Annotated in this window: 49 protein-coding genes (1 of these 49 cut by a window edge); 29 read left to right on the top strand and 20 right to left on the bottom strand. The window is 68.9% G+C overall.

Features of this window, described 5'->3' with window-relative positions:
* Both GP2_RS11165 and GP2_RS11160 read right to left on the bottom strand, forming a co-directional pair.
* The coding region (locus tag GP2_RS11165; RefSeq protein WP_006900618.1) for an IS630 family transposase at nucleotides 1-907 on the bottom strand (907 nt) is incomplete at its 3' end.
* A 42-nt stretch (nucleotides 908-949) separates the two neighbouring features.
* On the bottom strand, nucleotides 950-1,813 hold the full coding sequence (locus tag GP2_RS11160) for an AraC family transcriptional regulator (protein WP_006900617.1): 864 nt from the start codon (nucleotides 1,811-1,813) through the stop codon (nucleotides 950-952).
* A 549-nt stretch (nucleotides 1,814-2,362) separates the two neighbouring features.
* Here GP2_RS11160 and GP2_RS11155 point away from each other — a divergent pair.
* A complete protein-coding gene (locus tag GP2_RS11155; protein WP_006900616.1) occupies nucleotides 2,363-3,637 on the top strand; it encodes a M20 family metallo-hydrolase in 1,275 nt (424 codons plus the stop codon).
* 246 nt (nucleotides 3,638-3,883) lie between these two features.
* Nucleotides 3,884-5,209 carry an oxygenase MpaB family protein gene (locus tag GP2_RS11150; protein ID WP_006900615.1) on the top strand — a complete coding sequence of 442 codons (1,326 nt, stop codon included), beginning with the start codon at nucleotides 3,884-3,886 and terminating at the stop codon, nucleotides 5,207-5,209.
* Nucleotides 5,210-5,281: 72 nt separating this feature from the next.
* Here the strand turns inward: GP2_RS11150 and GP2_RS21825 are convergent, their stop codons facing one another.
* Nucleotides 5,282-5,446, bottom strand: a complete 165-nt coding sequence (locus GP2_RS21825) for a hypothetical protein (RefSeq protein WP_165484390.1) — start codon at nucleotides 5,444-5,446, stop codon at nucleotides 5,282-5,284.
* Nucleotides 5,447-5,661: 215 nt separating this feature from the next.
* Between GP2_RS21825 and GP2_RS11145 the strand changes: the two genes are divergently transcribed.
* Nucleotides 5,662-6,009 carry a hypothetical protein gene (locus tag GP2_RS11145; protein ID WP_006900613.1) on the top strand — a complete coding sequence of 116 codons (348 nt, stop codon included), beginning with the start codon at nucleotides 5,662-5,664 and terminating at the stop codon, nucleotides 6,007-6,009.
* 4 nt (nucleotides 6,010-6,013) lie between these two features.
* On the opposite strand, the gene GP2_RS11140 is transcribed toward GP2_RS11145, so the two are convergent.
* Nucleotides 6,014-6,466 (bottom strand): nitroreductase/quinone reductase family protein, encoded by a 453-nt coding sequence (locus tag GP2_RS11140; protein WP_006900612.1) that lies wholly within the window; start codon nucleotides 6,464-6,466, stop codon nucleotides 6,014-6,016.
* 61 nt (nucleotides 6,467-6,527) lie between these two features.
* Complete coding sequence (gene arr, locus GP2_RS11135) at nucleotides 6,528-6,965, bottom strand: NAD(+)--rifampin ADP-ribosyltransferase (RefSeq protein ID WP_006900611.1); 438 nt, start codon at nucleotides 6,963-6,965, stop codon at nucleotides 6,528-6,530.
* A 396-nt stretch (nucleotides 6,966-7,361) separates the two neighbouring features.
* Here arr and GP2_RS11130 point away from each other — a divergent pair, with 396 nt between their 5' ends.
* The 6 genes from GP2_RS11130 (at nucleotide 7,362) to GP2_RS11105 (ending at nucleotide 12,910) form a co-directional block, all read left to right on the top strand.
* Nucleotides 7,362-8,360: an alpha/beta hydrolase gene (locus tag GP2_RS11130; RefSeq protein WP_006900610.1), complete on the top strand. Its 999-nt coding sequence runs from the start codon at nucleotides 7,362-7,364 to the stop codon at nucleotides 8,358-8,360.
* Between the two features lie 98 nt (nucleotides 8,361-8,458).
* Nucleotides 8,459-9,082, top strand: a complete 624-nt coding sequence (locus GP2_RS11125) for a TetR/AcrR family transcriptional regulator (RefSeq protein WP_040526812.1) — start codon at nucleotides 8,459-8,461, stop codon at nucleotides 9,080-9,082.
* 79 nt (nucleotides 9,083-9,161) lie between these two features.
* Complete coding sequence (locus GP2_RS11120) at nucleotides 9,162-9,824, top strand: enoyl-CoA hydratase/isomerase family protein (RefSeq protein WP_006900608.1); 663 nt, start codon at nucleotides 9,162-9,164, stop codon at nucleotides 9,822-9,824.
* A 66-nt stretch (nucleotides 9,825-9,890) separates the two neighbouring features.
* Entirely contained in the window at nucleotides 9,891-10,529 is a 639-nt protein-coding gene (locus GP2_RS11115) for a TetR/AcrR family transcriptional regulator (protein WP_006900607.1), read from the top strand.
* A gap of 18 nt (nucleotides 10,530-10,547) precedes the next feature.
* On the top strand, nucleotides 10,548-11,777 hold the full coding sequence (locus tag GP2_RS11110) for an oxygenase MpaB family protein (protein WP_040526810.1): 1,230 nt from the start codon (nucleotides 10,548-10,550) through the stop codon (nucleotides 11,775-11,777).
* Nucleotides 11,774-12,910: a DUF5995 family protein gene (locus GP2_RS11105; RefSeq protein ID WP_006900605.1), complete on the top strand. Its 1,137-nt coding sequence runs from the start codon at nucleotides 11,774-11,776 to the stop codon at nucleotides 12,908-12,910. The genes GP2_RS11110 and GP2_RS11105 overlap by 4 nt, the downstream gene beginning before the upstream one ends.
* A 19-nt stretch (nucleotides 12,911-12,929) precedes the next feature.
* Here the strand turns inward: GP2_RS11105 and GP2_RS11100 are convergent, their stop codons facing one another.
* Nucleotides 12,930-14,102: a thiolase family protein gene (locus GP2_RS11100; protein ID WP_006900604.1), complete on the bottom strand. Its 1,173-nt coding sequence runs from the start codon at nucleotides 14,100-14,102 to the stop codon at nucleotides 12,930-12,932.
* A gap of 122 nt (nucleotides 14,103-14,224) precedes the next feature.
* Here GP2_RS11100 and GP2_RS11095 point away from each other — a divergent pair, with 122 nt between their 5' ends.
* From GP2_RS11095 to GP2_RS11075, 4 genes are all read left to right on the top strand, one after another.
* Nucleotides 14,225-14,737: a winged helix-turn-helix transcriptional regulator gene (locus GP2_RS11095; RefSeq protein ID WP_006900603.1), complete on the top strand. Its 513-nt coding sequence runs from the start codon at nucleotides 14,225-14,227 to the stop codon at nucleotides 14,735-14,737.
* 599 nt (nucleotides 14,738-15,336) lie between these two features.
* Entirely contained in the window at nucleotides 15,337-15,807 is a 471-nt protein-coding gene (locus GP2_RS11085) for a hypothetical protein (RefSeq protein WP_255218614.1), read from the top strand.
* Between the two features lie 240 nt (nucleotides 15,808-16,047).
* Nucleotides 16,048-17,406, top strand: coding sequence for an NADP-specific glutamate dehydrogenase (gene gdhA / locus GP2_RS11080; RefSeq protein WP_040526806.1), 1,359 nt, complete (start codon nucleotides 16,048-16,050; stop codon nucleotides 17,404-17,406).
* A 153-nt stretch (nucleotides 17,407-17,559) separates the two neighbouring features.
* On the top strand, nucleotides 17,560-18,432 hold the full coding sequence (locus tag GP2_RS11075; protein ID WP_006900600.1) for a hypothetical protein: 873 nt from the start codon (nucleotides 17,560-17,562) through the stop codon (nucleotides 18,430-18,432).
* A gap of 35 nt (nucleotides 18,433-18,467) precedes the next feature.
* Here the strand turns inward: GP2_RS11075 and GP2_RS11070 are convergent, their stop codons facing one another.
* From GP2_RS11070 to GP2_RS11055, 4 genes are all read right to left on the bottom strand, one after another.
* Nucleotides 18,468-19,205, bottom strand: a complete 738-nt coding sequence (locus GP2_RS11070) for a DUF2332 family protein (RefSeq protein ID WP_006900599.1) — start codon at nucleotides 19,203-19,205, stop codon at nucleotides 18,468-18,470.
* A gap of 9 nt (nucleotides 19,206-19,214) precedes the next feature.
* Complete coding sequence (locus GP2_RS11065) at nucleotides 19,215-19,880, bottom strand: DNA alkylation repair protein (RefSeq protein WP_006900598.1); 666 nt, start codon at nucleotides 19,878-19,880, stop codon at nucleotides 19,215-19,217.
* Nucleotides 19,881-19,907: 27 nt separating this feature from the next.
* The gene (locus GP2_RS11060) at nucleotides 19,908-20,345 is read right to left on the bottom strand and encodes a VOC family protein (RefSeq protein WP_040526803.1); all 438 of its coding nucleotides are present in this window, start codon (nucleotides 20,343-20,345) and stop codon (nucleotides 19,908-19,910) included.
* A 61-nt stretch (nucleotides 20,346-20,406) separates the two neighbouring features.
* Nucleotides 20,407-20,838 carry a PPOX class F420-dependent oxidoreductase gene (locus tag GP2_RS11055; protein ID WP_006900596.1) on the bottom strand — a complete coding sequence of 144 codons (432 nt, stop codon included), beginning with the start codon at nucleotides 20,836-20,838 and terminating at the stop codon, nucleotides 20,407-20,409.
* Nucleotides 20,839-20,949: 111 nt separating this feature from the next.
* On the opposite strand from GP2_RS11055, the gene GP2_RS11050 reads away from it, so the two are divergent.
* The 3 genes from GP2_RS11050 (at nucleotide 20,950) to GP2_RS11040 (ending at nucleotide 24,117) form a co-directional block, all read left to right on the top strand.
* Nucleotides 20,950-21,855 (top strand): DMT family transporter, encoded by a 906-nt coding sequence (locus tag GP2_RS11050; RefSeq protein ID WP_006900595.1) that lies wholly within the window; start codon nucleotides 20,950-20,952, stop codon nucleotides 21,853-21,855.
* Nucleotides 21,856-21,997: 142 nt separating this feature from the next.
* A complete protein-coding gene (locus GP2_RS11045; protein WP_006900594.1) occupies nucleotides 21,998-23,509 on the top strand; it encodes an FMN-binding glutamate synthase family protein in 1,512 nt (503 codons plus the stop codon).
* A 53-nt stretch (nucleotides 23,510-23,562) separates the two neighbouring features.
* On the top strand, nucleotides 23,563-24,117 hold the full coding sequence (locus tag GP2_RS11040) for a DUF4334 domain-containing protein (protein ID WP_006900593.1): 555 nt from the start codon (nucleotides 23,563-23,565) through the stop codon (nucleotides 24,115-24,117).
* Nucleotides 24,118-24,142: 25 nt separating this feature from the next.
* Here the strand turns inward: GP2_RS11040 and GP2_RS11035 are convergent, their stop codons facing one another.
* Nucleotides 24,143-25,042 carry a hypothetical protein gene (locus GP2_RS11035; RefSeq protein WP_040526801.1) on the bottom strand — a complete coding sequence of 300 codons (900 nt, stop codon included), beginning with the start codon at nucleotides 25,040-25,042 and terminating at the stop codon, nucleotides 24,143-24,145.
* 118 nt (nucleotides 25,043-25,160) lie between these two features.
* On the opposite strand from GP2_RS11035, the gene GP2_RS11030 reads away from it, so the two are divergent.
* The 6 genes from GP2_RS11030 (at nucleotide 25,161) to GP2_RS11005 (ending at nucleotide 32,399) form a co-directional block, all read left to right on the top strand.
* On the top strand, nucleotides 25,161-25,580 hold the full coding sequence (locus GP2_RS11030; protein ID WP_006900591.1) for a Fur family transcriptional regulator: 420 nt from the start codon (nucleotides 25,161-25,163) through the stop codon (nucleotides 25,578-25,580).
* Between the two features lie 155 nt (nucleotides 25,581-25,735).
* Nucleotides 25,736-27,958: a catalase/peroxidase HPI gene (gene katG / locus GP2_RS11025; protein WP_006900590.1), complete on the top strand. Its 2,223-nt coding sequence runs from the start codon at nucleotides 25,736-25,738 to the stop codon at nucleotides 27,956-27,958.
* A gap of 228 nt (nucleotides 27,959-28,186) precedes the next feature.
* Entirely contained in the window at nucleotides 28,187-29,437 is a 1,251-nt protein-coding gene (locus tag GP2_RS11020; protein ID WP_006900589.1) for a GTP cyclohydrolase II, read from the top strand.
* 5 nt (nucleotides 29,438-29,442) lie between these two features.
* The gene (locus tag GP2_RS11015) at nucleotides 29,443-30,684 is read left to right on the top strand and encodes a URC4/urg3 family protein (RefSeq protein ID WP_006900588.1); all 1,242 of its coding nucleotides are present in this window, start codon (nucleotides 29,443-29,445) and stop codon (nucleotides 30,682-30,684) included.
* A gap of 37 nt (nucleotides 30,685-30,721) precedes the next feature.
* The gene (gene upp, locus GP2_RS11010) at nucleotides 30,722-31,363 is read left to right on the top strand and encodes a uracil phosphoribosyltransferase (RefSeq protein WP_006900587.1); all 642 of its coding nucleotides are present in this window, start codon (nucleotides 30,722-30,724) and stop codon (nucleotides 31,361-31,363) included.
* A gap of 67 nt (nucleotides 31,364-31,430) precedes the next feature.
* Nucleotides 31,431-32,399, top strand: coding sequence for an arsenic resistance protein (locus GP2_RS11005; protein ID WP_006900586.1), 969 nt, complete (start codon nucleotides 31,431-31,433; stop codon nucleotides 32,397-32,399).
* Nucleotides 32,400-32,411: 12 nt separating this feature from the next.
* On the opposite strand, the gene GP2_RS11000 is transcribed toward GP2_RS11005, so the two are convergent.
* Together GP2_RS11000 and GP2_RS10995 are read right to left on the bottom strand one after the other, a co-directional pair.
* Nucleotides 32,412-33,062: a response regulator gene (locus GP2_RS11000; protein ID WP_006900585.1), complete on the bottom strand. Its 651-nt coding sequence runs from the start codon at nucleotides 33,060-33,062 to the stop codon at nucleotides 32,412-32,414.
* Nucleotides 33,059-34,222, bottom strand: a complete 1,164-nt coding sequence (locus GP2_RS10995) for a sensor histidine kinase (protein ID WP_040526814.1) — start codon at nucleotides 34,220-34,222, stop codon at nucleotides 33,059-33,061. The genes GP2_RS11000 and GP2_RS10995 overlap by 4 nt, the downstream gene beginning before the upstream one ends.
* 124 nt (nucleotides 34,223-34,346) lie before the next feature.
* On the opposite strand from GP2_RS10995, the gene GP2_RS10990 reads away from it, so the two are divergent.
* From GP2_RS10990 to GP2_RS10975, 4 genes are all read left to right on the top strand, one after another.
* Nucleotides 34,347-35,270, top strand: a complete 924-nt coding sequence (locus GP2_RS10990) for an ABC transporter ATP-binding protein (protein WP_006900583.1) — start codon at nucleotides 34,347-34,349, stop codon at nucleotides 35,268-35,270.
* Nucleotides 35,267-36,079, top strand: a complete 813-nt coding sequence (locus GP2_RS10985) for an ABC transporter permease (RefSeq protein ID WP_006900582.1) — start codon at nucleotides 35,267-35,269, stop codon at nucleotides 36,077-36,079. Before GP2_RS10990 ends, GP2_RS10985 begins: the two co-directional genes overlap by 4 nt.
* Before the next feature lie 179 nt (nucleotides 36,080-36,258).
* Nucleotides 36,259-37,224, top strand: a complete 966-nt coding sequence (locus GP2_RS10980) for a helix-turn-helix transcriptional regulator (protein ID WP_006900581.1) — start codon at nucleotides 36,259-36,261, stop codon at nucleotides 37,222-37,224.
* On the top strand, nucleotides 37,224-37,775 hold the full coding sequence (locus GP2_RS10975; protein WP_006900580.1) for a dihydrofolate reductase family protein: 552 nt from the start codon (nucleotides 37,224-37,226) through the stop codon (nucleotides 37,773-37,775). Before GP2_RS10980 ends, GP2_RS10975 begins: the two co-directional genes overlap by 1 nt.
* Before the next feature lie 40 nt (nucleotides 37,776-37,815).
* Here GP2_RS10975 and GP2_RS10970 read toward each other — a convergent pair whose 3' ends face one another.
* Nucleotides 37,816-38,475: a PaaI family thioesterase gene (locus GP2_RS10970; protein WP_006900579.1), complete on the bottom strand. Its 660-nt coding sequence runs from the start codon at nucleotides 38,473-38,475 to the stop codon at nucleotides 37,816-37,818.
* Between the two features lie 111 nt (nucleotides 38,476-38,586).
* Here GP2_RS10970 and GP2_RS10965 point away from each other — a divergent pair, with 111 nt between their 5' ends.
* Nucleotides 38,587-39,429, top strand: coding sequence for a crotonase/enoyl-CoA hydratase family protein (locus GP2_RS10965; protein ID WP_006900578.1), 843 nt, complete (start codon nucleotides 38,587-38,589; stop codon nucleotides 39,427-39,429).
* Nucleotides 39,430-39,558: 129 nt separating this feature from the next.
* Here GP2_RS10965 and GP2_RS10960 read toward each other — a convergent pair whose 3' ends face one another.
* Nucleotides 39,559-40,530 (bottom strand): N-acetylglucosamine kinase, encoded by a 972-nt coding sequence (locus GP2_RS10960; protein ID WP_006900577.1) that lies wholly within the window; start codon nucleotides 40,528-40,530, stop codon nucleotides 39,559-39,561.
* A gap of 64 nt (nucleotides 40,531-40,594) precedes the next feature.
* Here GP2_RS10960 and GP2_RS10955 point away from each other — a divergent pair, with 64 nt between their 5' ends.
* The gene (locus GP2_RS10955) at nucleotides 40,595-41,062 is read left to right on the top strand and encodes a nitroreductase family deazaflavin-dependent oxidoreductase (RefSeq protein WP_006900576.1); all 468 of its coding nucleotides are present in this window, start codon (nucleotides 40,595-40,597) and stop codon (nucleotides 41,060-41,062) included.
* 4 nt (nucleotides 41,063-41,066) lie between these two features.
* Here GP2_RS10955 and GP2_RS10950 read toward each other — a convergent pair whose 3' ends face one another.
* Together GP2_RS10950 and htpG are read right to left on the bottom strand one after the other, a co-directional pair.
* Nucleotides 41,067-42,032, bottom strand: a complete 966-nt coding sequence (locus tag GP2_RS10950; RefSeq protein WP_006900575.1) for a hypothetical protein — start codon at nucleotides 42,030-42,032, stop codon at nucleotides 41,067-41,069.
* Between the two features lie 37 nt (nucleotides 42,033-42,069).
* A complete protein-coding gene (htpG, locus tag GP2_RS10945; protein WP_006900574.1) occupies nucleotides 42,070-44,091 on the bottom strand; it encodes a molecular chaperone HtpG in 2,022 nt (673 codons plus the stop codon).
* Between the two features lie 223 nt (nucleotides 44,092-44,314).
* Here htpG and GP2_RS10940 point away from each other — a divergent pair, with 223 nt between their 5' ends.
* Entirely contained in the window at nucleotides 44,315-45,070 is a 756-nt protein-coding gene (locus tag GP2_RS10940; protein WP_006900573.1) for a PIG-L family deacetylase, read from the top strand.
* A 38-nt stretch (nucleotides 45,071-45,108) separates the two neighbouring features.
* Here GP2_RS10940 and recD read toward each other — a convergent pair whose 3' ends face one another.
* The 3 genes in view from recD to recC are tightly spaced (each overlapping or abutting the next) and all read right to left on the bottom strand, a layout consistent with a single transcriptional unit that may run on beyond the window.
* Nucleotides 45,109-47,163: an exodeoxyribonuclease V subunit alpha gene (recD, locus tag GP2_RS10935; protein WP_006900572.1), complete on the bottom strand. Its 2,055-nt coding sequence runs from the start codon at nucleotides 47,161-47,163 to the stop codon at nucleotides 45,109-45,111.
* Nucleotides 47,160-50,606 carry a UvrD-helicase domain-containing protein gene (locus GP2_RS10930; RefSeq protein WP_006900571.1) on the bottom strand — a complete coding sequence of 1,149 codons (3,447 nt, stop codon included), beginning with the start codon at nucleotides 50,604-50,606 and terminating at the stop codon, nucleotides 47,160-47,162. Before GP2_RS10930 ends, recD begins: the two co-directional genes overlap by 4 nt.
* Nucleotides 50,603-52,425: the 3' portion of an exodeoxyribonuclease V subunit gamma gene (recC, locus tag GP2_RS10925; protein ID WP_006900570.1), read on the bottom strand. Its footprint extends 1,591 nt past the window's final position; 1,823 of the gene's 3,414 nt are visible here — the last part of the coding sequence; the start codon falls outside the window, past its right edge — the gene reads right to left on this strand; its stop codon occupies nucleotides 50,603-50,605. The genes GP2_RS10930 and recC overlap by 4 nt, the downstream gene beginning before the upstream one ends.

The raw sequence follows: 52,425 nt of genomic DNA, 5'->3' as shown, positions 1-52,425 counted from the left end.
GACCGAACCAGCGTTCGACGAGGTTCATCCAGGATGAGCTGGTGGGGGTGAAGTGGACAACAAACCGCGGGTGCGCGGTCAGCCATCGTTTGACCGCGGGCGTCTTGTGGGTGGAGGCGTTGTCCATGACCAGGTGGACGTCGAGCTCGTCGGGTACTTCGGCGTCGATCTTGCGGAGGAATCCGATGAATTCCGTTGCGCGATGCCGTGAGTGAAGCGAACCGATGACTTTGCCCGACGCGATGTCCAACGCCGCGTACAGGCTGGAGGTGCCGTTGCGCACGTAGTCGTGGCTGGCCCGTTGCGGGGTGCCCGGGAGCATGGGAAAGATCGGCTGGGTGCGATCGAGCGCTTGGATCTGGGTCTTCTCGTCAACGCAGAGCACCAGGGCACGTTCGGGTGGGTTCATGTAGAGCCCGACGACGTCGCGTACCTTCTCGGTGAACAGGGGATCTTTCGACAGCTTCCACGAATCCTGTTTGTGTGGAGCCAATCCGAACGCTCTCCATACACGCGAAACAGTTGACTGCGACATGCCGAGATGCTCAGCCATCGACCGAGTCGACCAGTGTGTCGCATTCTTCGGAGTGGTCTCGAGAGTTGCGGTGATCAGGTCTTTGATCTGCTCGTCGCCGACGGTTCGAGGTCGCCCGGGCCGGGGTTCGTCGCGCAACCCCTCGCAGCGGTGCTCGACGAACCGGCCTCGCCATCGCCGCACGGTACCTCGGTTGAGGCCGAGTCGTTGTGCCACTTCGGTATTCGACTCGCCATCAGCGGCAGCGAGAACGATTCGTGATCGCATCGCCAAACCCGAGGCCGTCGTTCGCCGACGCGCCCACCCTTCGAGCTCACGGCGCTCGTCATCGGTCAGAACAATATCCACTGCTCGCGGACCCCGGGTTGCCATTCCCCAGTCTATCAACCGAATGACAATTAATGACTCAGGACACTAGGCCCGCTCGACCGGCATCCAGATCTCCGCGTCGGCGTGCGACTCGGTCAGTTCCAAGTAGCGGACGAATGTCGGCCCGGGCCGCAGACGCCACGGATTGGACGGGAACCACTCGGTGGCCGTCGCCGCCCAGGTCTCCTGCAGCGCCTGCGGAAACGGACCGGACGACCGGAATGTGGCCCAGGGGCCGGCGGGTACCGCAAGACTGGACAGATCCTCCGGCACCGTCGAATCGTGCTGCAGCGCCACACCGTGCACATATGTGATCGGTGTGCCCTCCGGCGCGTCCGGCTCGCTTCCGTCGGTGATGGCCAGGATGCCTGCGGGGTCGGTGTCGTTGAGGGATTTGAGTCGTGCGTGCTCCTCGGGCGCTATCGAGGCGATGTGCCGCTGGATGTGCGGGTTGACCCCTGCGTAGATGAGCGGCACCCGTGCCGCATGTCCGGCCAGCACGAATGCGGGTCGTTCGGTGATCGTGACGTCCATGGGACGACTCCCTTCGACGGTCAGGCGGAACCTGAGTACGGCTTGTGTTGCGAAAGGACCGCCATGCGTCCGCACATCCGACGGTGAGGCGCCGTGAACCGACCGGAAGGCTCGACCGAATGCCTCGACCGACGAGTAGCCGTAACGCACCGCGAGGTCGAGCAGGCCTATGTCGCTGCTCACGAGATCCGTCGCGGCAAGGGTCATGCGACGACGCCGCACGTACTCCGAGAACGGAATTCCGGCCAGCGAGGCGAACATCCGTCGCAGATGGTACTCCGTCGTCCCGTGGGTCCGGGCGAAGCCGGGCAGGTCTACGGGCTCGCTGGTGTTCTGGTCGACGAGGTCGACGAGCGCGTTGAGTGTGCCGATCATGGCTCTCCTTTCGTCCACGATCATGGCCGTCACACGACGCCCCGCGCCCGATCGTTCCGGGCAGGGATTGTCAGTACTTCTCCCCACTCGGAATCGCCGACTCTGCTTGGTTACTTCGACCGACAGTCGTCGACATACATTACAGACCCGTCGGATCATTCATGTTGCGATCCCGCCGGCGACCAGCGGACGCGACGTTTGCGAATTCGCGCAGCTGAACTCCTGACGGGTGCACAAGCCCTTGGCTCTGACCGTCATGACCACAAATGGTCCGTCTGCACGGGCCGTCGGGCTCGCTTTACGCCCTGTTACGTCGGCGGTGACGAGCCAGAAATGGTTCGGCGTCAGGCTGCTGTGAGCGGATCACGAGCGCCCGACGGACCCACCCCGATCGCCGCCCGTGTCGCCGAAAACCCCTGTGTGCGTGGAAGGAACACCCACGTGGCGACCGGGAGAAGCCGCACCACCCGGCCACGACACCGAGCCGGCGTCCCGGCACCGACCGCTCATACCCGACCCGTCGACATGGATACCCGAAAGAAGAGATCAATGGCTGATCATTCCGCCGAGACAGTTGCCGAGGCCCTCGACTTCCTGGCCGACTTCACGACGATGTCCACCTTCGGCGCCACTGCAGCGGGCGGCGTCGAACGACAGGCCGCAACCGCAGAGGACGGGCAGACGCGACGTTTCCTTGTCGACTGGTTCGATCGTCACGGCTTCACGACCAAGGTCGACGCCGTCGGAAACATGTACGGACTCAAAGAGTTCGTTCCGGGAGCCCCGTACGTCCTCGTCGGATCACACCTCGACAGCCAGCCTTCGGCCGGCAGGTTCGACGGCGCCTACGGCGTCCTTGCCGGCGCCCACGCCGCTCAGCGGGTTGCCGACCGCGTCGACGACGGATCGTTGGCCCCGCGTTACAACGTCGCCGCGGTGAACTGGTTCAACGAAGAGGGCGCCCGGTTCACCCCCAGCCTCATGGGAAGCGGCGTCTATATCGGGAAGTTCGATGCAGACGCCACCCTCGAGCTCACCGACCATGCCGGGATCACCGTCCGAGATGCCCTGTCGGCGATCGGATTCCACGGCGATGACGAGCCGCCGACGGCGGTCTCCTACGCGGAGATCCATATCGAGCAGGGACCGGTGCTCGAACGGGAGAACACCACGATCGGCATCGTCACCGCCAACTGGACCGCACGCAAGTACACGATCAGCGTCCACGGCGAGCAGGCCCACACCGGCGCCACCCACATGGCGCACCGCCACGACGCACTGGTGGGCGCCGCTCGGGTGGTCCTGGCGGTTCGTGAACTGACTTCGATGTTCCCCGCTGAACTCGTGCTGGGTTCCGTCGCCCAGTTCGACGTCGAACCCAAGGTCGCCGGCGTCGTGCCGGCCAAGGTCACCATGGCCGTCGACGTCAGGTCCTCGGATCCCGACACGCTCGAGAAGGCTCACGACGAATTGTGCGCGGCGATCGCCCGCATCGATTCCGACGGAGAGGTCCACGTCTCGATCGACTCCTCGGCGCCGCGTCTGTCGACGAGTTACCAGACGGAAGGGATCGAGCTCGCCGAGCAGGTCGCCCGCGATCTCGGCCTCTCGCACCGACGGATGCTGACCATGGCCGGACACGACTCGGTCAATCTCAAGGACATCGTGCCGACGGTCATGCTGTTCGTTCCCAGCGTCGACGGGATCTCGCACAACGAACGGGAATTCACCCGTGATGACGACCTCGTCGCGGGCGTCGAGATGCTGGCCGAAACCCTCGCCCGCATGGTTCGCGGCGACATCGGGGCCGTGACCACCGACTGACGGCCGCCGACCGAGGACGTGCTCGAGTCCCTCGGCTCGACTGACCCACCCGGAGTCGATGCCTTCGAGCACCGCCGGCCGGCAGATCGCCGATCTGTTGTGTCGAGCAGGCGACCTCGTGCCGAACCGAGCCCTAAGCAATCCACCTGAGACAAACGTGCCCAATTGTCTCGAAAGCATCCATGTGTCGCGTGACGATCTGGTCAAATGGTTGACCAGGTGACACAAGTCAGCTGAGAGGTCGGGATGGCGCACTACTACCCAGAACTGGCGGCGCGGGTCGCACGACAGGCCGAGGAATTGCCCGAGTTGTACGGCGACTTCGACTTCGAGGCGACGCCGGAACGCTTCACCACCGACCCCGATGACAGGTCGGCGCTACCGAGTCGCCTGGGTGACCGCGCGAAGTATCTGGACAACCCACGCCTCATGGAGCTGGTCCACACGGCCACGTTCCTGGCCGACGTGCCGGCCGATCGCGTCGCAGCGCTGTCATCGCGATATCCGGTCTCCGAACTCATCGACCTGGTTCGTCGTGTCTGTCGCGAGGGTGCGGACAACGTCCCCGAGGCGCCGTCGGAGATCGGCGAACTCATCGAGCTGATGCAGCAGAAGCCGGACTGGATCGACTACGACATGATCGAGGACGGTGCGGCGTACTCCCGGACGTATGCCGCGCTGGTCTCCCCCTTCATGACCCGGGGAGCATTCCTCGCCACATTCACCAACAGCTATGCTGCGCTTCCGATGACCCTGACCGGGGCGCTGTCGGGGACTCGAGCGGCGCGGCGCGTCAACGAGACCACCGCCTACTTCGCGGTGACGGCCCTGCCCGGCGGCCTGGACCGGTTCAGTCCCGGGTTCGAGGCCACCGTCATGGTGCGGCTCATGCACTCGATGGTGCGGTACAACGCCCTGCAGCGCAGCCGCGGCAACAGCCGTCGCCGCACATGGGACACCGCCGTCTACGGGTTGCCGGTCCCCCAGATCGACCAGTTCCCCGCCGGGATGATCGGCCCGTACCAGAAATCCGAGAAGGCGGTCCGCGCCGGCCGCGAACTCCCCTACGACGAACGCGCGATGGTCGAGTTCCACCGCTACCGCGCCCACATGCTCGGGCTCCCGGAAGAACTCCTGCCCGGAACCGCCCAGGACATCGTCGACCTGTTCAACGCACGCGCAGCGACGCTCAAGTACGGCTTCGACGACAGTTGCCGGAAGCTGGTCACATCGACGATGGACGCCTACCTGCGCCCCTCCGACAGCGCGTACGACAAGGCTGCCGACGCCGTCGAGAAGAGCTACAGCAAACTGGCCTTCGCCGCCGCGTTCTGCGAAGGCGATCTGAGACGGGCAGCCGACATGGGTGTCCACCTCTCACCACTCGACGTGGCCCGCGCGGCGGCGACCGCGCCGTTCCTGACCAGCCGGTTCGCCGCCGTCCGCATCGCCGGCAAACTCCCGGTGCTAGACGGATTCGCCGACCGGTATGTCACCGACCTCGTCCGCCGACGCCTCGACGACTACGGAATACCGGAATACACAACGGATTCGCGCGAGTACGCCCACTGACGACACGCGCCGTCGACCGGCGGGATTCAGAACCCCGCCGGCCGACGGCATCGGGAATGCGCCGGCGGCGTACTACTCGGGGTCCGTGGCGGGACCCTCGTCGGTGGCACCGCCCTCGCCGGTCCAGTCGCCGGACTCCTCGCCGTAGGCCGGATCCGACTGCACGTCGGGTTCGGCGCCCTTGGGCGAGGTGTCGACTTCTTTGGTCTCCGGGTCCGTCTGCTGCTTCTCTGTCATGCTGCGGATATACCCACGAATCCCACTTGTGAATCGTGGCCGCCCCATGTGTGACCTGCTCCGCATACGCCTGTGTGTACGAGGCGCGCGGACATCGCCCCGATCCCGACACAGCCGACGCCTGGCAACGCGACCTGATCCGGCTTCACCATCAGAGGCGCCACGAACGTTAGTCTCGCGAGACAGCCCGGTGGACGGGTTGGACCGGTGTCTTGATGCCCTTCCTGCTGAGGCGGCACAGTGCGGTCACAACCGGCGTCGTCGTCGGCACCGTCTGGGCCCTGTGGGACCTGATCCCGTACATGCAGGGCGGCTATCCCGCCACGGAACTGCTGTGGCAGCTGGCGTTCACCGTCGTGTTCCGAGTTGCACTGGTGCAGTTGACCATTCACAGAGCATCTGCGACGGTCCTCGCGGTGCTGGGTCACGCCTCGTACAACGTCGCGTGGGCTGCGCTCGACGCGAACGACGAGTACGACCCGGCCGCGGCGACGCTCGCGATGGGAGCCCTGGCCGGAGTCCTCTACCTATGGTCCCGCCGTCGACGAAGCGGACACCGGTGACCGGTCAGCGCGGATCGATCCGGAACACTCCGCACTTGCCGGCGACCGCGGCGAAGGCCTCGGGCGTCACGTCGTCGACGACCCCTGCCTCCTTCATCAACTTCGGTCCGTCACTGCCCGCCAGGGACGGCCATGCCCTGAGGACCGGAACCGCTTCCTCGGCAGGCAGTTCGGTGAGACGGACATCGGTCACCTCTCCCCCGAGCGACATCTGTGCGAGTCCATCCGCCGCCCGGACGTTGCGCGCCCAGTCCGCGCCGGGGAACCCCTCGAGGAGGTAACGACGACCCTCATGCTCGACGACCGTCAGCGGGGTCCGACACGGCTTCCCGCTCTTGCGACCGGGCACGATGAGGACCGGCAGTTCCTTCATGACCCCGAACCGTTGCAGGAACATGAGGGTCTTGTTCATCGGCTTGAGCCAGCGCGGCGGGGCGATACGGCGCGACGAGGCCATGGCGGATCCTTCCGACGTCAACTCCGTACACCGTACAGGAATATTGCGCCACGTACCCGGCCTAGTCGTAGAGGATTGCCCGCCCCTCACGACACAGGGCTTCCAGCCCCGCACGGAACTGCTCGAGGTACTCCGGCGGATGAGGATTCCAGTCGGTCATCTCCCCCACCACCTCGACCGGCCCCGCGGTCCGGAAAGAGTGCGTCGGGTTTCCGGGGAGCTTCTTGTCGGTGACGTTCGGATCGTCTTCCACGGCACCCAATGGTTCGACGATGTACACCCGTGGCGGCCCGTCGCCGACGGCCATCTCGGCCGCCAGGACCGCGGCGTCGAGCACCTTGGTCATGTAGACGTGGTTGGAGACGTGATCGGCCAGGTAGTTGGAACGGAAGCCGGGCGTCAGGAGATCTCCGGCGCGGAGGCCGGCGCGGGTCCCGTGGAACCAGGCGCCCGACTCGTGGGGCTCGAACCTCTTCGCAATGTCGACCGCGTCGGCCATCGAATACCTCCCGGGAGCGTGCGTGCCGGGCCAGTGTGCACGCCCGACACCCGCTTGCGGCAAGCCCCACCCCGGGCGCGAATATAAAGGTGGGAAGAGACGTCCTCTCCGTCTCGGTTCTCCGATTCCCTCCCGACCAGCAGCGTCGTTTCGGCGCGCCAAGACCTCGCGTCCCGGCGTCGCCCCCCCTTGCGGCCCGGCTCGAAAGCCGTGCCTTCGACGCCACGACTGGACACCCACCACTTCTCACGGGGCATCGTCCGCAACCGGTCGCGTAGCGGTTCCGCCGGAGCCATGCCCACGGGGGATGACGACCAGGCCCTCGCAATGGCATGCGGCACAGACCAGCCGAGGCCGGCGATGCATCCGTCCCGTACGGGCGGTTTGCGTGGTTGAATGCTCCGTGTGCACAGCAGATTCCTGATCGCAACCGCTGCATCGCTTTTCGTTCTGGCCGGGGCGGTGGGATGCGGCGACGGGACCGGCGACCCGGCATCGTCGTCCTCGTCGACGACGGGGCAGAGCCAGATGCACTCCCCGACCGCCGCCCCTCCGGTACCACCGAGCAACGACCGGGTGACCGTCGAGCGCGTCAAATACCTCGAGCCCGGCGAATCGGATCCGGCCGAGAACTGGGCCAATCTCTACCTCCCGACCGGCGATCATGCCGACGGCTCGGTCCCCTTGGTGACGATCATCCACGGCGGTGGGTGGGAAAGCCGTTTCGGCGCCGAGCAATTCGACGAGATGGCCCGTGACCTGGCCGATCGCGGACTCGCCGTGTACAACGTCGAGTACCGCCGGTACGGCACCGGCGGCGGATGGCCCACCACGTTCCGCGATGTGGCCCGCGCACTCGACCATGTGCCCGCGCTCGCGGACGCCCATCCCGAACTCAGCATCGACGACGAGCTCGTCATCGGCCACAGCGCCGGCGCGCAACTGGCGGTCTGGGGCGGGACCCGACACAAGCTCGATGACGACGAGGTCGGCTCGAAGCCTGCTTTCGTCCCCTCCCGCGTCGCCTCCATCTCCGGCCCGCTCGACATGCGCTACGCGGTCGACCACGGCAACGGGCGCGTCATCAAGCAGATCCTCGGCGGGACGCCGGACCAGGTGCCCGACCACTACGAGTCGGTGGATCCGATCCAGAACCTCGATCCCGCGCTCCCGGTCATCCTGTTCCACGGGCTGGCCGACGACGATGTCGACCCCGAGAACGCACGCCGGTACGCGACCGCTCTGCGCGCGGCCGGCGGCAACCCCGAGCTGAACCTCTTCGACGGGGAGACGCACACGTCGCTGGTCCACCGGAAGTCGCCCGCGTACTGGAAGATCGTCGACCGCCTCGAGGACGTGGCCCGCGCCCGGCTCGAGGAACTTCGCGACCAGTAGGAACCCCCACCCACGAACTGCCCCGAGAGGCCGTCGGGGCATTCAGGCGACCGACAGCGCGTCGATAACAGAGCACGTGCTCTGTTATGTTCTCTTCCATGCCCCGCCCCCGGATACACGACGTCGACCGACTGCTCGACGCCGCCGAGTCGCTGGCCGTCGAGTCCGGCGCGGCCGCGGTGACCGTGCGGGCGCTGTCGGAACGCACCGGGGTCTCCAACGGCGCGATCTACCACACCTTCGGTTCCCGGGCGGGCCTGCTCGGCCGGACGTGGCTGCGGGCCGCCCGGCGATTCCTGGAAACCCAACGCGACCGCGTGAACTCCGTCCTCGCCGGCGGCAACGACCGGGAACACGCAGTGGAGGCCGTGGTGGTCGCGGCCGACACCCCGGCGCAGTTCCTGCTCGACCACCCGACCTCCGGACGCTTCCTCCTCACCGTCGACCGAGACGACCTGCTCGGCTCGGCAGACCTCCCCGACGAACTCGCACGAGACCTCCGGGCCCTCGATCAGGCCCTCGTCGACCTCTTCGTCGACCTGGCGCGCGCACGGTGGGACCGCGCCGACCGTCACACGGTCGAGGTCGTGCGTGACTGCGTCGTGGAACTGCCGACCGCGCTCCTCCTCCGCGGGCGACGCCGGCCGGAACCACATGTCCGCGAACGCCTCGCCGCCGCCGTTCGCGCGGTGCTCGAACTCGAACCACCACAACGCACGTGACCGCTCTCCTGACGACCTCACTCCGACACGACAGCACTCCGACACGACAGCACTCCGACACGACAAGGAACGGACCACCATGGCACCCACACTCGAACTGCACGACGACATCGCCGTCCTCACCCTCGGCGACGACGAGAACCGCTTCTCCCCCGACCATCTGACGGCGCTCGACGAGTTGCTGACCGAGGTGGAGAACTCGGCGCGCGGCCTCGTCACGGCCGGCACGGGCAAGTTCTACTCGAACGGGCTCGACCTCGAATGGCTCCTGGCCAACCCCGACCGCGCCGACTGGTACGTCGATCAGGTCCAGGCGCTCTTCGTCCGGTTGCTCACCCTCGGCTTGCCGACGGTCGCCGCCGTCAACGGACACGCGTTCGGAGCAGGGGCGATGCTCGCCATCGCCCATGACTTCCGGGTGATGCGCGACGACCGCGGCTTCTACTGCTTCCCCGAAGTCGACATCAACATCCCCTTCACCGCAGGTATGGCGGCACTGATCCAGGCGAAGGTCTCGCCGCAGACCGCCGTGGAGGCGATGACCACCGGACGCCGCTACGGCGGAGCCGACGCCCTGGCCGCGGGATTGGTCGACGCGACCGCCTCCGAGGACGCGGTGGTGTCCAGTGCGGTAGAACGCCTCCGGCCGCTCGCCGGCAAGGACAAGAACACCCTCACCGTCATCAAGACGACGATGCACCGGCCGGTGATCGACGCGCTCCGGCAGGGTCGCAGCCACTGAGATGTCCGCTCCGGCCGGGCCGCCGAGTAGGGTTGCCCACCACACGCTTCTGACCGGGAGGTGGAGATGACCGTCGAGCCCACGCGTCGCGGTCGGGGGCGCCCTCCGGGTCCTCCCGTCGACATCGATGCCCGGCGCGAACATCTCCTCGACTCCGCCGAGGCCGCCATCCGGCGGTCGGGTGCCGACGTGGGACTGGCCGAGGTCGCCAAGGAGGCCGGCCTCACCAGGTCGGCGGTCTACGCCGCGTTCGCCGACCGGGATGCCGTGATCGACGCACTGGCCGCCCGGCACGCGCGTCTCATCGTCGAACGCCTCGGTTCCGTCATCCAGGGGATCGCCGACCCGGCCGCGCAGACCCGGGCGGCCATCGACATCCTGGCCGCCTGGTTCGACGACGAGCCCGAGCTCGCCCGGTTGCTCGCCGGCCGGCTCGACCAGTCCGGCGGCGGGTCCGGCATCGTCACCGCCGTCGCGGAGATCCTGAGTGTCGGGTTTCGCGCCCGCGGCGCCGATGACTCACCCGCCGAGTCCTGGGCCCACGCACTGGTCGGGGCCGTGTCGTCGGCGGTCGGCTGGTGGTCGCGGACGCGGACCATCGATCGCGAAACCCTGGTCGACCACCTCCACCTGCTCATCTGGTCGGGTTTCGAAGGCGCCGGCGGCAACCGCCCGCCGGTCGGTTCCTTGACCGGCCATCCTTAAAAAGACACACTGTTTTTTATGAGTGAGGCAAGAGCGGTGAGCCCCGAGCGAGCCGCCGCGATCACCGGTGCACGCAACTGGCAGGACGTCCGGGCCGCGCATCAGGATGCGGTCGATGCCCTGGCCGATGGGCTCATGCTGGGCGACCACCTTGCCGACGCCGTGGTCGCGGAGATGTACTCCGGCGGCGGGTGGCGATGGGCAGACATCACCTCGGCCATCGACGACCCGAGCCGGCGGGACGACGCACCGCCTGCGTTGCGCCGCTTTCTGGGCACGGTGTGTAGTCCCCCGTCGTGGTATGACCCCGCGATAGCCCGAGCGGGTGGTGAGGCGTGGTGGCGCTTCGGTTCGCTCCAGTCGAGCACGCTGTACCAATCGCTCATCTACGGCTATCAGGCACCCGGGTTCACCCGGCCGCTGGTCGCCACCGGTCGCCTCACCGAGGGCACCTGGGACCGCGTCGTGGCGACCGCCCGATGGGTCACTCTCGCGACGGCGCCGGGGCTGATGGAACCGGGCGGTCCGGGATGGTCGGAGACCGTCCGAATCCGATTGGTACATGCGCTGGTTCGCCACCACCTCCATGCCCACGACCGATGGGACGACGAGGAGTGGGGCGTGCCCATCAACCAGACCTATTCCCAGTTGACCATCACCGCGGGGTTCCTGGCCCTGCCGATGCGCGTGGCGAAGGACTTCGGAATCCGTTACTCGCGAGCCGATCTCGAGGCGATCACCCACCTGTGGCGGTGGGTCGGCTGGGTGATGGGCGTCGACGAGGACCGCCTCCCCCGCGGCTTCGACGACGCGCGGCGAACCGATCGCATCGCACGAGAGTTCCGCATGGAACCGCCGCAGGAGGCCCGACAACTGGTCAAGGCACTGCTCGACGACGGCTATCGCACCGATCTCGGCCTGCCCGGTCCCCTCAACGACGCAGTCCACCTGGTGACCCGGCCGTTCTTGCGGACACTCTTCGAATCGGTGTCCCGCCGGTGGGTCGACGACGAGGTCGCCGCGGCCATGGGACTACGGCACACGCCCCTACAGCATCTGGTCCCGTTGGCGCGTCCGGTCATCCGTTCGCGCGAGCTCGCGCGGTGGATCGGCGTCCTCGGCTCGGACCACTCGATCGCCCACCGGGAGCTCCGGTTCGTCACGTCGAAGCTGGGCCTCGACCTGAGTCGTATCGAGTCGAAACGCTACGACGCCGCCGACAAGGGACGCCTGGAGACCGTTGCATGACCGCCACTTTCACCCTCCGGCAGCAACTGCGCTGCACACCGGAGGCGGCCTGGCACCTGCTCACCGACCCGGACCAGATGTGCCGGTGGTCCTCCGCCCCGATCAGCCTGATCTCCCCAGGGCCACATGACCGTCCGGACACCGCCGGGGCGTTGCGCAAGGTGACGCTGCCCGGCGGACGCGTGCGCCTTCGGGAGGTCGTCGAGCACACCGAGTTCCCGCGAGTCTTCCGCTACCGCGTCTACTCCGGCGGGCCACTGCTTCTCGATCACCGCGGTGAGCAGCGCATCGTCGCGGTTCCCGGTGGTGTCGAGATCCGTTGGCGCGTCGACATGTCGCTCTTTCCACCACCGCTGTCACACGTGATGGCGCGTCGGATCCGACAGGAGGTGCGCCGCTCCCTCGAGGTCATGGCAACACTCGTCGACGATCCGACGACCCCCGCGTCGTTCCCCGCGTCGCCTCCCCCGTCCTCCGCCGCGGATCTCGACGACCTCGTGTCGACCGCGCTCGAAATCCGCGGACTGCAACAGAAGATCGCGGACGAGTGGGCCGGCGCGGACGATCCCAAGCAATGGTTCGCCCGCGTCTACCAGTACGTGACCGAGACGATGATCGACGCGGCCACCGGCCCTCTGGACCTCGGTCTGGACCATCCGGACTGGGTTCTCGCCCTCATCCCGGTGTTCCACGAGTACTACGCGCGCAACCTCGACGCGTACCGGGACGGCGGCGACGTGGAAGAGCCGTGGCAGGTCGCCTGGTCCACCTGCGAGATCGTCGACCCGGACAAGCCCCATCTCCCGGTGATGAAGGGGCTGCTGGCCGGGGTGTCGGCGCACATCGACGCCGACCTGCCTCGCGCCCTCGCCCAGCTGCACCGACAGCGGTATCCCGAGCGCGACCTGCGGGAGTTCCGTCCCGACTACCTGCGACTCGCTCCGGTGTTCACCCTCGCGTCCGACCGCCTGCTCGCCGATCTGCCGAGGAGCCACAAACCGTGGTGGACGGGCCTGGCCGGCCGCCTGAACCCCCAGATGCGGGACGCGCTCCTCGCCCGGAACGGATACGACGTGGCGCGACACCGCGTCCGGGCGTTCGACCGCGCGGTGGGACTGTTGTCGACGACGTGACCGGAGCGCAGGCCGCGGGTCAGTCAAGGCGTTCGTAGATCGTCGCGTTGGCCAGGCCGCCGGCCTCGCACATGGTCTGCAACAGGAACCGGCCGCCGCGCTGCTCGAGTGCGTTGAGGCCCGTCGTCGCCAGTCGGGCCCCGCTCGCGCCGAGGGGGTGACCGAGGGCGATCGCCCCGCCGTGGACGTTGACCTTGTCGAGGTCGACGTCGAGTTCTCGCGCCCAGGCGAGCACGACGGGCGCGAACGCCTCGTTGACCTCGAACAGGTCGATGTCGTCGAGCGACAGTCCGCTCCGTGCCAGCGCCTTGCGGGTCGCCGGGATGATCGCGGTCAGCATCAGCAGCGGATCGTCGCCGGCGACGGCGATCGTGCGGATCCGCGCTCGGGGTCGCAGTCCCATCTCCGCAGCCTTCTCCTCGCTCATGACGAGGACCGCAGCCGAGCCGTCGCTGATCTGGCTCGCACTGGCCGCGGTGATGGTCCATTCGATCTCGGGAAACCGGCGAGCCATCGCCTCGTCGTAGTAGGCGGGTCGCAGGCGCGCAAGGTCCTCGAGGGTGCTGCCGACGCGGATGCCCTCGTCGGCGGCGAGTCCGGCGATCGGTGCCAGTTCGTCGTCGAACAGTCCGTTCTTCGTCGCGACCGCCGCGAGTTCATGCGAACGCAAGGAGAAATCGTCGATGGCGGTGCGAGAGATGTGCCAGCGCGCCGCGATGAGTTCTGCCGAGATCCCCTGCCCGACCAGCCCATCGGGATACCGCTCGTCGAATGCCCGGCCGTTGAGGTCGTCGGTTCCGGCCGCCGCCGATCCCATCAGGATGCGCGACATGGACTCGACGCCCGCGGCGACCGCCACGTCGTAGGTGCCCGCGATCACCCCCTGCGCGGCGAAGGCGATCGCCTGCTGACCGCTACCGCACTGCCGGTCGACCGACACCCCGGGCACCGACTCCGGGTACCCGGCGGCCAGCAGCGCGCGGCGGGCGATGTTGAAGCTCTGCTCACCGACTTGTCCGACGACGCCGGCGATGACGTCGTCGACAACCCCGGGATCGATCCCGGTCCGCTCGACGATCGCGCGCAGACTGTGCGCGAGCAGGTCCACCGCGTGGACGTCGTGCAGCGCACCCGAGGCCTTCCCCTTGCCTATCGGGGTCCGGACCGCATCCACGATGACTGCAGTTCGCATGGTTGTTCTCCCACTTCGTCCGGGGACCGATCGCCGGTCCGACCGCCGACTGACTTTTGTCAGCCATAGTCAGATGACTACGCCCTGACTTTTGTTCTGTCAAGTCAGGTTAGGATGTACCCATGATGAAGCTGGTGGGACCGCTCGCCGACCGTGACCGCTGGCAGGCGACACACTGCTCGATCGCGAAGGCGATCGACCTCATCGGCACGCGGTCGGCGATCCTCATCCTGCGTGAGGCCTTCTACGGCGCAACCCGTTTCGACCAGTTCGCCCGGCGGGTGGGCATCACCGACGCTGTTGCCTCGGCCCGACTCAGGGAACTCACCGAGGCCGGCATCTTCACGAAGGTCCCGTACCAGGAGCCCGGACAGCGCGTCCGATACGAGTACCGCCTGACCGAGATGGGCCGAGACCTGTTCCCCGTCGTCATGTCGCTGTGGCAGTGGGGCAACGAGTACCTACAGCCCGACGGCGCCCCACTGGCGGTCACCGATTCGTCTCACCGACCGGTCCGGGTCGGTGTAGTGACCGACACCTCGGAGACCCTCGAGCCGGAGGACGTGGAGGTCCGGGTCGCCCGCGCGGGCCGCGAGCCCCGCGGCGACGATTCGTCGACAACCGGGACCACCTGATAGGCTCGATCTCACGTTCGCGCGGTGGAGTAACCCGCATGTCGAACCAGAGGCCGGGGCTGCTTACTCCGAACCCCCGGTCTTGTCCAAAACCTCCCGACTCGATTCTCCGAGTCGAACCCCTCCCCGGTTGGCAGACGCGGGCGGGCAGCGCCGACCGCGTCTCCGTACGCCTGCCGCCTCCTGCTGCGCCATTTCCGTGGTCTGCGGCCGATCGGGGCAACCTCGGCCTCTCCGCTCGCCGTCTCGACGCACCCTGAATCCTCGTCGGCGAAATTCTTGTCGACGTTTACCGCTCCATTTCCTTGCGGCGATACTCATCGATGACCGATGTAATGCCGCGAAACCGACCGATCGACAACTGCCGGCGATGAAGCGCCGAGTGACCATTCCGCGACCGCCACGCGACCACCGAGCAGAAGAACCGCGACCCGGGAGAGAGGGCATCCCAGCAGCCTTGCGACTCCGTCATCGGGACGCGAAATCGACTGCACCGAAGTCGATCTGACCGGACGACGACCACTGACTGGCTTTTTTCTCTTTTTCGGATAGAGTCCGGGTAACCGGTCCGTCAGACCGGTTCTGCGAAAGGAACGGTGGTGGCCGTGCAAACGGTTGTCATGGAATGTCGTATTCGCGTCTGCGGTTCCCGCAAACGCATTCAAAGATTCACCGATCGCGCGTCGGAGATCGCGGTCGGAAAGTTCCCGAGCACCGTCCGGTGTTCGATTTCGGTCGACGACTGCGATTCGACCCTGTTGCGCCACCAGTGGCACCGGGAGAACGACGTCGACACCTACGGCGTCCCCGTGGGCCGCGAGCTGGGCTTCGCCTTCGCCGACCCCACCGGCCGCCTCACGGCGGCGAAGCTGGAGAGCCTGTCGCTCGACATCCTCTCGGAACTCCAACCCGACCCGTTCGAGACCGAATCACCGGCTGCCGAACTCTCCGAGCAGGTTCCCTGGATTCTCACGCTGGAGACGGAGGTCGACCGGACCGCCCAGCGGGACATCGCCACACGTCACCCCATGCTCGAATTGAGAGTGGCGCCTCTGTTCGCGACGTCGTGACCGTCGACGCACACCCTCGTCCGACCTCGCGCCGCGAGTGGACGACCGTGCGCTGACCTCGCTGTTCACCGGGTTGCCCGGGCCCGGTGAACAGCCGGCGGAGGCGGCGAGAGCGTGCGCGTGCCGGGCCACGCGCAGACCTGTGTGCAGGCCATTTCCTGTCGCTCGATAGGCTACCGGTGGCAGCGAACCCGATTTCGGGGTATACGCAGCCGTCCCTTGGCTTTATCAGAGAAGGAAGTGGTGGCCACCGTGGCCGTGCTCGACGAGAAGATCAGCGACCTGTTCGACCAGGTGGTCGCACGCAACCCGGGAGAGGCCGAGTTCCATCAGGCCGTCCGAGAGGTGTTCGACAGTCTCGGACCCGTCCTCGCCAAGCACCCCCACTACGCCGATACGGGCATCATCCGGCGCCTGACCGAGCCCGAGCGTCAGATCATCTTCCGCGTCCCGTGGATGGACGACCAGGGCCAGGTGCAGGTCAACCGCGGCTTCCGCGTCGAGTTCAACTCGGCGCTGGGCCCGTACAAGGGTGGCCTGCGCTTCCACCCCAGCGTCTACCTCGGCGTCATCAAGTTCCTGGGATTCGAGCAGATCTTCAAGAACTCCCTCACCGGCCTGCCCATCGGCGGCGGCAAGGGCGGTGCCGACTTCGATCCCAAGGGTCGCTCGGACGGCGAGATCATGCGGTTCTGCCAGTCCTTCATGACCGAGCTCTACCGGCACATCGGTGAGCACACCGACGTCCCGGCCGGCGACATCGGCGTCGGCGGCCGCGAGATCGGCTACTTGTTCGGCCAGTACAAGCGGATCACCAACCGCTACGAGTCCGGCGTCCTGACCGGCAAGGGGCTCGCCTGGGGCGGCTCGCAGGTCCGCACCGAGGCCACCGGATACGGCGTCGTCTTCTTCGTGCGCGACATGCTCGCCGCGGTCGACGACAAGCTCGACGGCAAGACCGTCGTCGTGTCGGGGTCCGGCAACGTGGCGATCTACGCGATCGAGAAGATCCAGCAGCTCGGTGGTCGCGTGATCGCGTGCTCGGACTCGAGCGGTTACGTCGTCGACGAGGCCGGTATCGACCTCGAGCTCCTCAAGGAGATCAAGAACGTCAAGCGCGGACGGATCGGCGACTATGCCGAGGGCCGCTCGTCGGCACGATTCGTCACCGACGGCTCGCTGTGGAACGTGCCCACCGACATCGCCATCCCGTGTGCCACGCAGAACGAGCTCAACGGGGCCGACGCCGCCCAGCTGGTGAAAAACGGCGTGCGCATCGTCGCCGAGGGCGCCAACATGCCCTGCACGCCCGAGGCCGTTCGCATCTTCCACGACGCGGGCGTCCGCTTCGCGCCGGGCAAGGCGGCCAATGCGGGCGGTGTCGCCACCAGCGCTCTCGAGATGCAGCAGAACGCATCTCGCGACTCGTGGACGTTCGGGTACACCGAGGAGCGTCTCTCGGAGATCATGAGCTCCATCCACGACCTGTGCCTGCACACCGCCGACGAGTACGGCGCCGCGGGCAACTACGTGACCGGCGCCAACATCGCCGGCTTCATCAAGGTCGCCGACGCCATGCTCGCACTCGGACTGATCTGACGACGCGACCACAACGACCACCCGCCGGCCCGCGAGCTCACCCGCGGACCGGCGGGTTTCGTCATGCCGAGGAGCGCACGAGGTCTTGACACCGCGCTGACCACGGGTTTCACTGAGCGAATCCGTTCGTCGGCCTGATTGGCAGGTCTGTGCATGCGTACCGAGGACTCGACCCTCCGTCCACTCCGACCTGCGCATCGCCGGCGCTGGGCGGCCGTCCTGGCGGTGATCGTCGCCGTCGTCCTCGGCACGGCCACCGCGCCGGTGGCCGCAGCGGCGCCGGGGCCGAACACCGGATTCGCCCTCCCCTTCTCGGGTGCGCCGGGATTCGAGTATCTGGCTCCGCCGAAGCTGACCGATCGCGCGCAGCTCAATCAGCCGCTCGGCCAGAAGGCCGCCGATCGGATCGCCGCCGGAATTGGCCTGTCCCCCAAGGACGCCCTGTCGGAGAAGCAGTACCGTCAGCTCCTCAGCGGCGGTGGCATCGGCGGAAGCCGTGACGCGGCGAAGATCATCGACGCGTGCCTGATCATCCTCACCAACACCAAGGGCCGACCGATGTTCGGCGATTCCGTGGTGGGCAGCTACGGGCTCTACGTGAACAAGCAGGGCATGCTGCAGAGCCCGGCCAATGCCAGTGCGCCGACACGCCAGGTCAACGCACTGATCGCGCCGGGCGGGTATGTCGGAAACTGGTTGCGCGCCAACGGCGCAACCCACACCCTGCTTGCGCTCTACCGGTCCGCCTACACCATCGAGATCCCGTTCGGCTTCGTCTCCCAGCAGATGTCGGGAGCCGCGCAACTGGTGACCAACACCAAGGGCGACGTCACCTCCACCGTCGGTATGTCGATGGCACCGCCGTTGTGGTTGGTCAATTTCGCCCTGCTGTACATCGTCAAGCCGTCGCTCGCGGCCGCCATGCCCGCGTATTGGGCTCCGATCCCCCAGCCCGTCGCGGCTGCGATCAAGGCCAGCCCGACCGGTCAGGTTCCGTGGAGCAAGTACCGGTCGTACTTCGAGTGAGTCTGTCGTACCCAGAGTGAGTCTGCGAGGACTGCTCAGCGGCGGGGATTTGGGAACCACGAGACGAACCGTCCCCGCGACCAGCACCTGCCGACCGCTTCACCGGTGAGATCCCGGCGGGCGGGTCCGCCGAGCGCGACGGCCATGATGCTGTGACCGGATGCGGGACGATCACCGAGCGTGGGGACCGTCGGCGCCACGCCGACACCCTCGACGGACACCCAGGCGACGGTGCGCGTGGTCGAGGCCGCGACGAGTGCGTCCACGAACCGCAGGCGACGAGGTCGGGCGAACCGCGACAGCGACCACGTGGTGAGAACGACCGGCAGAACGTCGTCGGGGACGGCGGCCACCGCAGTCGACACGCCAACCACCGGATCGCCGGCCACCCGATGTACGGAAAGCCCTGCCGCGAGCTCGATTTCGGCGGCCAACCGCGCAGACCCGCCTCCCGCCGATCGTAGGATCTGCGCGCGATCGTCCGGGTCGGCCGGGTCGAGAGGCGCACGGTGCACCACCGTCCTGTGCTCGACCGCCGGGAACGGCGTCCGGGGTATCGGCTCGTCGCCGACCACTGAGCACTCCACCTGCACCGGTGAGGCGGCCTCGCCGACCAGCGTGTCGCCATAGGCGATCGCGACCCGGTCGACACCGAGGTTCAGTCCGGCGGGACGGCCGACGTCGATCAGCCCCACGCGGTCGGCGCCGGCGCGTCGGGCCGCTTCTGCGATCGTGGGGTGGAGGACGGCATACCGGCCGTCGTGCTCGATCATCGCCGCCGTTCACCCCTTGCGGGCGACCATCTCCCGGATCCAGACCGGCGCGTACGGCGAGATGCACCCGGGTGACGTCGGGTAGTCCTCGAGGACCCTCAACCGCTCCCCGATGCCGACGGCACGGTCCCGCAGGTCGGGGTGCTCGATTCCGATCGTGGCCAGGCAGGCGTTCATCGCCCACTGCAGGCGTCCGGGCGCGTCCTTCATCTCCGACTCGACGGTGTCGAGCAGAGCGGTCAGGTCGAGGCCGTCGGGGTTCTTGGTCACCCGCTCGGTCGTGAGTGCCCATCCTGCGCTGCGCACATCGGGGTCGGGATCGTCCATCCACGTAACCCGTAGTTCCTCGGCGTGCGGATTCTTCTTGATCACGTAGTTGACGAGCCAGTCATGCACCTTCGGACGCCCGGCCTCGCGGATCATCGCGTCGAGCGCAGCCGCGTCGAACTCCTTCGGCCGGCAGACGAGCAGCGCCACCAGCCGAGCCGCGGTGTCTCCGGTGGCCCACAATGCGAGGGCCAGGTCCTGGTCGGTCTTCAGCGGTTTGGCCACCGCGCGGAGTTTGGTCAGGTTCACACCGTGATCGTCGCCGTGTCGCTCGTTGACCGCGCGGATCCGGACGGAGCTCTGCACGTCGCCGGACGTCTCCCGATTTCGTAGCAGTTGGCGGGGCATGGCACCGCTTTCTGCTACGAAATCCCGTCAGTCGAGGCAGAATTCGTTGCCCTCGGGGTCTTGGAGGACGATGTGTCCGGCCTGCAGCGGCGGCTGCGGATCGTGACGCGCGACGCGGGTGGCACCGAGCCCGACGAGCCGGGCGGCCTCGGTCTCCAACGCCTCCATGCGCTCGTCGCCGGAGAGCCCCGGAGCTGCCCGGACATCGAGGTGCACGCGGTTCTTCACTGTCTTGCCCTCGGGAACGCGCTGGAAGAAGATGCGCGGCCCGTGTCCGTCCGGGTCGATCACCGCCGATGCGTCGTTGCGACGCTCCTCGGGGATGCCGAACGCCTCGAGCGCGGCGTCCCAGGAGTCGAATCCCGGCGGTGGTTCCTGAAGCCGGTAGCCGAGCACCTCGGCCCAGAACGCGGCGAGCGTAGCCGGATCCGCACAGTCGAAGGTCACCTGGAATTCAACGGTCATACCGATCACTGTGTGCCCCTATGCGGACGACGACGGTCCTCATTGGCGAGTTCGCAGCGGATCAGCGCAGTTTCGCGCCGTAGACGTGGGTCACCCTCATGACCATGAGGACGCGCCGATCGGAGACCATCACGCTGCGGTACTCGTCCCAGTCGGGGTGTTCACCGGCGGCTTTGCGGTAGTAGTCGACGAGCGCCTCCACCTCGGGACCGTACGGATCGGTGCCCGGCCCGATCAGGGAGACCTCACCCTCGGCGGTCGCCCAGGTGTAGCCGTCCGGGCCGGTCACCTCGAGGGCGGCACGCGGGTCGCGCCGCAGGTTCCGGGTCTTGGCCCGACCGTCGGTCATCGACACGTAGATCGAGTCGGTGGCGCGGTCGTAGTGGTGGGTCACCGGAGACAGTTGCGGCAGGCCCGACGACCGGATCGTGGCCAGGACGCCGATCCCGGTCTGGGCGAGGAGTTCGCGCGGGTCGTATTCGGTGGAGGTCATGCACTCGGCAACCCGGCGCGACGACGCACTATTCCGTGTCGAGGGGGCCAATCCTTGCCATGCCTGCTGCGCGACTACGCATCGCCTCGTCGGATTGGCTACGTTCATTCGGTGTTCACGATCGGAATCATTGCGGCCACCCTCGCAGCCGTGGCCTACGGTTTGTCGACGGTGTTGCGCGCGATGGGCGCCCGGAATGCAGCCGCGCCCTCGGACGCGGCGGCGATCACCACCGAAGGCGGACCTTCCCTGAAGTCGACGGTCGACACCTTCCGCGACCCGACGTTCCTGATCGGAACCCTGATGGTCGTCCTGGGCTTCGGCGGCGGCGCCATCGCGGCACGACTGCTCCCCCTCTTCCTGGCGCAGACCATCGTCGCCGGGAACCTCATCGTCACGGCGTTGCTCGGCAGCGCGCTGCTGGGCAACAAACTCAGCGGCCGAGAGATCGCCGCGATGGCGGCCGTCATCGTGTCGCTGTGCATGCTGGGCGCCTCGGCCTCCCACGAGGCCGCGACGAAGCACGACATGGCCTTCCACTGGGCGCTGTTCGGGATCTCGACCGCGGTGGCGGTCATCGGGGTCGTGGTCGTCCGGTCGCTGGGCCGACGCGGGGCGATCTTCGCAGGCGCTCTCTCCGGTGCGATGTACGGGGCGCTGGCGGTCGCGGTCCGCGTGCTCGACGGCGTCCACCCGGTCGACTTCGTCACGATGCTCGAGGACCCCGCCGCATGGACCATCGCGCTCACCGGCGCGATCGCGTTCTACGTGCAGACGGTCGCCCTCCAACTCGGACCGGTCAACGCCGTCACCGCGGTGCTCGTCGTCGGGGAGGTGGGTATCCCGGCCATCGTCGGCGTGCTGTTCCTCGGGGACCATGCGATCGACGGTCTGGGCTGGCTCGCATACGTCGGTTTCGCCGGGGCGATCGCCGGAGCATTCGCCGTCGCGTGGCTGACGGAGGGGTCCGACTCCGGTGACAAGTCCGGCGACCCGGCGCCCGAGACCGCCGGCTGACGAATCTGCGACGGGTTGTCGCGGCGCGTCCGATTCAGACGAGTGACCACGATCCCCGCACCTATGCTTGGTCGGCCGCGTCCGCGCCCGACGCACCCGCCCAGAGCCCACCGGACGGGACCCCGATCGAACAGAAGTGATCGTGAAGAAGCTCAGCATCCCCGCCCTCGCACTGGCAAGCCTGACCACCTACGACCTGTTCCAGAAGGAACACAGCATCCTGCGCACCTTCCCCGTCGTCGGGCACCTGCGGTACGCGGTGGAATCGGTCGGTCCCGAGCTGCGGCAGTACATCGTTACCGACAACAACACCGAGCGGCCGTTCAATCGGGACCAGCGCCGCTGGATCTACGCCTCGGCGAAACTCGAGAACAACTACTTCGGGTTCGGCACCGACAACGTGATCGACGGCACCGACGGCTACCCCATCATCAAGACCCGCACGTTCAGCGACCTGCCTGCGCGTCCGCACACCGAGAACGCCTTCCTGCCATCGGCCAAGATCCTCGGCGGTCCTCGCGGCCGCCGCAAGGCGTTCCGCCCCACGTCGGTGGCCAACATCTCCGCGATGAGCTACGGCTCTCTGTCCGCGCCGGCGATCGAGTCGCTCAACGAGGGCGCCCGCCTGGCCGGGGCACTCCACAACACCGGCGAGGGCGGCCTCTCGTCCCATCACCGTCAGGGCGGTGATCTGGTCTATCAGATCGGCACCGGCTACTTCGGCTGCCGCACACCCGGTGGCGAGTTCTCGCTGCCGGCGCTTCTCGAGACGATCGCCGACTCGCCGGTCCGCACGATCGAGATCAAGCTCAGTCAGGGTGCCAAGCCCGGGCTCGGCGGCGTCCTGCCCGCGGCCAAGGTGACCGAGGAGATCGCCCGAATCCGCGGCATCGAGCGGGGGAAGGACTGCGTGAGCCCTTCGCGGCACACGGCGTTCGGCGACGTGGACTCGCTCCTCGACTTCGTCGAGACGATCGCCGACGCCACCGGCCTACCGGTAGGCATCAAGTCAGCCGTCGGCCACCTGCACTTCTGGGACGACCTCGCCGACGCGATGGCCGACGGATCCCGCGGGGTCGACTTCATCACGATCGACGGCGGCGACGGCGGCACCGGTGCGGCACCGCTGGCGTTCTCCGACCACGTCAGCCATCCGCTGTTCACCGCGCTTCCTCTCGTGCAGAAGATCTTCCACGAACGCGGGATCGCCGAGAACATCACCTGGATCGCGTCGGGCCGGACGGGACTGCCCGACCGGGCGCTCATGGCGTTCGCGCTGGGCGCCGACATGGTCAACGTCGCACGCGAGGCGATGCTCGCGATCGGATGCATCCAGGCTCAGCGCTGCCACACCGGGCGGTGCCCCACCGGTGTCGCCACCCAGAGCACGTGGCTCATGCGGGGCGTCGACCCGGCCACCAAGAGCGGGCGCACCGCCAACTACCTCACCGCCCTGCGACGCGACCTGCTCAAGCTCTCCGATGCGCTCGCCGTCGCGCACCCGGCACTGGCCACGACCGACGACATCGACGTCCTCCGCGCCGACGGAACGTTCACGACGTTGACCGAGGCCATCGGATACGAACCCGGCTGGGGCATCCCCTCGGAGAGGGACCGTTCCGAGATCACCCGGATCATGTACTCGCCCGTGTGACGCAGAATGGGACGCAGTTCGAGATCTGTGTCTTTGCCCGTACCATCGGAGGCATGAACGCGAGCACGATCCTTCCCGCCGTCCCGACGACGACCGCCGATGCACTCGACCTGTTCGACTCGTCCGACGCGGTCGAGCCGGACTTCATGATCGGCACGTGGCGCGGCGCCGAGGTCCCGACCGGACACCCCCTCGACGGCTTCCTCGCCGCCAGCGGCTGGTGGGGCAAGCAGTTCATCGACGCCGAGAACGTCCATCCCCTGCTGTTCCCGACCCGCGACGGCCGCGCCCTGTGGGCGATGAACCCCGGGATCGCCTTCGGCGGACTCTCCCTGGCCGAGAAGGCGCCGCAGACCAAGAACATGTCGTTCGCGACGCCGATCGCGACGACCCGCCTGCTCAGCCAGACCCGGAAGTCGCGGGCCCGCCTGCGTACCACCAGGCACCGCGGAACCGACACCGCGACGATGATCTACGACCAGCTGCCCATCAACGACGTGTTCCGTCGGATCTCCGACGACGCGGTCATCGGCGCGATGGACCTCAAGGGATCTCCGGCGCCGTACTTCTTCGCGCTCAAGCGCGACGAGTCGCTCCGGGTGCTGTAGGGCTTCTCGCGTCGCGCGGGGGCGGTCAGTCGAGGTCCGCGAGTGCGGCGCGGATCTCACCGGCCTCGGCGATCGCCTCGCGCAACGCGGCCTTGGCCTCAGACCTCCCCTTCTCCGCGGCCGACAGCCTCTGACGGGCGAATCGCAACTCGTCCTCGACCCTGGACAGCTGTTCGCGGAGCTCCCGCACTCGCCCGGCGAGTTCGTCGACCTCCGAGGACGCCTCGTCGACCGCTGACGACGCCTCGGTCAGATCGTCGCGGGCCTCCTGCTCGACACTCTCGGCCCGGGCGAGCCTCTCCTCGAGTTCACGACGCCGCGCAGCGGCCTCGTCGGCCTCCGCATCGTCGTCCGGTGGGGTGTCGTCCGGTCCGGTGTCATCCGGGGCGGTATCCGTCGCCTCCGTGTCATCGGTGTCGGACGCCGGATCGGGCACCACGAACACGCCGGCCGGGCCGAAGCCGCTGTATTCGACCGACGACGTCAGGCGTCCACGACGCAGCAGGTCCAACGTGTCCCGGTCGGCGATCGCCGCCCGGAGCGTCTGCACGACCTCGCGGATCATGTTCTCGGACAGGGTCACTCCCAGACCGTCGGCGGTGTCGACGACCCCCCGGGCCGATGCCGCGACCACCTCCTTACGCCGCGTGGACAGGCTGCGAATGGCTCCGACGTCCGAACGGCGCTGGGCTGCAGTCAGATCCGCGGCGAGTTCGGCGATCAGCCCACAGTTGTCGGGTTCGGCGCGCACCCATTGGTTGACCGCCCATGCCGACTGCGTCGGTCGCCGCAACCCGGAGACGGCCTTGGCCAGTTTCCGATCGCCCTCGGACCTGGCCTCCTTGGCGAGCTCGCTGCGTCGCGCGACGAACCGATCGGGGGTCAGCCCGTAGAGCTCGTCGGCGATCTCCTCGAGTCGCGACATCAGCGCACCTGCGGCGATCGGGTCATGCACCGATCCTACGTCCGGGGAGCTCCATGATCCGGAGCACAATCCGCGCCTAAACTTGAACAGTTCCAGAAAACGGCGCATACTCGGACTCATGCTCACCGACGACGCCTGCGCTGCACAGCTGCGGTCGGCACGCCTGCGCGTGACCCGGCCGCGAGTGGCGGTCATGCGTGCGGTGCATGCACATCCTCATGCCGACACCGACACGGTCCTCCGGCTGACCCGGCACGAGGTACCCGACGTCTCGCAGCAGACCGTCTATGACGTGTTGTCCGCGTTGACATCTGCCGGATTGATCCGTCGAATCCAGCCGACGGGACATGTCTCGCGGTACGAGTCGCGGATCGGCGACAACCACCATCACGTGGTCTGCCGCAGCTGCGGTGCGATCGGTGACGTGGATTGCGCCGTCGGCGCGGCCCCGTGCCTGAACGCATCCGACGACCACGGTTTTGTCATCGACGAGGCCGAGGTCGTCTATTGGGGACTCTGCCCCGACTGCAGACGCTGATCTCTGTACATCCCCTTTCCACACACCACGACACCCTCCCCACAACCGCATCGTCGTACACCAGACACCGCTTCACCTCGGCCGATCCGCTCGTGCGGACCGGGCGTGCTCCCACGTGGCCACAGGCCATTCACCGTTTCCCGAAAGGAAGAGTCATGGCACCACAACACCCGCCGATCGCCGAGGCGAACACCCGGCCGGCCGCAGGCGGCTGCCCGGTCGATCACGGCACCGCCAGGAGGCCGACCGAGGGCGGCGGCACCCGCGACTGGTGGCCGAATCAGCTGAATCTCAAGATGTTGCAGCACAATCCGGACGTCGTGAACCCTCTCGACGTCGGCTTCGACTACCACGAGGCACTGAAGGATCTCGATGTCGAGGCCCTTCGAGCCGATCTGACCGCCCTCATGACCGACTCCCAGGACTGGTGGCCGGCCGACTTCGGCCACTACGGCGGCCTCATGGTCCGCATGTCCTGGCACGCCGCGGGCACCTACCGGGTGCAGGACGGCCGCGGGGGCGCGGGAGCCGGGATGCAGCGCTTCGCGCCGTTGAACAGCTGGCCCGACAACGCCAACCTCGACAAGGCCCGCCGGCTGCTGTGGCCGGTCAAAAAGAAGTACGGACAGTCGATCTCGTGGGCCGATCTCCTGGTGTTCGCGGGCAACGTCGCCCTCGAGTCGATGGGCTTTCAGACGGCAGGCTTCGCCTTCGGCCGCGTCGACGAGTGGGAACCCGACGAGGTCTACTGGGGTCCCGAGACGGAGTGGCTTGCCGATCACCGTTACCGGGGCGACCGGGAGCTGGAGAACCCGCTGGCCGCCGTTCAGATGGGGCTCATCTACGTCAACCCCGAAGGGCCCGAGGGAAATCCGGACATCCTGGGCTCGGCACGCGACATCCGCGACACGTTCGCGCGGATGGCGATGAACGATGTCGAGACCGCCGCCCTCATCGTCGGTGGACACACCTTCGGAAAGACCCACGGCGCGGGCGACGCGAGTCTCGTCGGCCCCGAACCCGAGGCCGCCGCGCTCGAGGACGCGGGCCTCGGATGGCGCAGCTCCCACGGCGCGGGCAACGGCCCCGACACCATCACCAGCGGCCTGGAGGTCATCTGGAACCCGACCCCGACCAGGTGGGACAACGCCTTCCTGGAAACCCTCTACGGCCACGAGTGGGAGCTGTACAAGAGCCCGGCCGGCGCCAACCAGTGGCGGCCGAAAGACGGCACCGGTGACGGCACCGTGCCGATGGCATTCGGCGACGGCAAGACCAACCCGTCGATGCTCACGAGCGATCTGGCGATGCGGTACGACCCCGAGTACGGCGCGATCACCCGCCGCTGGCTCGATCACCCGGAGGAGCTCGCCGAGGAGTTCGCCAAGGCCTGGTTCAAGCTGCTGCACCGCGACATGGGCCCTGCGATCCGCTACCGCGGGCCGCTCGTCCCGACGACGACCTACTCGTGGCAGGACAACGTCCCCGTGCACGAGGGGCCGCTGGTGACCGAGGCCGACATCGCGCGGCTGAAGACCCTCCTGCTCGAATCGGGCCTGACCGTGTCCCGGCTGGTCAAGACCGCGTGGGCGGCCGCATCGTCCTTCCGCGGCAGCGACTTCCGCGGTGGCGCGAACGGTGGTCGCCTCCGTCTGCAGCCGCAGGCGAGCTGGGCGGCGAACGAACCCGAACAGCTGGCCGGGACAGTCGAGATCCTGGAGGGCCTCGCCGCGTCGTTCACCGGCGAGGCCGGTGCGACGATCTCCTTCGCCGACCTCGTCGTGCTGGGTGGCGTCGCCGCCGTGGAGAAGGCCGCACGCGACGCCGGTGTCGACATCACCGTGCCGTTCGCCCCGGGCCGCACCGACGTGGCCCAGGAGGACGTCGACGTCGAGTCGTTCGCCTACCTGGAGTCCAGGGCCGACGGCTTCCGCAACCACGTGGGCGAGGGCCTGGCCCAGCCCGCCGAGTTCGAGCTCATCGACAAGGCCAACCTGCTCACCCTGTCGGCACCGGAGATGACGGTGCTCGTCGGCGGAATGCGGGTCCTGGGCGCCACCTTCGGGGATTCGGAGCTCGGCGTGCTCACCGACCGTCCGGGAACGTTGACGAACGACTACTTCGTCAACCTGCTCGACATGTCCACCGCATGGTCGAAGACAAATGATGCCGACGTCTTCGTCGGCACCGACCGCGCAACCGGCGAGCAGATCTGGACCGGCAGCCGCGTGGACCTGGCGTTCGCGTCGAACTCGCAGCTGCGGGCGTTGGCCGAGGTCTACGCCTCCGACGACGCGACGACGAAGTTCGTGCGGGACTTCGTCGCGGCCTGGGACAAGGTGATGAACCTCGACCGGTTCGATCTCGACCCCCGCTGAGTCCGCCGGATCGACACCCCGCCCGGCCGACGGACCCCGGTGACGGCGGTCCCGGTCGCCCAGCCGTGGCGGTGGCACCCTACGAGGGCGTCGCCGCCACGGCGTCGTCGGACGCGCCGCCGCAGGTCGTCCGGCAGTTCTCGCTTCGCCCGGCGGAACCGCCGCATCGTGACTATGCTGGCGCTTTCCCTCGAGGGGCGGGTCACCGCCCGGCGGAAGGAGAGCGCGATGTCCGGCGTGCACGAGTCCTTGGGCCACATCCGGCTGACCTCGCACAGCGGCGGGCTCGACGCCCCGCCGATCCGGTGGGGAGCGCCCACCCCGCACGAGCGCGGACCGGTGATCGGGACCACCGCAAACCGCTCGCACCGCAACGTGATCGGCACGCACAGCGGCTCTTACAGCGTGTACCGCGCTCTCGCCGTCGCGGCCGGCGCGCTGGCCCGCGATCACCGGGCCGACCTCACCAACACCTCCCCCACCGACCCGATCGGTCCGTATCCGCGGTGGTCGGATCCGACGGCGATCGTGTCGCTGGACCCGTGGGGCGCGACCGTCGCCGAGAACTGGCCCGACCTGCTCGCGCGGGGCCACGACATCCGGCCCACCATCGCGGTGACCAAGGCGCACGTCATCCTGCCCGAGATCACCGAGGCCATCGAGCGGGGACGCCTCGTCCCGGACGGCAAGGTGCTCCTGCCGAGCGGCGCCGCCCTGGTCACCAAGGCCGCCGTCGAACCCGTCTGGCACCTGCCCGGCGTCGCCGAGCGATTCGGATGCTCGGAGGCCGAACTACGCCGGACGCTCTTCGAGGAGACCGGCGGCATGTACCCCGAACTCGTGACCCGATCCGACCTCGAGGTGTTCCTGCCTCCGATCGGCGGGCAGACCGTCTACATCTTCGGCGATCCGCGCGACCTCGCCGACCCCGCCGTCGAACTGACCGCGCGCGTGCACGACGAGTGCAACGGCTCCGACGTGTTCGGCTCCGACATCTGCACGTGCAGGCCATACCTCACCCACGCGATCGAGGAGTGCATCCGCGGCACGCAGCACGACGGGGTGGGCCTGGTCGCGTACTCGCGCAAGGAGGGACGCGCACTCGGCGAGGTCACCAAGTTCCTCGTCTACAACGCGCGCAAACGCCAGGAGGGCGGCGACACCGCCGACCAGTACTTCGCCCGTACCGAATGCGTGGCCGGCGTCCAGGACATGCGCTTCCAGGAACTCATGCCCGACGTCCTGCACTGGCTCGGCATCACCAAGATCCACCGGCTGGTGTCGATGAGCAACATGAAGTACGACGCCATCACCGGCTCCGGGATCGCGGTCGGCGAGCGGATCAACATCCCCGACGAACTGATCCCCGCCGACGCCCGCGTCGAGATCGACGCCAAGACCGCCGCCGGCTACTTCACGCGGGGCCCGGTTCCCGACGCCGAGGCGTTGCGGAAGGTCAAGGGCCGGGGTCTCGAATGAGCAGCATGGTGACCGGCACCCCGACCCGTGAGGACGCCGCCGCGGCCGCCGCGGCGCTGCGTTCGGGTGCCGCGGTCCGCGAGCGATCCCGGCAACTCCTCGAGCGAGCACGCGCCGGGAGGTCGGCGTGGTTCGCGATCCACGACGATGCGCTCGAGTCGGCGGCCGAGGAGGTCATCGAGACGACCCGGGAGCGATACCCGAACGGGGACATCCCGTTCCACAGCCGATGGCGACATTTCGAGGCCGGTGGCGTCGACCGTCTGAACGCGTTGGCTCCCGCGCTTCCCGCCGACACCGCCGAGCGCAGCCGGGCACTGATCGACGTCGTCGTGGTGAGCGTCCTGCTCGACGCCGGGGCCGGACCCGACTGGCGGTACCTCGAACCCACTACCGGCCACACGCTGACGCGGTCCGAGGGACTCGGGGTGGCGAGCTGGGACGCCTTTCGCGCCGGTCTGTTCTCCGCCGACCCCGCGGTCCCGCTGCGGGTGGATGCCGACGGGCTGCGGTCGATCTCCCCGGAGGCGTTGGAAGCGGCTTTCCAGGTCGGCGAGGACAATCCGCTGACCGGGACGGCGGGACGGGCCGAACTCCTTCGGCGGTTGGGTGAGACCCTCGCCGACGCCCCCGATGTCTTCGGCCCAGTCGGACGTCCCGGCGGACTGTTCGACCTGCTCGTCGGCGACGGGCGGACCAGCCTTGCGGCACCCGAGATACTGGCCGCCGTCCTCACCCATCTGGCACCGATCTGGCCGTCGGACAACCGGATCGGCGACGAACCCCTCGGCGACTGCTGGCGTCACGACGCGGTCGCGGGTACCGGCGCCACGGCGGGCTGGGTGCCGTTCCACAAGCTGTCGCAGTGGCTCACCTATTCGCTGCTCGAGCCGTTCATCTGGGCCGGGGTCCAGATCACCGACGTCGACGGCCTGACCGGCCTGCCCGAGTACCGCAACGGCGGGCTGCTCCTCGACACCGGGGTTCTCACACTCCGCGACGACGCGTGGGCCGACGTCGAGTGGGAGGTCGGGGATCCGCTGATCGTCGAGTGGCGGGCGCTCACCGTCGCGCTGCTCGACGAGATCGCCGACCTGGTCCGCGCACGCCTGCACGCCGACCCCCGGTCGATGCCCCTGGCCTGCGTCCTCGAGGGCGGAACCTGGGCGGCCGGACGCAAGCTCGCCACCCGCCTACGACATGGTCTGCCGCCGTTGACGATCCGTTCCACCGGCACCGTCTTCTAACCGGCACCGTCTTCTAGAAGCCGCGAGAGAGGAAGCCATGAGCGCCGCAACGAGCACCGTCGTCGTCATCGACCACCCGCTGGTTCAGCACAAGCTGACCCTGATGCGCCGGAAGGACACCTCCACCAACGACTTCCGCCGCCTGCTGACCGAGATCTCCACGCTGATGGCCTACGACGTGCTGCGGGACATCCCGATGCACGACGTCACCATCGAGACCCCGCTGGAGACCACCGCCGCCGGCGAGATCGACGGCAAGAAGCTCGTCTTCGCGGCCGTGTTGCGCGCCGGCGCCGGCATCGCCGACGGCATGCTCAACGTCGTCCCCGGCGCCCGGGTCGGACACATCGGGCTCTACCGCGACCCGAAGACGATGGTGGTCGTCGAGTACTACTTCAAGATGCCGTCGGATCTCGACGAGCGCGACGTGGTGATCGTCGATCCACTCCTCGCAACGGGGTTCTCGGCCGTGGCCGCGGTCGATCGCGTCAAGGAGTACGGCCCCAAGTCGATCAAGTTCGTGTGCCTGGTCGCGTGCCCCGAGGGGATCGCGGTCCTGCACGACGCCCACCCCGAGGTGCCGATCTACACCGCGAGCGTCGACCGTGAGCTGGACGAGAACGGTTTCATCCGGCCCGGCCTCGGGGACGTGGGCGACCGCGTGTTCGGGACGGCGTGACGGCGGGTGACCGCTCGCCCGGCAACCTGCTGCGGCGACGGGACCGGCGTGAGGTGACAATGGTCCGATGACCGGCCCCGCGACCGTCACCGACCGACTCGAACGGCATCAGGTCGCGCTGTATCTGCTGGCCATCGGTTCCGGCCTCGTGCTCGGTCTCGCGGCGCCGGCGGCCGCGGAGTCCCTCGACGTCGCGGTCACCCCGTTCCTCGCGGCGTTGCTCTACGTGACCTTCCTGCAGGTCCGCGCCGCGGATCTGGCCGCGGCGCTGCGCGACCGCGCTTTCCTGGGCGCGGTGCTGCTGGTGAACTTCGTGCTGGGACCGCTCGTCGTCGCCGCGCTCTCTCCCCTGCTGCCGGCCGACGACGCGATCCGCCTCGGCGCCCTGCTCGTCCTGCTGTGCCCGTGCGTCGACTACGTGGTCGTCTTCACCGGCCTGGCGGGTGGCGGGGGCCAACGCCTGCTGGCCGCGACGCCGCTGCTGTTGCTGGTACAGATGCTCCTGGTCCCGGTTTATCTCACGGTTCTGCTCGGTGACGGCCGCGAGGTGATCGACCCGGAGCCGTTCCTGTGGGCGTTCCTGGTCCTCATCGTCGTCCCCCTCGCCGTCGCGTGGCTGACACAGTTCTGGGCCGCCCGCAGTGCCGCCGGACGACACGCGAGTGCCGCGGCGTCGACGACGATGGTGCCGCTGATGATGGCCGTGCTGTTCACCGCCGTGGGTTCGCAGGTGCCCCGGATCGATTCGCGATTCGACGACCTCGCCGGGGTGATCGGCGTCTACGTCGCGTTCATCGTCGTCATGGGCGCCGTGGGGCTGCTCGTCGCCCGCGGTTTCCGGCTGCCCACCGAGTCGGGCACCGCCGTGGTGTTCTCCGGCGTCACCCGCAACTCGCTCGTGGTCCTGCCCCTGGCCCTCGCGCTACCGGTCGGCGCCGAACTCGCCGCGGCGACGGTGATCACGCAGACGCTCGTCGAGCTGGTCGCGATGGTGACGATGGTGTGGGCGTTCACGCGCGCGGCGCGACGGCGCTGACCGCGGACTCTCTCAGACCTCCCCGGCGTCGTGCATGAGGATCGCGACCTGGACGCGGTTGGAGGCGTCGAGCTTGGTGAAGATGTGGGAGATGTGGGCCTTCACCGTCGCCAGGCTCATGTGGAGGCGCTCGGCGATCTCGGCGTTGGTCGCGCCCCGCGCCAGCTCGAGGGCGACGTCCTTCTCGCGTGCGGTCAGCGTCGCGATCCGGCTTGCGGCCGTGGCGGATCGGGCGCCGCCGCCGTCGACGACCTGCTTGATCAACGCGGCGGTCACCGAGGGACTCAACGCGGGCCGGCCGGCCAGCACGTTGTGGATCGCGGCGACGATCTCGTCCGGCGGGGTGTCCTTGAGGAGGAAGCCGTCGGCCCCCATCGCCAGGGCGCGCACCACGAAGTCGTCGGCGTCGAAGGTCGTCAGCACGATCACCGCGGGAGGGTTGTCCAGGGACTTGAACCGCCCGGTGGCCGCGATGCCGTCGAGCACCGGCATCCGCAGGTCCATGAGCACCAGGTCGACCGGGGCCTGCCCGTGGTTGTCGAGGGCCTCCTGCCCGTTGGCGGCGTCGGCGACGATCTCGAGTCCGGGGTCGCCGCCGAGCAGCAACCGCAGGCCGGAACGGACCAGCGGGTCGTCGTCGACGATCATGATGCGCGCGATCATGACTGCCACGGTAACCAGACGTGCAGCAGGAATCGCTTGTCCTCGCTGACGGTCACCGACTGACGTCCGCCGGACAACGCAACCCGCTCAGCCACGCCGACGAGACCGAACCCCGGGTTCGGCGCGGTCGCCGGTGCGGAGACCGGGAGGGGGTTCTCCACGAGGAGATCGACGCCGTGGTCGACCCCGCCGCGGATGTGCACGGTGACCGGGGTGTGCGGCGCATGCCGGCGCGCGTTGGTGAGTGCCTCCTGCACGCACCGGTACAGGGTGCGGGCGATGGCGGGCGGCAACGCGTCGATGTCGATCTCGCAGGTGAAGTCCACCCGCATGCCCAGCGCGCGCGCCTCCGTCACCAGTGCGTTCAGATCCGGTAGTCCCGATTGCGGCTCCTCCGGCTCGGCGTCCCCCGGCCCTTCCCGGAGCACGCCGAGCACCTCGCGCAACTCGTTCAGCGCCAGCTGCGAGGTCTCCTGGATCGTCTTCGCGGTCTCGCGCACCTGTTCGCCGGTGAGGTCGGTGCGGTAGGCCAGTGCGCCGGCAGACATGCTCATCGCCGAGATCCGGTGGGCCAGGATGTCGTGCATCTCGCGGGCGATGCGGGCCCGCTCCATCGACCGGGCCTGCTGGACCTTCGCCTGTTGCTCGGCCTCCGACGCGAGGGCCCGGGCCCGCCAGCTCGCGAGAAGCTCACGGCGCGAACCGATGTACATGCCCCAGGACACCATCGCCGCGGTCACCGCGACGGTCACCGCGAACTGCACCAGGACGGGGTCGTCCGCCTCTGCGGGCGTCCCGAAGAACTCGATGGCGACGACGCTCGCGGCGACACACAGGACCGTCAGCGGGATGATCTCGCGCCAGCGACGTCTCGTCGACACCGACACCAGCGACAGCGCCGCCGGGCCCAACGACGTCGCCGACACCATGCCGACGAGGTTGGTGAAGGCGGTGACGGCGACCGGATGGCGGCGGCGCCACCAGATCACGGTGTACGAGAGGGTTCCCAGGGCGAGGTCGAGGAAGAACCACCACCGCACCTCGTTCCACAGGTATTCGGCACGGCTGCCGAACGCCGCTGCCGAGACGAGCAGCATCACCGCCAGCCGCCACGCGTGACCGGCCCACGTCAGCCGGGGTTGGTACTGCTCGGGTTGCACACCGTAACCGTAGTCGGGCACCCCTGAGTCGACCTCCGACCTCTGTCCACGAGTCCCCTACGACTTTCGGCCGATGAACCTTCGGCCCCGCGACGGATGTGCCCGACCACCTGGTCCGATGACGATGGACGCCATGATCACAGTGCAGAACCTCACGAAGAGATACGGCGACCACGTCGCGGTGGACGATGTGTCGTTCACCTGCCGGCCCGGTCAGGTCACCGGCTTCCTCGGACCGAACGGCGCCGGCAAGTCGACGACCATGCGGATCATCGCCGGGCTCACCCCGGCCACGTCGGGCACGGCGCAGCTCTACGGCGTCGATTACCGGTCCATCCCCAACCCGGCGACCCAGGTCGGCGTGCTCCTCGACGCCTCGGCGCAGCACGCGGGCCGGACCGGCGCCGAGATCCTGCGGCTGGCCGCCATGACCATGGGCATCGGCACCGAGCGCGTCGACGAGATGCTCGAACTGGTCAGCCTCACACCGGAAGAAGCCGGGCGACGAGTCCGCAACTACTCCCTCGGCATGCGGCAGCGTCTCGGTATCGCGGCCGCGCTGCTGGGCGACCCGAAGATCCTCATCCTCGACGAGCCGGCCAACGGCCTCGACCCGGCGGGCATCCACTGGATGCGCACCCTGTTGCGGGACTACGCCGATCGCGGCGGCACCGTGCTGTTGTCGTCGCATCTGCTCCACGAGATCGAGATCATCGCCGACGACATCGTCGTCATCGGAGGCGGCCGGATCGTCGCCCAGGGCACCAAGGCCGAACTGCTGGCCGGCGCGGGGAGCCGGGTCCGTTCGCTCGACGACGAGACCCTGCTGCGGGCGTTGACCGCAGCGGGGATCGTGGCCCGCCCCAACGCATCCGGCGGTCTCGACGTCGAGGCGGACCCCGTCGAGGTCGGCCGGGCCGCGGCCGCGGTCAGCGTCGTCCTCACCGAACTGCGTCCGGCCGACGGCGCCCAGCTGGAGGAGATGTTCCTGCAGCTCACCGCCGACACCCAGCGCGAAGCGCCCGTCCTGCAAGGAGCCTCCCGATGACCATCACCGATTTCCGGGCGCCGCTGCCGCCCTCCGCCGGGATCGACCTCGACTCGCCCGCAATCCCGTTCACCCGCCTGGTCCGGGTGGAGCTGCGCAAGCTCGTCGACACCCGTGCGAGCTTCTGGCTCACCGCCTCGATCGGGCTGATCTCCGCGACGATCATGGTCGCGATGCTCATCGCCAACCGCAACACGCCCGAGAACCTCGATCTCGGCGAGTTCTTCGGGATCATGAACATCCCGACCGCGATCATCCTGCCCGTCCTCGCGATCCTGCTGGTGACCGGTGAATGGAGCCAGCGGACCGCGTTGACCACGTTCACGATCGAGCCGCGCCGGGAACGGATCATCGGGGCGAAGCTCACGACGGCGATGATCGCGGCGGTGGCCGCGGTCGCCCTGGCCCTGATCCTCGGCGTGATCGGCAACGGCATCGCCGCTGTCGCCTACGACGATCCGGCAGGTGCGTGGGAGCTCGGTTCCGCGGGGTTCGTGAATTCGTTCGTGATCCAGGCATTCGGCCTCCTGCTCGGATTCGGGTTCGCCGCGCTGATCCTGAACACCCCCGGCGCCATCGTCGCCTACTTCGCGCTGCCGACCGCGCTGTCGGTCCTGAGCGAGCTGGTCCCGTGGTTCAAGGAGAACCTCGGCCAATGGGTCGATTGCACGCTCACCCAGATGCCTTTCCAGTCCAACGAGTGGGCGTCCGGCGGCGAGTGGGCCCGGTTGCTCGTCTCGGCGGTGGTCTGGGTCGCGATCCCGCTCGGCCTCGGCGTCGTGCGGGTGATGCGCTCGGAGATCAAGTAGGCAGACCCATCTCCCTGCACCGACGGCACCGCCGGCGACCCGCGTCGCCGGCGGTGCCGTGTCGTAGGCGGTGCCGTGTCGTAGGCGGTGCCGTGTCGTGGGCGTCGTCGGCGCGCGTGGATCCGATCGGAGCAATTTCGGTCGGGTCCGATGACCCGTCGCCGTTCCATACTCGATTCGTGACCAACTCCGATGACCGCCCGCCGGGTGACCGCGATCGGCTGCGTGAACTCCTCGACGCCGTTCTGGCCGACGAGCACACGACGCTCGACGAGATGGCGACCGGCGCGTACTCGTCGCCCTTCCACTTCTCACGCCAGGTCAGCCGTGGCGCCGGCGAGTCACCGGTGGCGTTGCGCCGGCGCGTTCTGCTCGAGCGGGCCGCATGGATGTTGCAGCGCGGACGGCCGGTGACCGAGGTGGCCTTCGACTCCGGTTACGAGTCCGTGGACGGGTTCGCCCGCGCCTTCACCCGCGCGTTCGGATTCAGCCCGAGCCGGGCCGCGACGGAGGGAGTCCGCCCCTCGGGCGGGCACAGCCACTGGCTACCCGCGCCCAACGGCATCCATTTCCATTCGCCCACCGTCCTCTACGTCGACAGCGGGACCCCGACCGTGGAGAGCTCCGGCGACGTGGTCATGCTGATGGTCCGTCACGAACTCGACGACATCGACGCGCTGCTCGACGCGGCGAAAGCGGTCTCCGCGGACGACTGGTCGCGGATCAGGCTCCCGGGTCATCGCAATCTCGACTGGCACGGTCCGGAAGAGTCCCTCGCGCAGGTGATGTCGCTGCTCGTCGCCGACCGGCAGCCCTGGCTCGCCTCCATCGAGGGCGCCGACACGCCGCCCGAGCCGCCCACCGACCTGCCCGGCCTCGTCGAGCTGCATCGGGAACTCACACCCCGCTGGCTCGCGCTCGTCCGCGACATCGACCGCCGGCACGCGTGGCAGGACCGGATCGTCGACGCCCTGTGCGACCCGCCCGAGTCGTTCCTGCTGTCGCAGATCGTCGCCCACGTCCTGACCTTCTCGGCGCATCGCCGGCAGCTCGTGCGCTGGATGCTGCGCGACGCCGGTGTGGATGTCGCGCACCTCGATCCCGACCCGATCATGTGGCACCGCAAGCACTCCGGAGGATTCTGATGGCATTCCGCTACTACACCGCGACCACCCTCGACGGGTTCCTCGCCGACGACCACGACAACCTCGACTGGCTGCTCTCCCAACCCATCGACGAGGACGGGCCGATGAACTACGGAGACTTCTTCGCGGATGTCGGGGTCGCGGTGATGGGTCACACCACCTACCAGTGGCTGCTCGACCACGAGGTCACCGACGGCAAGCCGTGGCCGTACGAGATCCCGTCGTTCGTCTTCACGCATCGGGGCATCAGCCCTGTCGCCGAATCGATCTCGGTGGTGAGTGGTTCCCCTGCCGACCACCGGGACCGGCTGCTCGACGCCGCGGGCGGCAAGGATGTGTGGATCGTCGGCGGCGGGGACCTCGCCGCTCAGTTCGCCGAGGCGGACATGCTCGACGACATCATCGTGTCGATCGCACCGGTCACGCTCGGTGCCGGGCGTCCGCTGTTCCCGCGGCGGTTCGACCTCGAGCTGCAGGAGTTCGATCGCAACAAGGCGTTCCTGTGTGCGCGGTACACCCTCGCCGGACCACGGGAGTCGCCCGCGCCGTGATCCCGCGGACGACGATCCCGCCGACGACCAGGCGCCCTGCTCAGCCCTCGCCCACCGACCGGCGCAGGACGTCGGACTTGTCCCCGCGGGCCCACTTGGGAAGGATGAAGATCCCCTCGGCCTCGGCGGTGACCTTCCCGTCGACCGAGATGGTTCCGGTGACGAACGTCTTCACGCCGTCCACGCGGTCGACGCGGGCCTCGCCGCGGATCCGGCCGAGCGGCGTCGCCTTGCGGTACCGCACGGTGAGTGTGCCGGTCATGCCCGGGACCTGCTGATACTCGGCGGTCGAGCCGAGGAGCTGATCGAGGATCAGGGCCAGCACACCGCCGTGTACCAGTCCGGCCGGCCCCTCGTAGGCGGCACCGAGCTCGACCTCGGTCCAGCTGACGTCGGGTTCGTGGTGGAGGACCACCGGCGGGGCGATCGGATTGCGTCGTCCCAGGACGGCGTTGCCCCACGAGCGCTTGGTGCCGTCGGTGTTGAACCGGATGCCGAACGGACCGGGCAGCTGATCCTTGCGGAGTATCGCCGTCGCGGCCTCGATCAAGCGACGCGCCTCGTCGATGTCGGCCTCGTCCACCTCGGTGCGCACGGTCGCGTCGATGAGGTCGCGCACGCTGCCCGCGATCGACGACGCGAGCCGAGCACGATGCGCGAGCTCCTCGGGAGAGAGATCCTCCTGGATGTATCCGCTCATGGGTCCATCTAACAGAGGGTTCTCCGGCGGTGCCCGCGAGGGTCTCCCCGGGCGAGAACACGTACGCGGTCCGGCCGCGAGACGTACTGACCGCCGAGTAAGCTCCCTCGCATGACTGACCAAGCCTGGAACGACCGTGACTGGACCGCGTTCGACGTCACCGTCGCCGATGACATCGCCGAGGTCGCACTCAAGGGCCCCGGCAAGGGCAACGCCATGGGCCCCGACTTCTGGCGCGAGCTGCCCGAGCTGTTCGGCCACATCGACACCGATCCGGCGGTCCTGGCGGTCGTGCTGACGGGCACCGGCCCCCACTTCAGCTACGGTCTCGACCTCGTCGCCATGGGCGGCACCCTCTCCAGCGTCCTCGCCGACAACGCGAAGGCCGCGGCGCGCACCGAGTTCCTCGACTCGCTGCGCAAGCTGCAGGCCGCCATCACCGCGGTCGCCGACTGCCGCAAGCCGGTCATCGCCGCGGTGTCGGGCTGGTGCATCGGCGGTGGCGTGGACCTGATCTGCGCCGCCGACGTCCGCTACGCGAGCGCCGATGCGAAGTTCAGCATCCGCGAGGTCAAGGTCGGCATGGTCGCCGACGTGGGTACGTTCGCGCGCCTGCCGTTCATCATCGGCGACGGCCACATGCGCGAACTCGCGCTGACCGGTCGCGACTTCAGCGCCGCACACGCCGAGAAGATCGGCCTGGTCAACGCAGTCGCCGACGACCAGGAAGCGGTACTCGCCCAGGCACGCGCGACCGCCCGCGAGATCGCCGACAACCCGCCGCTGGTCGTCCACGGGATCAAGGCCGTCCTCGACCACACCCGCAGCGCCGCCGTCCACGACAGCCTGCGCTACGTCGCGGCCTGGAACTCCGCCTTCCTCCCCAGCGAGGACCTGCAGGAGGCCATCACCGCGGTCTTCGAGAAGCGCAAGCCCGAGTTCAAGGGCCGCTGATCACGGGTCGCTGATCCCCTGCCATCGCACGGTCGCCGCCTGCCGTCGCCCCGCGACACGGCCGCAGGCGGCGACCGTGGTCTCTCCCGGCATGCCGCCTCGGGCATGCCGGCCGGTCGACGGTCCGCGTCACCGCCGGCTGCGGTACACCTCGACAGACAGCGGATGATCGGGATCGAGTTCGACGAGCCGGCGCACGCCGTCGAGCGGTTGCCCGTACGGCGCCGCGACGTCGACGCCGGGCGCACGGTCGGAGACCAGCGCCGCGAACCGCTCGCGCAGGCGCGCGTTGGCGCCCATCACGGTCCCCGTCCAGCTGATGCGCGCGGTCTCGCCGGGGCGGTGCCCGCTGCGTCCGAGAGCGGTCACCGCCGAATGCGCGAGCTCGCCGGCGGCCTCGTCGACGATCCGCTGCGCGACGGCGTCACCGGACCGTGCCGCCTCGTCCACCTTTCTCGCGAACCCGGCGACCATTGAGACGCGCGCCGGATCACCCTGCACGACCATGTAGAGCGCGGGCAACGGACCGAACACCTCCGCGGCCAGATCCTGCAGGACCGTCTCCTCGCCGCGACCGTCGAAGGCACGGAGGGCCGCGTCGATCCCGGCTCGGCCCATCCAGTAGGCACTCCCCGCGTCGCCGAACAGGTACCCCCATCCGTCGACCCGGCAGACGCCGGCGCCGCCGACCCCGAGGGTGACCACCCCCGTGCCGACCGCGGTGACGACACCGTGCGCGTCGCCGTTCGCCGCAAGGTAGGCAGTCACCGAATCATGAGCCAGCACAATGGAATCCACGCCGAGGTCGCCGACCGAGGCCAACAGCGCGGACGGTCGGGCCGCCTGTGGCGTGAGACCGGTGATGCCAGCGGCCAGGGTCCACCCCGCCCCGGGTGCCTGCTCGTCGGGCATCGCGGACACGACGTCGTGCACCGCCGCACCGATCTGCTCGACGACGGGACGGTCGGTGCGGATGGGCCCCAGTTCGCGCTCCTCGGCGCCTGCGGAGGTCTCGATCCGCAGCCGTGTGCCGGTCTGTCCGCCGTCGATGAGGATGCGTCCGCGAGTCTGGTCAGCCACGGGATGAACGGTATCGCCCATCGCTCGGGTCGAACGTCCGATCGCCGAGTGTCGACGCCCGACGACGTCGTGTAAGACTAGGCGGATGAAGGTGCGGCGCAACCTCGCGATCAAGATCGGATCGATTTTCTGGATGCCTCGTTATCTCCCGCAGATCGTGATGGGTGACAACGCCATTCAGAAGATCAGCGGCGATCGGGTGACCCTGCTCGACATCGCCGACCTTCCCAACATCACCATCAAGGTCGCCGGCCGCAAGACCGGCGCCATCCGCACCACGCGTCTCCTCGCGGTCCCCGACGGCCGCGACTGGCTGATCGCCGGATCGTACTTCGGGGGCCCCAAGATGCCGGCGTGGGTGTACAATGTCCGCGCCGCCGACGAGATCGAGATCGTGGTCGGCGGGGAGCACTCCAAGGCCGTGGCGACCGAACTCGAGGGCGACGAGCGCGCCGAGGCCTGGCAGAAGCTGCGCGCGGTGTGGCCGAACTTCGACCTGTACGAGCAGCGGACCGACCGCAAGATACCGGTGTTCCGGATCCGGCCGGAGTAGCAGGTCAGGCTGTCGGCTCCGCCGTGAACGTCGGCTTCCCGGCGGTGAGGTCGACGTGGCCGACGAGGTACTGGTCGTCGGTGGTCTCCACCCGTGGGCCGTCCTTGTCGTAGTCGGGCGTGTAGGCCACCCGCCACCGCACGGCGCCCGCGACATCGACGATGCCGAGGTCCTTCTCGTCGCCGCCCGCGGATTGTCGGAGCAGATACCTCAACCCCGACAGATCCGTCGGTGCCGTCCACTTCACGCTCCCGTCCACCGCCGACCGGAACAGTCGCTGAGTGCAACCGGGCACGCTCGAGCCGGCATCGGCCTGCGTGGCACCGGCGCACCGGGTGAGGTGGGCCGACACCGCGTCACTGACCGCCGCCACACCCGTCGGGCTGAGCTCGGCCACGACCCGCACCGACATCGGTGCGTGCGGGGCCACCGGGGCGTCGTCGAGGGACCTGGCGAGGAAATCGGTGTCGCGCGACCCCCACCGCTGCGGACCTGGGAACACGAAGACCGTGTCGCCCTGCGCCACCTCGGCACCGAACAGCGACGGACGCGGCACCAGCAGCGACTCGATCCGCACCTCGACCGCGCCGTCGACGACCGCCCAGCCATCGCCGGCGCGACGGACCGAGATCTCGGTGTCGACGGCGTCGGCGCCCATCCGGTAGCGGGCGCGCACGACGCCCGGCCGCGCCGTCTCCGCGACCCGGATGTCGCCGACGGCGGCATCGTCGCGCTGCTGACGGAGGACGCGGTCGGTGAGGAACCGTTCGTCGGGCCGCGGGGTGATGACCGACAGCGCGGCCGACGCGTCGGCGTCGGCCAGCGCGGTCAGGTACGCGCGGACTGCCTCGACCGGCGTTCGGGCCCGCACGTCCTCGCGGGAGAGCCCCACGAGGAGCGCGGACACCAGCACGATCGCCACGACCAGCGCGACGACGCCGAGGACGATCGTCCACGCACGACGGGTCATCGGGCCCGCCGTGCGTGGACGGTACCCGGCCTCTCGCTCAGGATTCCGAGCCGCCGGCGAACGACTCGGTGAGCTGCCCGGCGAGCACCTTGGCGAATTCGGCCGGATCCTCGAGTTCGCCGCCCTCGGCGATCACGGCCATGCCGTAGACGAGCTTCGCGGTGGGCACCAGCTTGTCGCGCTCCCCGTCGGCGAAGGCCTTGTTCAGCGCGACGATCAGCGGGTGGTCGGGGTTGAGCTCCAGAGCGCGCTTGGTCTTCGGCAGCGTCTGCCCCGACGCCCGGTACAGCTTCTCCAGCTGCGGCGACATCGACCAGGTGTCACCGACGAGGCACGCCGGCGACTCGGTCAGCCGCGAGGACAGCCGGGTCTCGCTGACGTCGTCCGAGAGCGTCTCGGTCAGCCACTTCAGGAGTTCCTCGAAGGCCTTGTTCTGTTCCTCCTTGGCCTTCTCGTCCTTCTCGTCCTCGTCATCGTCGAGGTCGACCGCGCCCTTGGCGATCGACTGGAAGCGCTTGCCCTCGAACTCGACGCCGGAGGTCACCCACATCTCGTCGACCGGGTCGGACAGGATGAGGACCTCGATGCCCTTGGCGCGGAACGCCTCCATGTGCGGCGAGTTGACGATCTGCTGCCGCGACTCGCCGGTCATGTAGTAGATCGCGTCCTGGCCGCTCTTCATCCGGCCGATGTAATCGGCGAGGGTCGTCAGGTCCTCTTCGGAGTTGGTGCTCTGGAAGACCGACGCCTTGAGCAGCGCGTCCCGGTTGTCGAAGTCGTTGACGAGGCCTTCCTTGAAGACCCGGCCGAACGCGTCCCAGAACTTCCGGTAGTCCTCGGGCCGGGAGTCGCGCATCTCGGTGATCGTGGAGATCACCTTCTTGGTGAGACGGCGCCGGATCGCGCGGATCTGGCGGTCCTGCTGCAGGATCTCGCGGGAGACGTTGAGCGACAGGTCGGCCGCGTCGACGACGCCCTTGACGAACCGCAGGTACTCCGGCATGAGCTCTTCGCAGTCGTCCATGATGAACACGCGCTTGACGTAGAGGTGGATGCCCACCTTGGAATCGCGCATGAACAGGTCGAACGGCGGCTGCGTCGGGATGAAGAGCAGGGCCTGGTACTCGAAGGTGCCCTCCGCCTGGAGCGTGATGGTCTCCAGCGGCGAGTCCCAGGCGTGGGAGACGTGCCGGTAGAACTCCTGGTACTCCTCGTCGGAGACCTCGGAGCGGGGCTTGGCCCACAGCGCCTTCATCGAGTTGACGGTCTCCTCCTCGATGACCGTCTTGGTCTCGGGCGCCTTCTTCTCGTCGGACTCCTTCTCGGCGTCCTCCTTCTCGGCGCCCTCGGCGTCCTTCTCCGACTCCGGCTTCTCGACCGGGACGGTCTTCTCCACGTCCATCCGGATCGGCCAGGCGATGAAGTCCGAGTACCGCTTGACCAGCTGACGCAGCTTGGTCTTGTCGGTGTAGTCGTACAGGTGGTTCTCGGTGTCGACCGGCTTGAGGGTCAGCGTGACGGCGGTGCCCTGCGGCGCGTCGGGGACCTCGTCGATGGTGTAGGTGCCGTCGCCGGTGGACTCCCAGCGGGTGCCGACCGACTCGCCGGCCTTGCGGGTCACCAGGGTGACCTTGTCGGCGACCATGAATGTCGAGTAGAAGCCGATGCCGAACTGGCCGATCAACTCCTCGGCGGCGGCCTCCGACAGCCCCTTCTCGCGCGCCTCGGCGAGCGAACGGCGCAGTTCCGCGGTGCCCGACCGGGCGAGGGTGCCGATGAGCTCGATCACCTCGTCGCGGCTCATGCCGATGCCGTTGTCGATGACGGTGAGCGTGCGCTTCTCGGCGTCGGGGACGAGCTTGATGTGCAGGTCCGAGGTGTCGACGTCGAGGTCCTTGTCGACCAGGGACTCCAGACGCAGCTTGTCGAGGGCGTCGGACGCGTTCGAGATCAGCTCGCGAAGGAAGCTGTCCTTGTTGGAGTAGATCGAGTGGACCATGAGATCCAGCAGCTGCCGCGTCTCCGCTTGGAACTCATGAACTTCGGGCGCAACGCTCATCGCAGTCCTCCATGTTCTGTTCTTCCATGTTCTGTTCTCGCCGGGAAAGTCATCGGCGGACGCGTCGCGGCCTCCCCGTTCGGCGAAGGGCCGCGACACGTCGTCACGGACACCGACTTTACCGAGCGCCGGTGTGGCTACCCTGGGTCGGGACCGACCACCCCGGGTCCGGGTCGCGCCCGTCGGCACGACCGACCCGGGGAATGATCAGGAAGCCAGGTGGATGGGTACGCCACGACTGCTGCTGGTGCATGCGCACCCCGACGACGAGTCGCTGTGGACCGGCGGGCTGACCGCCCGTCACGTCGACTCCGGGGGCGAGGCGGACCTCGTGATGTGCACGTGGGCCGAGGGCACCGTCCGGCACCGGGAACTCACCGACGCCGTCGGCATCCTCGGGATGCCGCGGCCGCCGATCATGCTCGGCTACGCCGACGACCGGCGGCCCGAATCGGCGCCCGACACCGAGCGGCTGTGCGCGGCGCCGTTCGACGACCAGGTCCGGGCACTGACCAAGCACATCCGCGAGCTGCAACCGGACATCGTCGTCACCTATGACGCGCTGGGCATCTACGGGCATCCCGACCACGTGCACGCGCACCGGCTCGCGGTGGCCGCCGTCGACGCCGCCGCCTCCCACAAGCTCTATCACCGGGCCGGGCCGGCGTGGCGGGTCCGTTCGCTGTACTTCGCGACGATCCCGGAGTGGATGATGGACCTGCTCGCCCCGAGCCTGTTCCCCGAGATCCCGCGGGAGAAACTGCCGGGAACCCCCGACTCCGACATCGACCTCGTGGTCGACGTCGCCGATCTCGCCGACCGGAAGAAGGCCGCGGTCGTCGCCCACCGGTCCGAGGCGACGCGGAGTCGCGCGATCGCCGGGTTCCTGGCCCTGCCCGACGAGATCCAGGACAAGCTGCTGAGCGTCGAGTGCTATCAGCGGCGCGACCTCGTGCCCGGGGGTTGCGAACTCGTCTGAGCGTCCGGCGACCTCGGGGTCGTGACCGTCCCCGCGCCTCAGAGATCGGAAAGGCTGGAACGCAGTCCGCTCGCCCGTTGAACCCTGCGGTCCACCGCCGCGGCGAGGACCTCCGGCGTCCCGACGATCCGGACGTGGCTCTTGGCGCGGGTGATCGCGGTGTAGAGGAGCTCCCGGGTGAGCAGCTCGGACCCGGCCGGCGGGAGCACCACCGTCACCCGGTCGAACTGGCTGCCCTGACTGCGGTGGATCGTCATCGCGTGCACCGACACCACGTCGGCGAGCTGGGTGGGATGCAGCAGGCGGATGTGGCCGCCACGCCGGAACGCCACCCGGACCGCGTCCGCGCCGGTATCCGACCGCGGCGACGCGGGGTCGGCGATCACCACACCCGTGTCGCCGTTGAAGGTCGAGGTCTGCCGGTCGTTGGCGGTGACCAGGATCGGTTGCCCCACGTACCATCCGAGGTGCTCGGCCTCGGTGGTGCCGAGCCAGTCGGTGATCCGCGCGGACCACCCCCGCACACCCCAGGCGCCTTCGCGGTGGGCACACAGGACGCGGTGGGCGTCGAGTGCGTCCAACGCCTCCTCGGCGTCGCCGCGACGGGCTGCCGATCGAAGCCTCCTCCCCCAGTCCACGATCTCCTCGGAGACCGCGTCGAGGTCGTCGGGCGCGATCAACTCGACGTCGTCGACCTCGGGCGAGGAGATCAGTTCGAGGACCCGATCCGGATCGCCCGCGTTGACGGCCGCGGCCACCTCGGAGATGCCGCCGCCGAACCGGAACTGCCGCCGCAGGGTGATGACGCCGTCGGCCATGCGCGCCGCGTCCCCGTCGGCGAGATCCGCGGTTTCCGCGGCGGACGCCGGGTCGAGTCCCACCGCCGCGAACGCCTGCACGAGTGCCGCCAGCGACTCGTCGGCGGCATGCTCGGGCAGGTCGGCTCGTTCGACGAGATCGGCGAGCACGGCCCCGGCCTCCACCGAGGCGAGCTGATGCGGGTCGCCGACGAAGACCAGGCGGGCGTCGGGCCGCACGGCCTCGAGGAGTCGGCTCATCGCGGTCATCGACAGCATCGACGTCTCGTCGACGACGATGACGTCGTGCGGCAGGGTCCGGCCGCGACCGTGCCGCGGGTTCGATCCCGGACGCCAGCCGAGCAGCGAGTGCAGGGTGACGGCGTGCGCGGTGACCGGCAGCGTCGACTCCGCCTCCACAGACGCCTGCAACTGGGCGGCCGCCCGGCCCGTGGGTGCGCACAGCCCGATCCGCAGGCCGGGGCCCTGCAGCCGGTCGAGGACGGCCAGGATGCGGGCCACCGTGTACGTCTTTCCGGTGCCCGGGCCGCCGGCGAGGACCGTCGTCCAGCGGGTCGCCGCCACCGCGGCCGCGAGCTTCTGCAGCGTGCCGTCGTCCGGTGCGGAGTAGACCGCGGCGATCGCCTCGGCGAGCGCTTCGGTGTCGACCGTGGGCGCCGAGGCCGCACGCCGCGCCAGGATCTCGCGGATGGTCTGCTCCTGCCGGAAGTACTTCTGCAGGTAGACCAGTGGGCCGTCGGCGGAGTCCCGCACCACCAGCGGACGCAGCGGACCGGCATCGCTGCCGGTCACCAGCGGGCTCGTGAGCAGCGCGTCGAGGATCTCCGATGCGGGCGGCAGGGTGAGGGCGGGCCCGGCGCCTGCTACGCGCTCCGCGGTGTTGTCCGATCCGACTCCGCCTGTGTTGTTCCATCCGACTCCGTCTGTGCTGTTCGATCCGACTCCGTCTGTGCTGTTCGATCCGACTCCGTCTGTGCTGTTCGATCCGACTCCGTCTGTGTTGTTCGATCCGCCTCCGTCTGTGCTGTTCGACCCGACTCCGTCGGGGGGCACCAGCTCGCCGACGCGGTCGAGCGCGAGACATGTCGAGCCCAGGCGAACCGCCCGCACGGCGAGCGCCGCGCCCAGTCGCGCATACTCCGACACCGGCTCGCCGCACATCCGGGTCAGCCGGTCGGTGATGCGGATGTCGGCGGCGGCGAGGACGCCCGCGGAGTTCAGCTCCGCGAGGAGCCCGGTCGCGGTGTCGACGAGTTGGACGTCGAAGATGCTCATCCGCGTCCCCTTCCCGAGGCCCCCGCGCTGCTCGCGTCCTCACCGGCCAGCGCGTCCGACAGATCCACGACGAGCGCGGGCGGCAGGTCCCACTGGAAGACGCCGCATCCCGGCGGGGTCTCCGGGCCGGCCATGCCGCGCACGAAGTGATACTGGACCGGGCCGAGGTGGCGTGCGGGATCGTAGTCCGGCACCCGCCACCGCAGATACCGGTGCAGCGCAACCGAATACAGCATCGCTTGCAGCGGGTAGTGGGCGACGATCATCTCCCCGGCCATCGCCTCGGCGTCGAAGTCCTCGACGACGAGGTCACCGGGCCGGATGCGGTTGGTCTTGTAGTCGACGATCACATAGCGGCCGTCGGGGACGCGCAGGACCGAGTCGATGCTGCCGGTGAGGAATCCGCGCAGCCGCCGTCCCGGGATGTCGCGGAGATGACCGGCGTAGGGTCGCAGCGGATCCTGTTCCGGCAGGTGCATTTCCATCAGATCCGCGAGATGTCCCAGCGTGGTGCCGATGCGCCCGCCCGCCGGGCCGACACCGGGTCCGAGCGGGAGTTCGAAGTCGAGTTCGGCGAGTCGGTCCGACGGGGCGATGCTCCAGAGGTCGCCGAAGCCGAGCGGCGTCGTGAGCACGCCGACCAGTGCGGTGACGAGTCGCTCCGGGTCGATGTCGCCGGCGAGTCCGCCGAGGGCACGCGCGCACAACTCGCGGACGTGCTCGACGATGTCGGGTGCCGAGGTGTCGACATACTCGAGCACCTCGTGCACGAGGGTGCCGAACGCCGCTCCGAACGGCATGCCGTTCATCGGCGACGGCATTCCCGGACGCGTTGCGCCGGAATCTGTTCCGGCGTCGGCGAGCGCGTCTTCCGGCAGCGTCACCGGCTCGTCGTCGAGGATCGTCGCCGCCTCGTCGTCGGGTTCGCTGCCCGTGGCGATGACGGTGCGGGCGGGGCCGCCCGGCGCCCCGTGCGCACCGTGTGCGACGTCGGCGGTCAGTGCCGAGTACGACGTCCGCCGCCAGTCCTGGTCGATGCGACGCTCGAAACCCGCGGCCCTGAGGTGATCGTCGGCGACCTCGGAACTCGTGGGAGGTGCCACGACGTCCGGACCGTGACGGCCCGCGGGCTCGACGGAGATCGCCGGGTCGCGGTCGGTCAGCGACCGCAGCACGGCGACGCAGTCGCCGTCGGATTCGGGGATCGCCACCTCGGGGGCGACCGTCCACTCCCCCGTCATGCCGGGCTGCCGACGTGCCTCCTCGCGGCCGAAGACCAGCCGGTGCAGAGGCCCGGTCGGGGTGTTGGCCGAGGGCGCCCACCAGGCCACCACCTGCGACTGCGCCCGGGTCAGCGCGACATACAGCAGGCGCAGGTCCTCACCGGCGACCTCGCCGGCATAGCGGCGCCGACGGTCCTGACGCCCCGGCGCGCCCTTGCCGCCCACGTCGAGACGACGGATGCCCTTCTCGTCGTGGTAGGTCAGGTTGCCGCGATCGCCGATCCAGGTGCCGTCCCAGCCGAACGGCACGTACACGATCGGGAACTGCAACCCCTTGCTGGCGTGCACCGTCATGATCTGCACGGCCTGCGTGTCCCGGTCCAGCCGCCGGCTCTGGTCCTCGTGGCGCTGCCGCGACGACGTGTCGTCGACGCGTTCGGTCAGCCATTCGACGACCGCGCTGAGGCCCTCGCCGGTCTCCGCGACGTGCTTGTTGCACAGCGCCGACACCTGGATGAGGTCGGTGAGGGTGCGCTCGCCCTTCTCCACTCCCAGCACCCGGGCCGCGACGCGATGGCCGTCGAAGAGGCGCTGCGCCATGGCCGCGAAGCCACCCTCGGCGAAAACCCTTGCCAGCGAGGCGAGCTCGGTCGCGAGTTCGGCGACCTGGGACTCGGAGGCGGTGGCGACCCGTTCGGCCGACCACCCGAAGAGCGCGGTCATGGCGGCGAGCCGCACGCGGTCGGGACGCGAGGGCTGCTCCATCGCCCGCAGCACCCACAGCCAGTGCCGGGCGGCGGTCGTGGTGAACACGTTCACGCCGGACCCGATGACCGAGTTGACGCCCCGCGCGGCGAGTTCGCGCTGCAGCGGCTCGATGGTGCTGTTGAGGCGGACGAGCACCGCGATGTCGCCGGGATCGACGGGGCGGGTCACGCCGTCGTCGTCGATCGTGGTGCCCCGTGCGAGCGTGGCCGCGATGTCGTCGGCGACGTCGGCGATGACGCGGGACCGGACGTCGCCGACCGAGGGCAGGTTGTAGGAGTTCAGCGAGGTGAAATCCCCGCGGAGGAAGGCACGTATCCGCAACGGCGGGCAACCGGCCTCGAGCCGGCTGCCCTCGACGGCGGCGCGCACGGGGCGCGCCACGATGTCCGGGTGGCCGAGGGTCGCGTCGCCGTAGATCTGTCCGAGGGCATCGACCAGGGCTCCGTCGGATCGCCGGTTCACGTCGAGGGCCTTGAGCGTGTCCGCCGACGACACCGCCGCCAGATAGCTGAGCACCTCGGCGCCGCGGAAGCCGTAGATGGACTGCTTGGGGTCGCCGACGAGGATCATGCGGCGGTGTCCGTGGAAACAGCGGCGCAGGATGTCCCACTGCAACGGGTCGGTGTCCTGGAACTCGTCGACCAGCACCACCGAGAAGGCGTCGCGGATGCGCCGGCAAGCCTGCTCCCCGACCACGTCGTCGGTGACGATGCGTCGCAGGATCGCCTGGAGGTCGTCGTAGGTGCGGACCCGGGCGTCGCGCTTGCGGTCCTCGACATGCCGACGCACCGCGCGGGCGAATTTGACGCGCCGCGCGGCGACGGGATCCTCGGCGAGTTCGGCCTCGGTAGGCGCGAGCTCGACCGACGCCTGGCGGACCGCGTCGCGCGCGATGTCCCGGGCGTCGGAGAAGCTGAACTCCGGTGTCTCGCTGGCCCAGAAGCCGCGCAGGTAGAGATCGAGCGCGACCTCTTCGGTCAGGTCGTCGACCTCCTCGACGATGGAGTACACGAACTCGCGCTCGCCGAGGAAGCCGAGCGCCTCGAGCATCCGGTTGCAGAAGGTGTGGGTGGTCGCGATGGTCGACGCGTCGAAGTCACTCAGCGCTCGGGACAGGTTGCGCCGGCGGGTCGCCACAGCATCCGAGGGGCCGTCGGCCAGTTGCCGCAGCAGGAGATCGCCGGTCCGCTCCGCCGTGGTGAGTGCGTCGGCGGGGTCGGCGAGGGCACCGACGAGCTCACGCACCCGCGAACGCATGCGCTCGCGCAACTCGGCGGTCGCCGCACGGCTGAAGGTCACCAGCAGCATCTGGGAGATCGGCACCCCCTCGGCGAGGTGACGCGCGGCGAGACCGACGATCGCGTACGTCTTGCCGGTGCCGGCCGACGCCTCGAGCACGGTGGTGTGTTCGGGCAGGTCCGCGGTGATGTCGAAGGGTTCGGGCTGTCTCATGTCGCCTCCCGATGCGCCCCGACCAGGGCCCAGATGGTGCGCGCCAGCCCGGCGAACAGCGAGTCGCCGTCGGAGAGCGCGAGATCCACGCCGGCGAGGGACCGGCCACCCGGTGGCGTGACGGCGAGGATCTCGTCGAAGCCGACCTCCGCGAGCACGTCGCCGCCGAAGGCGAACCGGACGTAGGGACTCGTCCCCGGGCCGAACCGATCCTCGAACGTACGGCGCGCACTGGTGAGGGCCCACTGGGCGCGGCGGCCCGGACCGTCGTTGTCGGCGAACGCGAGCGCGGGATCGAGCGGCAGCGGGAGCGGGCGGCGCAGCCCCTCGTCGCGGAGTCGCACCACGTCGAACAACAGCGACAGCGCATCGTCGGGCCGACGCAGCGTGACCGTCGCGGTCCCGCCTCGCCGCGGCGCCCGGCCGACGAAGACCCCGGCGCCGACCCGCTGGGCCGAGCTGTTCCCCTGGTCGCCCGCGGCCGCGACCGCCAGCAGCGTGATCCACAGTGTCAGTTGCTGCTTGGCCTTGAGCCGGGAGTAGGTCGCCCGCACGATCCGGGCACGGCCGTCGTCACCGGTGAACACGTCGCCGACGGTTCCGTGGACGCGACGGCCGTCGGGCAGGGTGACGAGGACGTCGAGCGTCTGCGGCGTTCCCGGACGCAGCGGCGCCACGACACCGTGCAGACGCGTCACCGCCGACGAGATGGCCTGCAGTTCGCGGGTGCCGAAGGCGAAGGGCGGCAACGTGCCCCGGCGCAGCTCCGCGGCCTCGCAGTCGGCGAGCGAGACCCCCGACAGCATGCGGGTGAGGAAGCGGTCGCCGATCCCCCACTTGTCGAGGGGCTCGAGTTCGACGTCGAGCTGGTCGTCGTGGGGGGTCTCGTCGTCCGGGATGCGTGCGCCGAGTCGCTGCCGGACGAAGGCCGCGATCGGATCGACGTGGAAGTCCACGAGGGTCGACAGGTCGATGTCGGCGTCGTCGGGTGCGGTCGCGGGTTCGGGTAGCTCCTGCCGGGCCGCGGGCACGATCGGCTCGACCGGTCCGCGCAGCGCCTTGGCACCGTCGAGCAGGGAGGCGTCGTGGCTGAAGGGACCGGGGATGCCGGGCACACCGCCGTCGACGAAGTTCCGGGCGTCGAAGCCGTGGAGGGTGTGCCGGCGCACGATCGAGGAATCGCCGGTGAGCGCGGTGAGCGTGTCGACGAGTTCGCTGACGACCACGGCCGGCGGGATCGGCCGGCCCGACACCGGATCGGCGCCGCTGTAGAAGACGAGCAGCGCGTCGCGGGCGGCGCCGATCGCGTCGAGGAAGCACTGGCGGTCCTCGTCGCGCGGATTGCGTTCGCCCACGAGCGGATCGACGCCGAGGATGTCGTCGCCGTCGATGCGTTGCACACGCGGGAAGACCTCGGCGTCGATGCCGAGCAGCACGATGACCCGATGGGGCACCGACCGCATCGGCACCATCGTGCACACCGTCAGCTCGCCGGTACGGAAGTTCGACCGGGTGGGGCGTCCGGCGACGAGCGCCGACAGCAGGTCCCGCACGTCGGCGAGGCGCAGTGTCTCCTCGGCGGCCCCGAAGGCCTCCTCGAGCATGCGGATCGCCTGCGCGCGCTGCCAGTCCTCGGTGGGCGCGGTGGCGGTCAGGGAGTCCACCGCCTCGACCAGGGTCCGCGACCAGTGCTGCGCGGGAGCCGGTGCGCCGAGCGCGGCGAGGGTGCGACCGAGCCGGTCCAGGAACTCGTCGAGGCGTCCGACCAGGTCGATACCCGTGCTCTCGACGCCCGCGAGGGGCAGTGCGGTGCCGAGCC

Source organism: Gordonia paraffinivorans NBRC 108238, from assembly GCF_000344155.1.
In the GTDB taxonomy this organism is placed as follows: Bacteria; Actinomycetota; Actinomycetes; order Mycobacteriales; family Mycobacteriaceae; genus Gordonia; species Gordonia paraffinivorans.
The sequence above is the reverse complement of the archived record's forward strand: the minus strand, read 5'-3'. Positions and strand labels throughout refer to the sequence as shown.

Bases quoted from the DNA above. Each gene is read 5' to 3' on its own strand.
- GP2_RS11160 (WP_006900617.1), bottom strand. From the start codon at position 1,813: ATGATCGGCACACTCAACGCGCTCGTCGACCTCGTCGACCAGAACACC.
- GP2_RS11155 (WP_006900616.1), top strand. From the start codon at position 2,363: ATGGCTGATCATTCCGCCGAGACAGTTGCCGAGGCCCTCGACTTCCTG.
- GP2_RS11150 (WP_006900615.1), top strand. From the start codon at position 3,884: ATGGCGCACTACTACCCAGAACTGGCGGCGCGGGTCGCACGACAGGCC.
- GP2_RS21825 (WP_165484390.1), bottom strand. From the start codon at position 5,446: ATGACAGAGAAGCAGCAGACGGACCCGGAGACCAAAGAAGTCGACACC.
- GP2_RS11145 (WP_006900613.1), top strand. From the start codon at position 5,662: ATGCCCTTCCTGCTGAGGCGGCACAGTGCGGTCACAACCGGCGTCGTC.
- GP2_RS11140 (WP_006900612.1), bottom strand. From the start codon at position 6,466: ATGGCCTCGTCGCGCCGTATCGCCCCGCCGCGCTGGCTCAAGCCGATG.
- arr (WP_006900611.1), bottom strand. From the start codon at position 6,965: ATGGCCGACGCGGTCGACATTGCGAAGAGGTTCGAGCCCCACGAGTCG.
- GP2_RS11130 (WP_006900610.1), top strand. From the start codon at position 7,362: ATGCTCCGTGTGCACAGCAGATTCCTGATCGCAACCGCTGCATCGCTT.
- GP2_RS11125 (WP_040526812.1), top strand. From the start codon at position 8,459: ATGCCCCGCCCCCGGATACACGACGTCGACCGACTGCTCGACGCCGCC.
- GP2_RS11120 (WP_006900608.1), top strand. From the start codon at position 9,162: ATGGCACCCACACTCGAACTGCACGACGACATCGCCGTCCTCACCCTC.
- GP2_RS11115 (WP_006900607.1), top strand. From the start codon at position 9,891: ATGACCGTCGAGCCCACGCGTCGCGGTCGGGGGCGCCCTCCGGGTCCT.
- GP2_RS11110 (WP_040526810.1), top strand. From the start codon at position 10,548: ATGAGTGAGGCAAGAGCGGTGAGCCCCGAGCGAGCCGCCGCGATCACC.
- GP2_RS11105 (WP_006900605.1), top strand. From the start codon at position 11,774: ATGACCGCCACTTTCACCCTCCGGCAGCAACTGCGCTGCACACCGGAG.
- GP2_RS11100 (WP_006900604.1), bottom strand. From the start codon at position 14,102: ATGCGAACTGCAGTCATCGTGGATGCGGTCCGGACCCCGATAGGCAAG.
- GP2_RS11095 (WP_006900603.1), top strand. From the start codon at position 14,225: ATGATGAAGCTGGTGGGACCGCTCGCCGACCGTGACCGCTGGCAGGCG.
- GP2_RS11075 (WP_006900600.1), top strand. From the start codon at position 17,560: ATGCGTACCGAGGACTCGACCCTCCGTCCACTCCGACCTGCGCATCGC.
- GP2_RS11070 (WP_006900599.1), bottom strand. From the start codon at position 19,205: ATGATCGAGCACGACGGCCGGTATGCCGTCCTCCACCCCACGATCGCA.
- GP2_RS11065 (WP_006900598.1), bottom strand. From the start codon at position 19,880: ATGCCCCGCCAACTGCTACGAAATCGGGAGACGTCCGGCGACGTGCAG.
- GP2_RS11060 (WP_040526803.1), bottom strand. From the start codon at position 20,345: ATGACCGTTGAATTCCAGGTGACCTTCGACTGTGCGGATCCGGCTACG.
- GP2_RS11055 (WP_006900596.1), bottom strand. From the start codon at position 20,838: ATGACCTCCACCGAATACGACCCGCGCGAACTCCTCGCCCAGACCGGG.
- GP2_RS11040 (WP_006900593.1), top strand. From the start codon at position 23,563: ATGAACGCGAGCACGATCCTTCCCGCCGTCCCGACGACGACCGCCGAT.
- GP2_RS11035 (WP_040526801.1), bottom strand. From the start codon at position 25,042: ATGTCGCGACTCGAGGAGATCGCCGACGAGCTCTACGGGCTGACCCCC.
- GP2_RS11030 (WP_006900591.1), top strand. From the start codon at position 25,161: ATGCTCACCGACGACGCCTGCGCTGCACAGCTGCGGTCGGCACGCCTG.
- katG (WP_006900590.1), top strand. From the start codon at position 25,736: ATGGCACCACAACACCCGCCGATCGCCGAGGCGAACACCCGGCCGGCC.
- GP2_RS11020 (WP_006900589.1), top strand. From the start codon at position 28,187: ATGTCCGGCGTGCACGAGTCCTTGGGCCACATCCGGCTGACCTCGCAC.
- GP2_RS11015 (WP_006900588.1), top strand. From the start codon at position 29,443: ATGGTGACCGGCACCCCGACCCGTGAGGACGCCGCCGCGGCCGCCGCG.
- upp (WP_006900587.1), top strand. From the start codon at position 30,722: ATGAGCGCCGCAACGAGCACCGTCGTCGTCATCGACCACCCGCTGGTT.
- GP2_RS11005 (WP_006900586.1), top strand. From the start codon at position 31,431: ATGACCGGCCCCGCGACCGTCACCGACCGACTCGAACGGCATCAGGTC.
- GP2_RS11000 (WP_006900585.1), bottom strand. From the start codon at position 33,062: ATGATCGCGCGCATCATGATCGTCGACGACGACCCGCTGGTCCGTTCC.
- GP2_RS10990 (WP_006900583.1), top strand. From the start codon at position 34,347: ATGGACGCCATGATCACAGTGCAGAACCTCACGAAGAGATACGGCGAC.
- GP2_RS10985 (WP_006900582.1), top strand. From the start codon at position 35,267: ATGACCATCACCGATTTCCGGGCGCCGCTGCCGCCCTCCGCCGGGATC.
- GP2_RS10975 (WP_006900580.1), top strand. From the start codon at position 37,224: ATGGCATTCCGCTACTACACCGCGACCACCCTCGACGGGTTCCTCGCC.
- GP2_RS10970 (WP_006900579.1), bottom strand. From the start codon at position 38,475: ATGAGCGGATACATCCAGGAGGATCTCTCTCCCGAGGAGCTCGCGCAT.
- GP2_RS10965 (WP_006900578.1), top strand. From the start codon at position 38,587: ATGACTGACCAAGCCTGGAACGACCGTGACTGGACCGCGTTCGACGTC.
- GP2_RS10960 (WP_006900577.1), bottom strand. From the start codon at position 40,530: ATGGGCGATACCGTTCATCCCGTGGCTGACCAGACTCGCGGACGCATC.
- GP2_RS10955 (WP_006900576.1), top strand. From the start codon at position 40,595: ATGAAGGTGCGGCGCAACCTCGCGATCAAGATCGGATCGATTTTCTGG.
- GP2_RS10950 (WP_006900575.1), bottom strand. From the start codon at position 42,032: ATGACCCGTCGTGCGTGGACGATCGTCCTCGGCGTCGTCGCGCTGGTC.
- htpG (WP_006900574.1), bottom strand. From the start codon at position 44,091: ATGAGCGTTGCGCCCGAAGTTCATGAGTTCCAAGCGGAGACGCGGCAG.
- GP2_RS10940 (WP_006900573.1), top strand. From the start codon at position 44,315: ATGGGTACGCCACGACTGCTGCTGGTGCATGCGCACCCCGACGACGAG.
- recD (WP_006900572.1), bottom strand. From the start codon at position 47,163: ATGAGCATCTTCGACGTCCAACTCGTCGACACCGCGACCGGGCTCCTC.
- GP2_RS10930 (WP_006900571.1), bottom strand. From the start codon at position 50,606: ATGAGACAGCCCGAACCCTTCGACATCACCGCGGACCTGCCCGAACAC.